This window comes from Micromonospora sp. CNZ280, from assembly GCF_011759515.1.
In genome coordinates, this window is sequence record NZ_JAAOYP010000001.1 from 3050609 (window position 1) to 3097753 (window position 47145).

The 47145-nt window shown below is 72.7% G+C and carries 53 protein-coding genes, 1 tRNA gene, 1 other RNA gene and 1 pseudogene (1 of these 56 running past the window's edge); 20 read left to right on the top strand and 36 right to left on the bottom strand.

The features are described 5' to 3' along the window. The 5 genes from mtrA to hpf all read left to right on the top strand — a co-directional run. A protein-coding gene (mtrA, locus tag FHX32_RS14640; protein WP_088995875.1) for an MtrAB system response regulator MtrA crosses the window boundary here: on the top strand, window positions 1–270 show its final stretch. Its footprint begins 420 nt before the window's first position; 270 of the gene's 690 nt are visible here — the last part of the coding sequence; the start codon falls outside the window, past its left edge; its stop codon occupies window positions 268–270. 12 nt (window positions 271–282) lie between these two features. Further along, the gene (mtrB, locus tag FHX32_RS14645) at window positions 283–2049 is read left to right on the top strand and encodes an MtrAB system histidine kinase MtrB (RefSeq protein ID WP_167181905.1); all 1767 of its coding nucleotides are present in this window, start codon (window positions 283–285) and stop codon (window positions 2047–2049) included. Continuing rightward, on the top strand, window positions 2046–3851 hold the full coding sequence (locus FHX32_RS14650) for an LpqB family beta-propeller domain-containing protein (protein ID WP_167181907.1): 1806 nt from the start codon (window positions 2046–2048) through the stop codon (window positions 3849–3851). The genes mtrB and FHX32_RS14650 overlap by 4 nt, the downstream gene beginning before the upstream one ends. A gap of 5 nt (window positions 3852–3856) precedes the next feature. Further along, entirely contained in the window at window positions 3857–4561 is a 705-nt protein-coding gene (locus FHX32_RS14655) for a ComF family protein (RefSeq protein WP_167181909.1), read from the top strand. Window positions 4562–4807: 246 nt separating this feature from the next. Beyond that, complete coding sequence (hpf, locus tag FHX32_RS14660) at window positions 4808–5443, top strand: ribosome hibernation-promoting factor, HPF/YfiA family (protein WP_167181911.1); 636 nt, start codon at window positions 4808–4810, stop codon at window positions 5441–5443. Window positions 5444–5495: 52 nt separating this feature from the next. On the opposite strand, the gene FHX32_RS14665 is transcribed toward hpf, so the two are convergent. Both FHX32_RS14665 and FHX32_RS14670 read right to left on the bottom strand, forming a co-directional pair. Then, window positions 5496–6605 carry a GNAT family N-acetyltransferase gene (locus tag FHX32_RS14665; protein WP_167181913.1) on the bottom strand — a complete coding sequence of 370 codons (1110 nt, stop codon included), beginning with the start codon at window positions 6603–6605 and terminating at the stop codon, window positions 5496–5498. Further along, the gene (locus FHX32_RS14670) at window positions 6602–7759 is read right to left on the bottom strand and encodes a GNAT family N-acetyltransferase (protein ID WP_167181915.1); all 1158 of its coding nucleotides are present in this window, start codon (window positions 7757–7759) and stop codon (window positions 6602–6604) included. The genes FHX32_RS14665 and FHX32_RS14670 overlap by 4 nt, the downstream gene beginning before the upstream one ends. Window positions 7760–7927: 168 nt before the next feature. On the opposite strand from FHX32_RS14670, the gene secA reads away from it, so the two are divergent. Beyond that, on the top strand, window positions 7928–10849 hold the full coding sequence (gene secA / locus FHX32_RS14675; protein ID WP_167181917.1) for a preprotein translocase subunit SecA: 2922 nt from the start codon (window positions 7928–7930) through the stop codon (window positions 10847–10849). A 223-nt stretch (window positions 10850–11072) separates the two neighbouring features. On the opposite strand, the gene FHX32_RS14680 is transcribed toward secA, so the two are convergent. Together FHX32_RS14680 and FHX32_RS14685 are read right to left on the bottom strand one after the other, a co-directional pair. Continuing rightward, on the bottom strand, window positions 11073–11675 hold the full coding sequence (locus FHX32_RS14680; RefSeq protein WP_167181919.1) for an Rv3235 family protein: 603 nt from the start codon (window positions 11673–11675) through the stop codon (window positions 11073–11075). Between the two features lie 104 nt (window positions 11676–11779). Next, on the bottom strand, window positions 11780–12007 hold the full coding sequence (locus FHX32_RS14685; RefSeq protein ID WP_167181921.1) for a helix-turn-helix domain-containing protein: 228 nt from the start codon (window positions 12005–12007) through the stop codon (window positions 11780–11782). Window positions 12008–12222: 215 nt separating this feature from the next. Between FHX32_RS14685 and FHX32_RS14690 the strand changes: the two genes are divergently transcribed. Then, the gene (locus FHX32_RS14690) at window positions 12223–12732 is read left to right on the top strand and encodes a DUF6912 family protein (protein ID WP_167181923.1); all 510 of its coding nucleotides are present in this window, start codon (window positions 12223–12225) and stop codon (window positions 12730–12732) included. Window positions 12733–12744: 12 nt separating this feature from the next. On the opposite strand, the gene FHX32_RS14695 is transcribed toward FHX32_RS14690, so the two are convergent. Further along, window positions 12745–13866: a hypothetical protein gene (locus FHX32_RS14695; RefSeq protein WP_167181925.1), complete on the bottom strand. Its 1122-nt coding sequence runs from the start codon at window positions 13864–13866 to the stop codon at window positions 12745–12747. 341 nt (window positions 13867–14207) lie between these two features. Between FHX32_RS14695 and pruA the strand changes: the two genes are divergently transcribed. The 10 genes from pruA (at window position 14208) to FHX32_RS14745 (ending at window position 23144) form a co-directional block, all read left to right on the top strand. Continuing rightward, the gene (gene pruA, locus FHX32_RS14700; protein WP_167181927.1) at window positions 14208–15836 is read left to right on the top strand and encodes an L-glutamate gamma-semialdehyde dehydrogenase; all 1629 of its coding nucleotides are present in this window, start codon (window positions 14208–14210) and stop codon (window positions 15834–15836) included. A gap of 109 nt (window positions 15837–15945) precedes the next feature. Beyond that, entirely contained in the window at window positions 15946–16749 is an 804-nt protein-coding gene (locus FHX32_RS14705) for a tryptophan 2,3-dioxygenase family protein (RefSeq protein ID WP_167181929.1), read from the top strand. 119 nt (window positions 16750–16868) lie between these two features. After that, window positions 16869–17384, top strand: a complete 516-nt coding sequence (locus FHX32_RS14710; protein WP_167181932.1) for a helix-turn-helix transcriptional regulator — start codon at window positions 16869–16871, stop codon at window positions 17382–17384. Window positions 17385–17460: 76 nt separating this feature from the next. Further along, the gene (gene prfB, locus FHX32_RS14715; protein WP_167181934.1) at window positions 17461–18582 is read left to right on the top strand and encodes a peptide chain release factor 2; all 1122 of its coding nucleotides are present in this window, start codon (window positions 17461–17463) and stop codon (window positions 18580–18582) included. Between the two features lie 118 nt (window positions 18583–18700). Beyond that, window positions 18701–19381: a cell division ATP-binding protein FtsE gene (ftsE, locus tag FHX32_RS14720; RefSeq protein WP_007455859.1), complete on the top strand. Its 681-nt coding sequence runs from the start codon at window positions 18701–18703 to the stop codon at window positions 19379–19381. A gap of 71 nt (window positions 19382–19452) precedes the next feature. Beyond that, on the top strand, window positions 19453–20328 hold the full coding sequence (gene ftsX / locus FHX32_RS14725) for a permease-like cell division protein FtsX (RefSeq protein ID WP_167181936.1): 876 nt from the start codon (window positions 19453–19455) through the stop codon (window positions 20326–20328). 136 nt (window positions 20329–20464) lie between these two features. Beyond that, window positions 20465–20944 carry an SsrA-binding protein SmpB gene (smpB, locus tag FHX32_RS14730; RefSeq protein WP_167181938.1) on the top strand — a complete coding sequence of 160 codons (480 nt, stop codon included), beginning with the start codon at window positions 20465–20467 and terminating at the stop codon, window positions 20942–20944. Window positions 20945–21050: 106 nt separating this feature from the next. Next, window positions 21051–21426, top strand: a transfer-messenger RNA (tmRNA) gene (gene ssrA / locus FHX32_RS14735). Window positions 21427–21632: 206 nt separating this feature from the next. Beyond that, complete coding sequence (locus FHX32_RS14740) at window positions 21633–22097, top strand: hypothetical protein (protein WP_167181940.1); 465 nt, start codon at window positions 21633–21635, stop codon at window positions 22095–22097. A 99-nt stretch (window positions 22098–22196) separates the two neighbouring features. Next, window positions 22197–23144: a hypothetical protein gene (locus FHX32_RS14745; RefSeq protein WP_167181942.1), complete on the top strand. Its 948-nt coding sequence runs from the start codon at window positions 22197–22199 to the stop codon at window positions 23142–23144. Between the two features lie 7 nt (window positions 23145–23151). Here FHX32_RS14745 and mdlC read toward each other — a convergent pair whose 3' ends face one another. After that, window positions 23152–24747 carry a benzoylformate decarboxylase gene (gene mdlC / locus FHX32_RS14750; protein ID WP_167181944.1) on the bottom strand — a complete coding sequence of 532 codons (1596 nt, stop codon included), beginning with the start codon at window positions 24745–24747 and terminating at the stop codon, window positions 23152–23154. Window positions 24748–24805: 58 nt separating this feature from the next. Further along, entirely contained in the window at window positions 24806–25609 is an 804-nt protein-coding gene (locus FHX32_RS14755) for an S-methyl-5'-thioadenosine phosphorylase (protein WP_167181946.1), read from the bottom strand. A 171-nt stretch (window positions 25610–25780) separates the two neighbouring features. Here FHX32_RS14755 and FHX32_RS14760 point away from each other — a divergent pair, with 171 nt between their 5' ends. Then, window positions 25781–26371: a YqgE/AlgH family protein gene (locus tag FHX32_RS14760; RefSeq protein ID WP_167181948.1), complete on the top strand. Its 591-nt coding sequence runs from the start codon at window positions 25781–25783 to the stop codon at window positions 26369–26371. 112 nt (window positions 26372–26483) lie between these two features. Next, window positions 26484–26556: transfer RNA gene (locus FHX32_RS14765), tRNA-Ala, on the top strand. An 83-nt stretch (window positions 26557–26639) separates the two neighbouring features. Here FHX32_RS14765 and FHX32_RS14770 read toward each other — a convergent pair. From FHX32_RS14770 to FHX32_RS14805, 8 genes are all read right to left on the bottom strand, one after another. Next, entirely contained in the window at window positions 26640–27386 is a 747-nt protein-coding gene (locus FHX32_RS14770) for a cation efflux transmembrane domain-containing protein (protein WP_167181950.1), read from the bottom strand. After that, entirely contained in the window at window positions 27386–27715 is a 330-nt protein-coding gene (locus FHX32_RS14775; RefSeq protein ID WP_167181952.1) for a metalloregulator ArsR/SmtB family transcription factor, read from the bottom strand. Before FHX32_RS14775 ends, FHX32_RS14770 begins: the two co-directional genes overlap by 1 nt. Window positions 27716–27794: 79 nt before the next feature. Beyond that, window positions 27795–28130 (bottom strand): YnfA family protein, encoded by a 336-nt coding sequence (locus FHX32_RS14780; protein WP_167181954.1) that lies wholly within the window; start codon window positions 28128–28130, stop codon window positions 27795–27797. A gap of 74 nt (window positions 28131–28204) precedes the next feature. Then, window positions 28205–28672 carry a MerR family transcriptional regulator gene (locus tag FHX32_RS14785; protein ID WP_167181956.1) on the bottom strand — a complete coding sequence of 156 codons (468 nt, stop codon included), beginning with the start codon at window positions 28670–28672 and terminating at the stop codon, window positions 28205–28207. After that, window positions 28669–29025 carry a hypothetical protein gene (locus tag FHX32_RS14790; RefSeq protein WP_167181958.1) on the bottom strand — a complete coding sequence of 119 codons (357 nt, stop codon included), beginning with the start codon at window positions 29023–29025 and terminating at the stop codon, window positions 28669–28671. Before FHX32_RS14790 ends, FHX32_RS14785 begins: the two co-directional genes overlap by 4 nt. A gap of 101 nt (window positions 29026–29126) precedes the next feature. Continuing rightward, on the bottom strand, window positions 29127–30314 hold the full coding sequence (locus FHX32_RS14795; RefSeq protein WP_167181960.1) for an FAD-dependent oxidoreductase: 1188 nt from the start codon (window positions 30312–30314) through the stop codon (window positions 29127–29129). Between the two features lie 83 nt (window positions 30315–30397). Next, the gene (locus FHX32_RS14800) at window positions 30398–31345 is read right to left on the bottom strand and encodes an RNA polymerase sigma-70 factor (protein ID WP_167181962.1); all 948 of its coding nucleotides are present in this window, start codon (window positions 31343–31345) and stop codon (window positions 30398–30400) included. A gap of 75 nt (window positions 31346–31420) precedes the next feature. Next, on the bottom strand, window positions 31421–31543 hold the full coding sequence (locus FHX32_RS14805) for a 50S ribosomal protein L36 (protein WP_030490864.1): 123 nt from the start codon (window positions 31541–31543) through the stop codon (window positions 31421–31423). A 140-nt stretch (window positions 31544–31683) separates the two neighbouring features. Here FHX32_RS14805 and FHX32_RS14810 point away from each other — a divergent pair, with 140 nt between their 5' ends. Then, window positions 31684–32619 (top strand): lytic polysaccharide monooxygenase, encoded by a 936-nt coding sequence (locus FHX32_RS14810; protein ID WP_167181964.1) that lies wholly within the window; start codon window positions 31684–31686, stop codon window positions 32617–32619. 3 nt (window positions 32620–32622) lie between these two features. Here the strand turns inward: FHX32_RS14810 and FHX32_RS14815 are convergent. From FHX32_RS14815 to FHX32_RS14915, 21 genes and pseudogenes are all read right to left on the bottom strand, one after another. Continuing rightward, window positions 32623–33420 (bottom strand): annotated as a pseudogene (locus tag FHX32_RS14815) (aldo/keto reductase); the annotation flags it as partial. Window positions 33421–33478: 58 nt separating this feature from the next. Continuing rightward, window positions 33479–34060: a hypothetical protein gene (locus FHX32_RS14820; RefSeq protein WP_167181967.1), complete on the bottom strand. Its 582-nt coding sequence runs from the start codon at window positions 34058–34060 to the stop codon at window positions 33479–33481. Between the two features lie 77 nt (window positions 34061–34137). Further along, window positions 34138–35079, bottom strand: a complete 942-nt coding sequence (locus FHX32_RS14825) for a helix-turn-helix domain-containing protein (protein WP_167181969.1) — start codon at window positions 35077–35079, stop codon at window positions 34138–34140. Continuing rightward, window positions 35076–35339, bottom strand: coding sequence for a hypothetical protein (locus FHX32_RS14830; RefSeq protein ID WP_167181971.1), 264 nt, complete (start codon window positions 35337–35339; stop codon window positions 35076–35078). The genes FHX32_RS14825 and FHX32_RS14830 overlap by 4 nt, the downstream gene beginning before the upstream one ends. Then, entirely contained in the window at window positions 35336–35533 is a 198-nt protein-coding gene (locus FHX32_RS14835; RefSeq protein ID WP_167181973.1) for a hypothetical protein, read from the bottom strand. Before FHX32_RS14835 ends, FHX32_RS14830 begins: the two co-directional genes overlap by 4 nt. A 158-nt stretch (window positions 35534–35691) precedes the next feature. Then, window positions 35692–35874: a hypothetical protein gene (locus tag FHX32_RS14840; RefSeq protein WP_167181975.1), complete on the bottom strand. Its 183-nt coding sequence runs from the start codon at window positions 35872–35874 to the stop codon at window positions 35692–35694. Between the two features lie 128 nt (window positions 35875–36002). After that, window positions 36003–36428, bottom strand: a complete 426-nt coding sequence (locus tag FHX32_RS14845) for a hypothetical protein (protein ID WP_167181977.1) — start codon at window positions 36426–36428, stop codon at window positions 36003–36005. A gap of 129 nt (window positions 36429–36557) precedes the next feature. Next, window positions 36558–37613 (bottom strand): DNA cytosine methyltransferase, encoded by a 1056-nt coding sequence (locus FHX32_RS14850; RefSeq protein WP_208418096.1) that lies wholly within the window; start codon window positions 37611–37613, stop codon window positions 36558–36560. Continuing rightward, on the bottom strand, window positions 37610–38125 hold the full coding sequence (locus FHX32_RS14855; RefSeq protein WP_167181979.1) for a hypothetical protein: 516 nt from the start codon (window positions 38123–38125) through the stop codon (window positions 37610–37612). Before FHX32_RS14855 ends, FHX32_RS14850 begins: the two co-directional genes overlap by 4 nt. Further along, complete coding sequence (locus FHX32_RS14860) at window positions 38122–38712, bottom strand: sigma-70 family RNA polymerase sigma factor (RefSeq protein ID WP_167181981.1); 591 nt, start codon at window positions 38710–38712, stop codon at window positions 38122–38124. The genes FHX32_RS14855 and FHX32_RS14860 overlap by 4 nt, the downstream gene beginning before the upstream one ends. After that, window positions 38709–39350 (bottom strand): hypothetical protein, encoded by a 642-nt coding sequence (locus FHX32_RS14865; RefSeq protein WP_167181983.1) that lies wholly within the window; start codon window positions 39348–39350, stop codon window positions 38709–38711. Before FHX32_RS14865 ends, FHX32_RS14860 begins: the two co-directional genes overlap by 4 nt. 2 nt (window positions 39351–39352) lie before the next feature. After that, window positions 39353–39493, bottom strand: a complete 141-nt coding sequence (locus tag FHX32_RS14870) for a hypothetical protein (protein ID WP_167181984.1) — start codon at window positions 39491–39493, stop codon at window positions 39353–39355. A 107-nt stretch (window positions 39494–39600) separates the two neighbouring features. Beyond that, window positions 39601–40377, bottom strand: a complete 777-nt coding sequence (locus FHX32_RS14875) for a sigma-70 family RNA polymerase sigma factor (RefSeq protein WP_167181986.1) — start codon at window positions 40375–40377, stop codon at window positions 39601–39603. A 226-nt stretch (window positions 40378–40603) separates the two neighbouring features. After that, entirely contained in the window at window positions 40604–40948 is a 345-nt protein-coding gene (locus tag FHX32_RS14880; protein ID WP_167181988.1) for a hypothetical protein, read from the bottom strand. Next, window positions 40945–41292, bottom strand: a complete 348-nt coding sequence (locus FHX32_RS14885) for a DUF7169 domain-containing protein (protein ID WP_167181990.1) — start codon at window positions 41290–41292, stop codon at window positions 40945–40947. Before FHX32_RS14885 ends, FHX32_RS14880 begins: the two co-directional genes overlap by 4 nt. 43 nt (window positions 41293–41335) lie before the next feature. Then, complete coding sequence (locus tag FHX32_RS14890) at window positions 41336–43165, bottom strand: DNA polymerase (protein WP_167181992.1); 1830 nt, start codon at window positions 43163–43165, stop codon at window positions 41336–41338. Between the two features lie 22 nt (window positions 43166–43187). Next, window positions 43188–43445 carry a thioredoxin family protein gene (locus FHX32_RS14895; protein ID WP_167181995.1) on the bottom strand — a complete coding sequence of 86 codons (258 nt, stop codon included), beginning with the start codon at window positions 43443–43445 and terminating at the stop codon, window positions 43188–43190. 72 nt (window positions 43446–43517) lie between these two features. Continuing rightward, the gene (locus FHX32_RS14900) at window positions 43518–43823 is read right to left on the bottom strand and encodes a hypothetical protein (protein ID WP_167181998.1); all 306 of its coding nucleotides are present in this window, start codon (window positions 43821–43823) and stop codon (window positions 43518–43520) included. Next, a complete protein-coding gene (locus FHX32_RS14905) occupies window positions 43820–43966 on the bottom strand; it encodes a hypothetical protein (RefSeq protein ID WP_167182001.1) in 147 nt (48 codons plus the stop codon). Before FHX32_RS14905 ends, FHX32_RS14900 begins: the two co-directional genes overlap by 4 nt. Then, window positions 43963–46464: a phage/plasmid primase, P4 family gene (locus FHX32_RS14910; RefSeq protein ID WP_167182004.1), complete on the bottom strand. Its 2502-nt coding sequence runs from the start codon at window positions 46462–46464 to the stop codon at window positions 43963–43965. Before FHX32_RS14910 ends, FHX32_RS14905 begins: the two co-directional genes overlap by 4 nt. 57 nt (window positions 46465–46521) lie before the next feature. Next, the gene (locus tag FHX32_RS14915) at window positions 46522–46977 is read right to left on the bottom strand and encodes a hypothetical protein (RefSeq protein WP_167182007.1); all 456 of its coding nucleotides are present in this window, start codon (window positions 46975–46977) and stop codon (window positions 46522–46524) included. Window positions 46978–47145: the final 168 nt, after the last annotated feature.

A 47145-nucleotide genomic window follows, 5' to 3' on the forward strand; every position in this document is an offset into this window, starting at 1 on the left:
GTACCGGCACACACGGTGAGCCGCAACGGCGAGGAGGTGAAGCTCACCCCGCTGGAGTTCGACCTGCTGGTCGCGCTGGCCCGCAAGCCGCGCCAGGTGTTCACCCGCGAGGTGCTGCTGGAGCAGGTCTGGGGCTACCGGCACGCGGCGGACACCCGGCTGGTCAACGTGCACGTGCAGCGGCTGCGCGCCAAGATCGAGCCGGATCCCGAGCGGCCGGAAATCATCCTCACGGTTCGCGGCGTGGGCTACAAGGCAGGGACCGGATAGCCTGGTCCTACTGTGGTCACCTCCCCGGTCCAGGACTCCCCGTCAGCAACTCCCCGCCGCCGTGGCGCCGCGTGGGAGCTGTGGCGTGGGCTCGCCGCCCGGGGCGCCCGGCTGCTCGCCGGGCTGCACCAGACCTGGCGGCGCTCCCTGCAGCTGCGGGTGGTGACCATCACCCTGGTGGCGTCCAGCCTGCTGGTGGGCGGCTTCGCGTACGTGATCGCCAACAAGATCACCGACATCCTGCTGGAGAACGCGGTCACCGACGCGCGGCTGCGGCTGACCAGCGGGGCGGACTACACCGCCAAGCAGGTCGCGCTGTTCAGCCAGCCGCAGGAGGCCCAGCTCCAGGACACCATCGAGGGCACCGTCAACTACCTGGCCGGCGGTGACCCGCAGCAGACCAGTGGCGTGGTGGTGGCGATCACCGCCGACGACCACCCCGGCATCCTGCAGACCCGCAGCTCGCCCGCGATAGACGTCCGGCCGCTGATCAGCCCGGAGCTGCGGGCCGCGGTCGCCGACGGCAACGTGGCCAAGCAGATCCGCACCGGCACGCTCACCGGCGAGCGCACCAAGTACCTGGTGTACGGCTCGCCGGTGCCGACCGACTTCGGCCAGATCGAGATCTACTACTTCGTACCGCTGGCCCGGCAGGACGCCGCCGCCGCCGACGCCCGGACCACCGTGGCGGCCACCGGCGTCGCTCTGGTGCTGCTGCTCGGGCTGCTGGCCGCGCTGGTGACCCGGCTGGTGGTGACCCCGGTCCGGGTGGCCGCCCGGACCGCGCAGCGGCTCTCCGCCGGGCTGCTCGACCAGCGGATGGCGGTCAACGGCGAGGACGACCTGGCGCTGCTCGCCGCCTCCTTCAACCAGATGGCCACCAACCTGCAACGGCAGATCCTCCGGCTGGAGGAGATGTCCCGGCTGCAGCGCCGCTTCACCTCGGACGTGTCGCACGAGCTGCGGACGCCGCTGACCACGGTCCGGATGGCGGCAGACCTGATCTTCGCCGAGCGGGACGAGTTCGACCCGGCGGTCGCTCGCAGCGCCGAACTGCTCCAGGCCGAACTGGACCGGTTCGAGGAACTGCTCACCGACCTGCTGGAGATCAGCCGCTTCGACGCCGGCTTCGCCATGCTCGACGCCGAGCCGACCGACCTGGTGCCGGTGGTGCACCGGGTGGCCGACCGACTGGCCGGGCTGGCCGAGCGGGTCGGGGTGGCGATCGAGCTGGACGTGCCGGCCGCCCCGGTGATCGCCGAGGTGGATCCGCGCCGGGTCGAGCGGGTGCTGCGCAACCTGGTCGGCAACGCCGTCGAGCACGGCGAGGGCAGACCGGTGGTGATCACCCTGGGCGCGGACGAGACCGCGGTGGCGATCACCGTCCGCGACCGCGGCGTCGGGCTCAAACCGGGCGAGGAGAAGCTGGTCTTCAACCGGTTCTGGCGGGCCGACCCGTCCCGGGCACGGCAGACCGGCGGTACCGGGCTGGGGCTGTCGATCAGCCTGGAGGACGCCCGGCTGCACGGCGGCTGGCTGGAGGCGTGGGGGGCGCCGGGGCAGGGCGCCCAGTTCCGGCTCACCCTGCCGGCCCGCGCCGGCGACCGGCTCACCACCTCCCCGCTGCGCCTGGTGCCGGCCGACGCGGCCCTGCCGTTCGGCGGGCCGCGCGACGGCGGGCTGCTGGCCGTCGGCCCGGGCACCGGGGACGCGTTGACGATCGCGCCGGCGCCCGCCGCTGACGGGACGGCCGGAGAGCGGGCGGAGGCACGGTCGTGAGACGTCCCCTGCTGACCGGCGTCGCCGGCGTCGCACTGCTCGCCCTCGGGTTGACCGGGTGCGGCATCCCGGCCAGCACCGACGTCGAGGTGGAGCGCCGGGTCTCCACGGCCGAGGCCGGGTCCGTCAGCGGCGGCAGTGTGCAGCCGCCGAACCGGGCCGCCGCCGGGAGCAACGCCCAGACGTTCGTGAACAACTTCCTGGCCGCCGCGGCGGGCGAGCCGGACCGCGCGTACGAGCGGGTCAAGGAGTTCATCGACCCACGGCACCACCACCGCCTCCAGGAGAGGCAGGGCAGCGAGGTCGCCCTCACCGTGGTGCGGCTGATCGACGATCCGGTGATCACGCCCGACGTCGACAGCACGAAGGTCACCATCAACGTCCAGCAGGTCGGCGTCCTGCGGGCGAACGGCACCCTGGTGCCCCCGGTGGCCACCGAGCGGCGCTACGAGTTCAAGCTGGTCAGTGCGGCCCTCCCCGGGCAGGGCGATGTCGAGCAGGCCGGCCTGTACGTGCAGGACCCGCCGAACGTGCTGCTGCTCAGCGACGTGGCGTTGGCGCAGTACTACAAGGAGTCCTCGGTCTACTTCTGGAGTTCGGACCGCGCCCGACTGGTGCCCGACCTGCGCTACCTGCCCGAGGCGGTGCCGGAGGAACGGCAGGTGACCGAGGTGGTCCGGTGGCTGATCGGCGGCCCGTCCGACTGGCTGCGCACGGCGGTGGTCCCGCTGCCGGACCGCACCGAGCTGATCAACAACGCCACCGGGAACGCCGACCGGTGGGAGGTCAACCTGGCCATGCCCGCCAACGACGAGGAGCGGCTGGACCAGTTCGCCACCCAGCTCGCCTGGTCGCTGCCGGACCTCGACGGCCAGCTGGAGCTGAAGGTGCAGAACCAGTCCCGCCGGGTGGTCGACCTGAACGGTCAGCGGCGGGCCAACCAGGTCTACCACCTCGCGCAGAACCCGCAGCGGTTCTGCGTGTACGACGGCGCGGTGCACCCGCTCGCCGTGGTGGGAGATCCCGGGACGGTGCCGGTGGCCGACGAGGACAACCGCAACGTGGTGTCGGCCAACTTCGACCGGATCGGTGACCGGACGCTGGCCGCGCTGGTGGTCACCGGAGCGGACAAGCGGCAGCGGCTGGCCGTCGGCAGCGGCACGGCCCCGCTGACCGGCTTGCGCAAGGGGCCCGCGCACGACGCGATGGGCCGGCCGGTCTGGCTGCGTACCCTCGACCCGCTGAAGCCGCGCGGGCTGGTGGTGGCCGACGGCAGCCTGCACGTCTTCGACCTCGACCGGGAGGTGCGGATGAGCCGGGTGCAGCTCAACGGCGTGACCGGTGCGGTCACCGCCGTGGCGGCGTCGCTGGACGGCCAGCGGATCGCCCTCATCGTCGGCGGTGGGCTCTACGTGGCCGCCGTCGACCTGGACGACGACAGCGTCACGGTCGGGCCGGCGCGGAGGGTGTTCACCTCGCTGACCGCGCTCTCGGCGGTCGACTGGGCCGGTGAGGACCGGCTGGTGGTGGGCGGTTCGGCCGGCCGACCGGCGGTCTACGACGTCAGCGTCGACGGCGCCCGGCAGACCCCGCTGCAGGAGAAGCTGGGCGCCAAGGTGACCCACCTGGCGGCGTACCCGGTCAACCCGGTGGCACCGCAGCCCAGCGCGGTGATGTACGAGGCCAACGGCGTGTCCTACAGCGGGTCGTCGCGGATCCAGCCGGATCAGGTGCTCAACGTCAGCCCGGAGCCGACCGGGGACCGGTCCGGCAACCCGACCGCGCCCTTCTTCCTCTACTGATCCCGGTGCGGGACGTCGGCGCGCTCTGGGCGGACCTCGCCGACCTGGTGCTGCCCGCCGACTGCGCGGGCTGCCGGGAACACCGGCCCGGCCTGCGGCACGGGGTGTGCCCGGAGTGCGCCGGGCTGTTGCAGGCACTGCGCCCCCGCCCGGCGCGGCCCACGCCCGCCCCGCCGGGCCTGCCGCCCTGCGTCGCCCTCGGCCCGTACGCCGGGCCGCTGCGGGAGACGCTGCTGGCGTACAAGGAGCACGGCCGGCACGGGCTGGCCCGGCCGCTGGGCGGGCTGCTCGCCGAGGTGGTGGCGACCGCGCTCGGCGGGGCGCGCCCGGTGACGCTGGTGCCGGTGCCGGACACCGCGGCCGCCGCCCGGGCCCGCTACGGCGACCACCTCGGCCGGCTGGCCCGGCACTGCGCGCACCGGCTGCGGCGGGCCGGCTGGCCGGTGCGGGTCTCCCGCCCGCTGCGCGCCCTGCCCCGCCCGGACTCGGTGACGCTGGACAGCGCGGGCCGGGCGGCGGCGGCCGAATCGGTGTTCCGGCTGCGCGGCCGGGCGGTACCGGCACCGCCGGGCACCGCCGTGGTGGTGCTGGACGACATCGTCACCACCGGCGCCACGATCGCCGCGGTGAGCCGGGCGCTGGCCGCGTCCGGCCGGTCACCCACCGTCGCGGCGGTGCTCGCGGCGACCGAGAAACGGCAACAGTCGTAACCCTCCGTGTTTCCGTTTCACCCGATGGTGTACGAGCTGTGAAAATTCCTGAGCCGTCTCGGCAACCAGGGGTGACTGTGCCCTGAACAGGAGTTAGCGTTCTGCTGTCAGGGGTAGGAGGTCTTCCCACCCGCTCCTGGCGGTGAAAGGAGGCGTAGCCGTATCGACCGGTCGACGCCGAGTGGGGCCTCCCCGGGGCGTGCGGCCGGATGCCGGATCGAACGACCATCCGAGCAAGGAGGTCACGTGGACATCGTGGTCAAGGGCCGGAACGTCGAAGTTCCCGACCATTACCGGGTGCACGTCGCGGAGAAACTCGCGAAGATCGAACGCTACGATCACAAACTCATTCGGGTCGATGTGGAGCTGTTCCACGAGCGCAACCCGCGCCAGGCGGACCACTGCCAGCGAGTGGAGATAACCTGCGTCTCGCGTGGCCCGGTGATCCGGGCCGAGGCCTGCACGAACGACTTCTACAGCGCGCTCGACGCGGCGATCGCCAAGCTCGACACCCGGCTGCGCCGGGCGGCCGACCGCCGTCGCGTCCACCGGGGCCGGCACGCGCCGCTCTCCGTGGCCGCCGCCACCGCCGGCCTGCCCGTGGCGGACCTCGACGCGCCGCCGGTGAACGGCGCCAGCGCGGCCACCGCCACCGCGGTCGCGGAACGGGTCGACGCCGAGGACGAGTACGACGACCAGCCCTGGCACATCGCGCGGGAGAAGGTGCACCCCGCCGAGCCGATGACCGTCGACGACGCCCTGTTCCAGATGGAACTCGTCGGCCACGACTTCTACCTGTTCCAGGACAAGGAGTCCGGCCGGCCGAGCGTCGTCTACCGCCGGCACGCCTACGACTACGGGATCATCTCGCTGGCCATCTGAGCGGCCAGCGCCGTCGTGGTGGCGGCACCGGCCGCCACCACGACCGCCCGGGTCAGCGGAGTTCGTCCGGCAGCAGGCCGAAGACCAGGTCGTCGATCCGCGTCCCGGCCAGCCCGGGCAGCCGGCCGCGCAGCAGCCCCTCGCGGCGGAAGCCGACCTTCTCCAGCACCCGGTGCGACGCGATGTTGTCCGGTATGGTGCCGGCGGTCAGCCGGGCGATCCCGACCGGCCCGAACGCCCAGCCGGCGAGCAGCCGGACCGCCCGGGTGGCGAGACCGCGGCCCCGCGCCGCCGGCAGCAGCGCGTAGCCGAGGCTCGCCTCGCCCGCCGGCAGGTCGGTGTACGACAGCCCGCAACTGCCGAGCGGCTCGCCGGTGGCCGCGTCGACGATCAGCAGCCGCGCGATGACGCCGGTCAGCCAGCCGCTCTCCGCCAGTCGGCAGCGCCGCTCGATCGCGTCCCGGGCGGGCGGCACCGGTGGCGCCTGGTTCGCCACCACCTCGGGCAGCGTGTGCAGCCGGAACATCAGGTCCGCGTCGTCCGGGGCGAGCCGGCGCAGGGTCACCACGCCGTCGGTGAGCCGGCCGTCGGGCAGGTCGGGCAGCGGGCGCGGGGCCGGTCCGGGCGGGTCGCCGGCGAGGCGTACCCAGGCGAGCAGGTCGTGCCGGCCGCCGTCGCGGTTCGAGCTGGCGTCGCGGCGTACGCCCTCGTAGCGGAAGCCGGCGGCGAGCGCGACCCGCTGGCTGGCGGTGTTGTCCTCGTGGGTGAACAGTTCCAGCCGGGCGGTCCCGGTGGCGAACGCGTGCTCGGCCAGCGCCCGGGTCGCCGCGGTGGCCACGCCCCGTCCGCGCGCCCACGGCGCCACCCAGTAACCGATCTCGGCCTGGCGCCGGTAGGGCACCGGGTGACTCAGCCCGACCGCGCCGAGCAGCCGGTCGGTGTCCGGGTCCGCCACCACGTAGGCGGCCCCACCGCTGGCCCAGGCCGCGGGCGCCCCCTCGGTGACCCACCAGCGGGCGTCTGCCTCGGTGTACGGCGACGGCAGGCCGGAGATGAAGCGCTGGGTCACCGGGTCGGCGCAGCCGGCAGCCGTGTCGGCGACGTCGTCCGCGCGGTTCTCCCGCAGCCGCACCCCGTACGCCTCGATGACCTTCGGCGTCACGCCAGGTCCTCGGCGAGCAGCGCGGCGACCCAGGCGTCCAGCCGTTCACCGCGGTGGTTGACCCCGCCGCGGGCGGTGCCCTCGAACGTGAAGCCGGCCTTCTCGGCGACCCGGCGGGACGCGATGTTGCCCACGTTGGCCCGCCACTCGATCCGGGCCAGGCCGAGCGTGGCGAAGCCCCAGGCGCAGAGCGCGGCGAGCGCGGCCGGCTGGTAGCCCCGGCCCCGGGCGTGCGGGGCGGTCATGAAGCCGACGTCGGCCACCAGCGGGTCGGCCGGGGAGATCCGCAGGTCGATCGAGCCGGCGTACCGGTCGTCCGCGTCGGCGATCGCGTACGTCGCCCCGGTGGCACCCGCCCAGGCCGCCTCGGCGACGTCCCGGCGGAACCCCTCGGCGTGGTCGCGCTGGTACGGGTGGGGCACCGTGGTCCAGCGGACCGTCTCCGGGTCCTGGCAGGTGGCCACGATGGCGTCCAGGTCGCGTTCCTCCACCGGGCGCAGCCGCAGCTCGGTGGCGCCGGCGGTGGCGAACAGGACCGGCTGCGGGCGGCCGAAGACCGCGGCCCGCCGGGCCTCCAGGGTGCCCGGGCCGGCCGGGCCGGCGCTGCCGGCGGCCGGCACCTCGCCGGGCAGCAGCGAGCCGATCCAGCCCTGGTTGCCGCCCTCCGGCGCCGGGTCGGCCAGCCGCAGCCGCCCCTCGATCCGGAACCCGGTGCGCAGCGCCACCAGCCGGGACGCGTGGTTGCCGACCTCGGCCTGCCAGATCAGCCGGCGCAGCTTGAGGCTGTCGAAGGCCCAGCGGGCGACCGCCCGGGCGGCCCGTACGGTGACCCCGCGCCCGCGGGCCCAGGGGGCGACCCAGTAGCCGATCTCGCCGGAGCCCAGGACGGGGTCGATGGAGACCAGCCCGCACGAGCCGAGCAGCTCACCGGTGGCCGCGTCGCAGACCGCGAACGGCGCGCCGCGGCCGGCCGCCCAGTCGCCCGGCGCCACCTCGGTGACGAACCTGCTGGCGTGTTCCGGCCGGTACGGGCGCGGTACGGTGGTCCAGCGCTGGATGTCCGGATCCTGGCACGCCCGGTGCACGGCGTCGGCGTCGGTGGTCTGCCACGGGCGCAGCAACAGGCCGTCCTCGGTGATCTCCACTGGTTCCACCGGGCCATCGTGCCGGATCGTTCGCCGACGGCGTAACGGATAATCACGGCGCCGGCGGATCGGCTGCGAGGTATGTCGTTTTCGTCGGACCGGACCGCCGCCACCAGTGACCATCGCCCCGATGGAGCGCCTACGATGGTTCGAGACTGTCTAGGGGAGCGTTGATCCGTGTCGATTCTGGAAAAGGTCCTCCGCGCTGGCGAGGGCCGTATGGTGCGCCGGCTCAAGGCCATCGCCGCCGCCGTCAACTCGATCGAGGACGACTACGTCAACCTCACCGACGAGGAACTGCGCGACATGACCGCGCAGTTCAAGGAGCGGCTGGCCGACGGCGAGACCCTCGACGACCTGCTGCCCGAGGCCTTCGCGGTGTGCCGCGAGGCGGCCGCCCGGGTGCTCGGCCAGCGCCCGTACGACGTCCAGGTGATGGGCGGCGCGGCGCTGCACTTCGGCAACATCGCCGAGATGAAGACCGGTGAGGGCAAGACCCTGACCTCGGTCATGCCGGTCTACCTGAACGCGCTCTCCGGCAATGGCGTGCACGTGGTCACGGTCAACGACTACCTGGCCCAGCGCGACGCCGCCTGGATGGGCCGGGTGCACGAGTTCCTCGGTCTCACCGTCGGCGTGGTGCTGCCCAACCGGCCGGCCAGCGAGCACCGGGCCGCGTACGAGTGCGACATCACCTACGGCACGAACAACGAGTTCGGCTTCGACTACCTGCGCGACAACATGGCCTGGTCGCGGGAGGAACTGGTCCAGCGCGGGCACAACTTCGCCGTGGTCGACGAGGTCGACTCGATCCTGATCGACGAGGCCCGGACCCCGCTGATCATCTCCGGCCCCGCCGAGCACTCCGCCCGCTGGTACGGGGAGTTCGCCGCGGTGGTGGCCCGGCTCCAGCCCGGCAAGGACGGCGAGGGCGACTACGAGGTCGACTACGCCAAGCGGACCATCGCGGTCACCGAGCGCGGCGTGGCCAAGGTCGAGGACCGGCTCGGCATCGACAACCTGTACGAGTCGGTGAACACCCCGCTGGTCGGCTACCTGAACAACGCGATCAAGGCCAAGGAGCTCTACAAGCGCGACAAGGACTACATCGTCAGCGACGGCGAGGTCCTGATCGTCGACGAGTTCACCGGCCGCATCCTGCACGGCCGTCGCTACAACGAGGGCATGCACCAGGCGATCGAGGCCAAGGAGGGGGTGGAGATCAAGCAGGAGAACCAGACCCTGGCGACCATCACCCTCCAGAACTACTTCCGCCTCTACGAGAAGCTCTCCGGCATGACCGGTACCGCCCAGACCGAGGCGGGCGAGTTCAACAAGGTCTACAAGGTCGGCGTGGTGACCATCCCGACCCACCGGCCGATGATCCGGCAGGACCGCCCGGACGTCATCTACAAGACCGAGAAGGCCAAGTTCAACGCCGTGGTGGAGGACATCGCCGAGCGGCACGAGGCCGGGCAGCCGGTGCTGGTGGGCACCGTCTCGGTGGAGAACTCCGAGATCCTCTCCCAGCTGCTGCGCCGCCGCGGCATCCCGCACTCGGTGCTGAACGCCAAGTTCCACGCCCGGGAGGCCGAGATCGTCGCCCAGGCCGGGCGCAAGGGCGCGGTCACCGTGGCCACCAACATGGCCGGCCGGGGCACCGACATCCTGCTCGGCGGCAACCCCGAGTTCCTCGCCGCGAGCGAGCTGCGCCAGCGCGGCCTCGACCCGGTCGAGAACGAGGAGGAGTACGCCAAGGCGATGGAGGAGGTCCTGCCCAAGTGGAAGCAGGCCTGCGACGCCGAGGCGGAGGAGGTGGCCGCCGCCGGTGGCCTCTACGTGCTGGGCACCGAGCGGCACGAGTCCCGGCGGATCGACAACCAGCTGCGCGGCCGTTCCGGCCGGCAGGGTGACCCGGGCGAGTCCCGGTTCTACCTGTCGCTGCAGGACGAGCTGATGAAGCGGTTCCGCTCCGGCGCGGTGGAGGCGGTCATGGACCGCTTCAACATCCCGGAGGACGTGCCGATCGAGTCGAAGATGGTCACCCGGCAGATCAAGAGCGCGCAGGCCCAGATCGAGGGCCAGAACGCCGAGATCCGCAAGAACGTCCTGAAGTACGACGAGGTGCTGAACAAGCAGCGCCAGGTGATCTACGCCGAGCGCCTCCGGGTGCTCAACGGCGAGGACCTCTCCGACCAGGTCCGCAACATGATCGACGACGTCGTCGAGGCGTACGTGCAGGGAGCCACCGCCGAGGGCTACGGCGAGGACTGGGACCTCGAGCAGCTCTGGTCCAGCCTCAAGCAGCTCTACCCAGTCGGCATCACGATCGAGGAGCTGGAGGAGGAGGCCGGCGGTTCGCGGGCCGGCATGGACGCCGACTTCCTGATGTCCCGCCTCAAGGAGGACGCGCACGCCGCGTACGACCGGCGGGAGGAGCAGCTCGGCGAGGAGGCGGTACGCCAGCTCGAGCGGATGGTGCTGCTCCAGGTCATCGACCGCAAGTGGCGTGAGCACCTCTACGAGATGGACTACCTGCAGGAGGGCATCAACCTGCGGGCGTACGCCCAGCGCGACCCGGTGATCGAGTATCAGCGCGAGGGCTTCGACATGTTCGCCAACATGATGGACGGCATCAAGGAGGAGACGGTCGGCTTCCTCTACAACCTGGAGGTCCAGGTCGCCGAGCCGGAGCCGGAGGCCGAAGAGGTCAAGCTGCTCGACAAGCCGGTGGAGATCCGTGCCAAGGGCTTGAACCGGGCGCCGCAGCAGCAGGGCCTGCAGTACTCCGCGCCGACCATCGACGGCGAGGCGGGCCGCGGCTCGGTGGCCGTCGAGCAGGCCGACGAGCAGGCCCCGGCGCTGGGCATCGGGCGCGGGGCGAAGGCCGCTCCGGCGGGGCCGGGCGGCACCGCGCCGAACGCCCCGCAGCGCCCGGCGAGCGGGCTGCGTGGCCCGGCCGTGGCGTCGAACGCGGCCCGGCGGGCGGCTCCCGGGCAGGCGGAGGCGAGCAACGGCCCGTCCCGCAACGCGCCCTGCCCGTGCGGTTCCGGCCGCAAGTACAAGCGCTGCCACGGCGCCCCCAACGGCGGCGCCTGATCCGACGCTGGCCCGACGGGCCCCGGCCGACCGGCCGGGGCCCGTCGGCGTTCCTGGGTCCACCCGCCGGGCCGGCCCGTGCGGAGAACTGGAGATCGCCACCGGGTGCGGCATGTCGCGGTCTCGCGTCGCAAGGAAGCCGCGGCATGCCGCATACGGAGTGGATCACAGGTCGATGTCGCGGCCTGGCTGGTCGCCGGCCTGGCCGTGGTAGGGGCCCGGGTCAGAGGACCTGGAGGGCGGTGCAGAGCCAGGTGCCCCGGCGGTGTTCCAGGCGCAGCGCCATCGCCCAGGTGTGGGCGCCGCCGCCGGCCAGCACCGCGGCGACCTCGACCGCGGCGGCCCGGGGTTCGCAGACCCGCAGCCGGCGCAGCCGCACTGCGGGCCGGGTGGACCGGCGGCGTACCGGGCCGGTCCGCGTGCCGGCCCGGGCCAGCTCGGGCAGTAGCTCGGCGGCCCGGCCCGGGTCGAGCAGCGGCCGGAGCTGACCGGGCGGGCGGTAGCCGTTGAGCACCTCGAGGCAGGTGCCGACGAAGCGGTGGGCGGCCCGGATCGCCTCCGGCGTGGCAGTCACCAGGGCACCGGGTGGCAGCGGGCCGGGGGCGCGCCGGCCCGGCCGGGCGGGAGTCGGCCCGGCCCGCAACCGCCGGTCCGGCGGACGGCCCGGCTGCCGGCGGGCCGCCTCGAACAGGTCGAGGGCGAGCTGGCCCTCGCCGGGCAGCGGCCAGTGGCCGCCGTCCTCGTCGGCGAAGGGCGGCTCGAAGGAGGGCGCGGGTCGCAGCCGCACGGGTGGCCGGGGCGGGCCGGGTCGGCGGGATTCGGTCATCGCGCTGCCCCCTGATTCTTGCGTTTGCCTACGTTTGCCTTCGAACAGGGTTCATTCTTGGGCATGGCAGAGCCTGCGGTCAATGGCTCAGGGCACCGGTCGGGTCACTCCGGGTCGCGGTCGGCGAGCGGGTTGCTGCGTACCCACTCGGCGGTCTCCGCGTACTTGCGCTTGATGTACTCCTCCAGTTGGGCGCGCTCCACGCGCCACTGGCCGCGCCCCCCGATCTTGATCGCGGGCAGTTCGCCGCTGCGCACCATGTGGTAGACCTGCGAATCCGACACGTTGAGCTCGGCGGCCACGTCGGAGAGGAGCAGGAACCTCGGCTCCACGGAAACTCCCGGGGTTGGGGACGTTTGGCTCAGTTTGCCATCACCCGCCGACGCCGCCCAGCGCCCGTCCGGCCGCCCGGGCGAGGTCCGGGCCGGGACACACCGGGGCGGAACTTCCACCGGCGAGGTGCGAGGTGTATGACGGTCACGGCGTACGGCATGATCGGCGCCCGGGCCGGCGCACGCCGGCGGCGGATTTCAGCAGGGAGACACCGGTGACCGACGACCTTGTCCGGGTGTACGTGCCGGCGACCGTCCCGATCCTGGACCGGCTGCGTGAGCAGGGGCTCAGCGCGGAGCGGGCCCACGCGGTGACCCCGGCCCTGCGGGAGTGGTACGCCGAGGGCGACGAGGAGGAGCTCGAGTACGTCGCCTTCACCCGGGCCGCCCAGGACGCGTTGCAGCTGCTGCGGGCCGACCCGGCCGCACCCCGCCGGCGGGTGGTGGTCTCGGCCGACCTGCCGGCCGCCGCGGTCGGGCGCGGCGACGGCGAGCTGGGTTCGAGCGCCGTGGAGCTGGCCCGGCCGGTGCCGATCGGCGCGGTCGCGGCGATCCACGTCGACGGTTCGGAGGCGGTCGAGGACGTGGCCGCCGCCGCGGAGGTGGTCGCCGAGGCGCTCGCCGGTGACCCGGACGCGCAGTTCACGGTCGACGGCGCCGAGGACCACGAGCTGGAGTGGTACGACGTCACCGAGCTCGACCTGCTGCTCCGTACCGCCAGCTGACGCCGGCCGGGGTCAGCGCCCGGTGTCCGACACCGGCTCCGGGTCGTCGCCGGCCGGGCCGAGCGTCCGGCCGAACGCGATCAGCGCGGTCAGCGCGCCCACGAAGAGCACCCAGATGGCGTTGTCCACCCGGGAGGTGCCGAGCGACGTCTGGGCCACCGCGTCCGCCTCGCTGAGCGCCGCGGCCAGGTCGAGCAGGGAGCGCCCGCCGACCCGGATGATCACCTCGGCGACCAGCAGCAGCAGTCCCGGGCCGGCCCCGGCCACCAGGTACGCCGGCCAGCGCAGCGCGGGGGCGTCCGGGTTCCGCCGGGTGGCCCGGCGGCGCGCCCAGGCCAGGTAGCCGAAGGCGAGCAGCCCGGCCACCACCCCGGCGAGCAGCGACTCCGTACGTGACACCCACTTGGCCGCGTTGACCAGCGACTCCTGGGTGTCGCCGGCGCCGAAGAGGTCGAAGAGCGGATCCCGGGCCCGGCTGAACGCCACCACGAAGACCAGCGTGCCGAGGGCGGCGGCCACCACGGCGCCGACGGTGGGTGCGCTGCGGGCGCCGGCGACGGCCCCGCCGATGATCGCCGCGGCGGCGCTGGTGCCGGCGATCACGTTGGTGGTCGCGTTGTCGGCGTAGGTCAGGTTGATCGCGAACGCGGCGGCGAGGCCGATGAGCAGGCCGGCGCCGATCGCCGCGAGGAAGCGCAGGGTGGCCCGCTCGCCGACCCGGTGGCCGAGCAGGTCGACCCCGGAGAGGGCGAAGGCGGCCCCGGCGACCAGCGCGGCGGAGATCACCCCGGGCAGCGCGAAGGCGGAGAGGCTGATCGCGGTGACCCCGGCCGCCGCCGAGTTGATCGCCTCGCGGGTCGACCAGAGCATGGCGGCCAGCCATCCCAGCGCCAGCAGCGCGAGCAGCGCCGCCCCCGGCGCGGGAGCCGTCCCGCCCCCGACGGGCTCGTCGTCCACGGCCCCGTCCCGGTCGACGTCGGGGTCGCCGGCCGCGGGCACCCGGTCCGCTTCCGCCGTCCGGTCGGCGGTCGTCGGCGGGGTCGCGGAGGTGCCGGGATCAGCAGCCGCGGTGGGGTCGCCGGCCACCGGCTGGTCCGACTCCGCGGCCGCGGAGCCGCCGGGCTGCTTGGTCATCGTCTCCCCTTCGAGGCGGGCCGGCATCCGGGCGGTCGGCCGGGCCGGGGCAGGCAGGTCACCGGCACCCAGCGTACGCGCCCACCCACCCCACCCACCCCGCCGCCGTCCCCGCGACCGCCACGGTGATCAAGGGGGTTGGTGGCCGGACGGGCTTGATCACCGGGTGGGGTGGGGCAGGGGCCCGGGGGAGGGTGGTGGGGAGGGGGTCGCGTGGGAAGATTGGGCTCGGTCCCGCCGCCGCGACCGGCTACCGTCGCGCGGCGTTCCGGCGCAGGTCACCCGGCCGCGCGCCCGCGGGTCCGGTTTCGCCACCGCTGTCGAGATCGCCAGGAGCCTTGATGGACGCCGTGTTCTCCGTACCCGAGCCCCGCAACGAGCCGGTACGCAACTACGAGCCGGGCAGCGCCGACCGGGAACGGCTCCAACGGCGGCTGACCGAGCTGGCCGCCGAGCGGATCGACCTGCCGATGACGATCGCCGGTGAGCAGCGGATGGCGGGCGGCGAGTCGATTGACGTGGTCCAGCCGCACAGGCACGCGCACGTGCTGGGCGTCACCGCGCACGCCACCCACGACGACGCGCGCGCGGCGGTCAAGGCCGCCAAGGACGCCGCCCCGATGTGGCGGGCGCTGCCGTTCGAGGAGCGGGCGGCGATCTTCCTGCGCGCCGCCGAACTGCTGGCCGGCCCCTGGCGGGACACGCTGAACGCGGCCACCATGCTCGGCCAGTCCAAGACCGCCATCCAGGCGGAGATCGACTCGGCCTGCGAGTTCATCGACTTCCTCCGGTTCAACGTGCACTTCGCGCGCCGGCTTCTCGCCGAGCAGCCGCTGTCCTCGCCGGGCACCTGGAACCGGTTCGACCACCGGCCGCTGGAGGGGTTCGTCTACGCGATCACCCCGTTCAACTTCACCGCGATCGCCGGCAACCTGCCGTCGGCCCCGGCCCTGCTCGGCAACACGGTGGTCTGGAAGCCGGGCCCGACCCAGCAGTTCGCCGCGCACTTCACCATGCGGCTGTTCGAGGCGGCCGGGCTGCCGCCCGGTGTGATCAACATGGTCACCGGGCGGGGCGAGGAGGTCTCCGACGTGGTGCTGGCCGACCCCGACCTGGCCGGCATCCACTTCACCGGCTCGACCAAGGTCTTCCAGCACCTGTGGAAGACGGTGGGCGACAACATCTCCCGTTACCGGGGCTACCCCCGGCTGGTCGGCGAGACCGGCGGCAAGGACTTCGTCGTCGCGCACTCCAGCGCCGACGTGGACGCCCTGCACACCGCCCTGATCCGGGGCGCCTACGAGTACCAGGGCCAGAAGTGCTCGGCGGCGTCGCGGGCGTACGTGCCGCGGTCGATCTGGGAGGGCGGGCTGCGGGACCGGCTGGCCGCCACCGCCGAGGCCCTCACCTACGGTGACGTCACCGACTTCAGCAACTTCGGTGGCGCGGTGATCGACGCCAAGGCCTTCGACCGGCACACCGCCGCGCTGGAGCTGATCAGCGGGGACGACACCTGCCGGATCGTCGCCGGTGGCACCGCCGACGACTCGGTCGGCTACTTCGTCCGGCCGACCCTGTTCGAGTGCACCGACCCGGCGCACGAGACCTTCACCACCGAGTACTTCGGCCCGATCCTCGGCGTGCACGTCTTCGACGACGCCCGGTTCGACGAGGTGGTCGCCCAGGCCGAGTCGATCGCCCCGTACGCGCTGACCGGCTCGATCTTCGCGACCGACCGCCAGGTGGTCGACGCGGTGGCGGAGAAGATGCGGTACGCGGCCGGCAACTTCTACATCAACGACAAGCCGACCGGGGCGGTGGTCGGGCAGCAGCCGTTCGGCGGTGCCCGGGCCAGCGGCACCAACGACAAGGCCGGCTCCTGGCACAACCTGGTGCGCTGGATGTCGCCGCGGACGATCAAGGAGACCTTCGTCCCGCCGACCGACCACACGTACCCGCACATGGGCTGAACCGGCGACGGCCCGCCGGCGGCGCGCGTTCCGCGCCGGCCGGCGGGTCCCCGCCGGAGCCGTCCCTCGACGGTCGGCGGGGGCCTGGGCGCGGCGGTAGCGTGGCGCGATGAGCCACCCCACCCCCGCGTACGACCCCCGGTTCGGTGAGCAGGGTGGCCTGCTCACCTACAGCGACTACCTGCGGCTGACCGACCTGCTCGCCGCCCAGGTGCCGGAGTCCGACCCGGCCTCCCACGACGAGCTGCTCTTCATCACCATCCACCAGGTCTACGAGCTCTGGTTCAAGCTGCTGCTGTCGGAGCTGACCGACGCCCGGGACCGGCTGCTGGCCGGCGAGACCTACCTGCCCCGGATCCGGCTGGAGCGCTGCCACGTGGTGGAGCGGGTGCTGATCGGCCAGGTCGACGTGATCGACACGATGACCCCGCAGGACTTCCTGGCCTTCCGCACCAAGCTCGCCCCGGCGTCCGGCTTCCAGTCGGTGCAGTTCCGGGAGATCGAGTTCCTCTCCGGCCTGAAGGACCCGGACTTCCTGCGCCGGTTCCGGGGGCTGGCCGCCCCGGAGCGGGAGCGGCTGGAGCGCCGGCTGGCCGAGCCGAGCCTGTGGGACGGTTTCCTGGCCGTGCTCGACCGGGCCGGCTTCGACGTGGGCACGGCGGAGGCCCGCTTCACCGCGTACGCCACGATCGCCGCGGACCGCGAGCGGTACGGACCGCTGTGGGACCTCGCCGAGGCGCTGGTCGCCCACGACCAGGCGTTCTCGCTGTGGCGCGCCCGGCACGTGCTGATGGCTGAGCGGCAGATCGGCACCAAACCGGGCACCGGCGGCTCGGCCGGCGGGGCGTACCTGCGCTCCCGGGTGGAGACCCGGTTCTACCCGGAGCTGTGGGAGTTGCGCAGCCGGTTGTAGAGACATCGACAACTCCGGCTCGGACTGTCTCGCGCCGACAGTGCACATAGGAACCCCTACCGGGTGGTGAAACTGTGAAATCCTGGACGGAGGGTCGGCAAAGTGGCAGCGTGAGGGGCATGGCGGAATCCGGAGTCAACCCCACGGCGGCAGCCCTGCTCGGGCTGCTCCACGAGGGCCCCATGACAGGTGGCCAGTTGATGGCCGCCGCCGAGCGCCGGCTGGCGCCGTACTGGTCGATGACCCGCAGTCAGGTCTACCGTGAGTTGCCGGTGCTGGCCGAGCGTGGGCTCGTCCGGATGGGCAAGCCGGGCCCGCGCATGAGCCAGCCGTACGCGATCACCGCGGCCGGAAAACGGACGTTCTCCCGCTGGCTGGCGGAGGATCCCGGGCGGGACACCATCCGCAACCCGATCGCGCTGCGCATCGCCTTCGGCGACCTGCACTCGCCCAGCCAGTTGAAGAACCTCCAGGCGGCGGCGAACGAGTACCACACCGAGGCCCTCGCCCGGGTCCGGGAGCAGGTCAAGAACGCCAAGAAGGAAGGCGAGACGTACGACGCCAGCGCGCTCGAGTTCGCCGTGGCGTACCACAAGGCCGCCCTGTCGTGGCTCAAGAGCGCCCCCGTCGGGTGACCCCCGCCCGACCCGCCCGCCCGGAACCGCGGGGCTCGCAAGCTCACTCCTCGCTCGCGCAGTACGCTTGTCTGTCGTGACCGCTGCCGATTACGCCGAACAGCTCAAGGAACTCGACGCCACCCTGCGCAACATCGAGTCGGTGCTCGACATCGACCGGCTCCGCGCGGACAAGGCCCGCCTGGAGCAGGAGGCGTCCGCGCCCGACCTCTGGGACGACCAGGCCCGGGCCCAGCAGGTCACCTCGCAGCTGTCGTACGTCAACGGCGAGATCGGCAAGCTCTTCAGCCTCCGCTCCCGGCTCGACGACGCCGGTGTGCTGCTGGAGCTGGCCGAGGCGGAGTCCGACCCGAGCGTGCTGACCGAGGTCGAGTCGGAGATCACCGGGCTGACCAAGGCCATCCAGGAGATGGAGGTCCGTACCCTGCTCTCCGGCGAGTACGACTCCCGGGAGGCGCTGGTCGCCATCCGGGCCGGCGCCGGTGGCGTGGACGCGGCGGACTTCGCCGAGATGCTGCTGCGGATGTACCTGCGCTGGGCCGAGCGGCACGGCTACCCGACCGAGGTCTACGAGACCTCGTACGCCGAGGAGGCGGGCCTGAAGTCGGCCACCTTCACGGTCAAGGTCCCGTACGCGTACGGCACGCTCAGCGTCGAGTCGGGCACCCACCGGCTGGTCCGGATCAGCCCGTTCGACAACCAGGGCCGCCGGCAGACCAGCTTCGCCGGCGTCGAGGTGCTGCCGGTGGTGGAGCAGACCGACCACATCGACATCCCCGAGAACGAGATGCGGATCGACGTCTACCGTTCCTCCGGCCCGGGCGGGCAGAGCGTGAACACCACCGACTCGGCCGTCCGGATCACCCACATCCCTACCGGCATCGTGGTCACCTGCCAGAACGAGAAGTCCCAGCTGCAGAACAAGGCCTCCGCGCTGCGGGTGCTCCAGGCCCGGCTGCTGGAGCGCAAGCGCCAGGAGGAGCAGGCCAAGCTGCAGGGCCTGAAGACGGACGCGGCCGGCTCGTGGGGCGACCAGATGCGCTCGTACGTCCTGCACCCGTATCAGATGGTGAAGGATCTCCGAACCGAGCAGGAGACCGGCAATCCGTCGTCGGTCTTCGACGGCGACCTGGACGACTTCATCGAAGCCGGTATCCGGTGGCGTAAGCAGCAGCAGCTCGCCGGCGACGGTGCGTGACCGGCCGCGGGCGGAGCGCTTCGTCGATCTTCCCGATACGCCCTAGATTGACGACTCGCCTCGCCAGGCCGGGGCGGGGGGCTTGGCTCTTCGGTTACACCGCGTAGACTCACCACCCGTGATTCAGCTTGAGCAAGTGACGAAGACGTACCCGAAGGCGTCCCGGCCTTCGCTCGACAACGTGTCCGTCTCGATCGAGAAGGGCGAGTTCGTCTTCTTCATCGGTCCATCCGGCTCCGGCAAGTCCACCATCATCAAGATGCTGCTGCACGAGGTCACCCCGAACAAGGGCCGGGTCATCGTGAACAGCAAGGACGTCACCTCGATGCGGTCCTGGAAGCGACCCCACTTCCGCCGGTCGATCGGCTGCGTCTTCCAGGACTTCCGGCTGCTGCCGAACCGCACCGCCTACGAGAACGTGGCGTTCGCTCTCGAGGTGATCGGCAAGACCAAGGCGGTCGCCCGCCGGGTCGTGCCGGAGGTGCTGGAGCTGGTCGGGCTCGGTGGCAAGGAGCACCGCTACCCGCACGAGCTCTCCGGTGGTGAGCAGCAGCGGGTGGCCGTCGCCCGGGCGTTCGTGAACCGCCCGCTGATCCTGCTCGCGGACGAGCCGACCGGAAACCTGGACCCGGACACCTCGATCGAGATCATGCGCCTGCTGGACCGGATCAACCGCACCGGCACGACCGTCGTGATGGTCACGCACGACTCCAACATCGTGAACCAGATGCGCCGCCGGGTCATCGAGATCGAGAGCGGCCGCATCGTCCGCGACCAGGCCCGCGGCGTCTACGGGTGAGCCGTCCGACCACCCTCAGCCGTACGACCTGACGACGAACACCTCACGCCGGAGAGCCGGAGGAATTCCCGATGCGGATGAAGTACGTCCTGTCCGAGGTACTGGTCGGACTGTGGCGCAACGTCACCATGACCATCGCCATGATCATCACCATGGCGGTGTCGCTGTTCATGCTCGGCGCCAGCGGCCTGCTGTACCAGAAGGTCGGCGACATGAAGGACCTCTACTACGAGAACGTCGAGGTCTCGATCTTCCTGGACCAGGAGGTGAGCCCGGAGCAGCGGGACGCGCTGGACGCCAAGCTGAAGAGCGACCCCCTGGTCAAGGAGGCGTTCTACGTCAACAAGGACGAGGCGTACAAGCGCTTCCAGGAGATGTTCCAGGACGCTCCCGACCTGCTCACCGCCGTCAAGGCGGACAGCCTGCCGGAGTCGTTCCGGCTCAAGTTGAACAACCCCGAGCAGTACAAGGACATCTACGACCAGTACAAGGACGCCGAGGGGGTCGACGAGATCGTCGACCAGAGCCGGCTGCTGGACAAGGTCTTCGGCGTACTCACCGGGATCCAGAACTTCGCGCTGGCGATCGCGGTCGTGATGGCCGTCGCCGCGCTGCTCCTGGTCGCCAACACGATCCAGGTCGCCGCCTACAGCAAGCGGCGTGAGGTCGCGGTCATGAAGCTGGTCGGCGCCTCGAACTGGTTCATCCAGGCGCCGTTCGTGCTGGAGGCCGTGGTCGCCGGCCTGATCGGCTCGATCTTCGGCCTGGTGGCGCTGGCCGCGCTGAAGTTCGCCGCCGGCGGCGGCTCGCTGGCGGCGCTGGAGGGCCTGATCACCCCGATCTCGTGGACCGACATCGTCCTGATGTTCCCGCTGATGGCCGGCGTCGGCGGCGTCGTCAGCGCGGTCACCGCGTGGGTCACGCTCCGCTTCTACCTGCGGGTCTAGTTACCGTACGGCTCTCCGTGGGCCCTTCCGCGCCGGAATAAACGGCGCGGGAGGGCCCTTGTGGTTCGGGTAGCATGATCTCCGCCCCGCGGCCGGCCGGACCGGTCACGGGTCACCTGGAAAGGGGGTGGCGCCGATGCCACGGGAAAAGGGACGCAAGGTCGTCGCCTCCAACAAGAAGGCCCGGCACGACTACTCGATCCTCGACACGTACGAGGCGGGGATGGCGCTGACCGGCACCGAGGTCAAGTCGCTGCGGGCCGGGCGGGCGTCGCTGGTCGACGCGTTCGCCCAGGAGCGCAACGGCGAGCTCTACCTGCACGGGATGCACATCCCGGAGTACACCCAGGGCACCTGGACCAACCACGAGCCCCGGCGTACCCGCAAGCTGCTGCTCAACCGGCTGGAGATCGACCGGTTGATCGGCAAGACCCGCGAGGGTGGGCTGACCATGGTGCCGTTGCAGGTCTACTTCTCCGACGGCTGGGCGAAGGTGGAGATCGCCCTGGCCAAGGGCAAGAAGTCGTACGACAAGCGGCAGGACCTCGCCAAGCGGGACGCGGACCGGGAGATCGCCCGGGCCGTGGGCCGGCGTGGCAAGGGCATGGGTGAGTGATCTGTCCCGGTTTGTCCGGGTCGGCGCGCCCGGCCCGGCCTCGGGATGAATCCGGTTGCGGCAGGCGTTAGTCTTGATGGTGCCGCCGGCAGGGGCGGCCCTTCGAGGGGGTGACTGGTTTCGACTTCGTACGTTGCGGCAGGGGAAGCGAGCCGAGGAAGCCGACGTCGTCTCGTGAATCGTTCGTCGGAAAACAATAAGCGCCAAGCAGAATCGCGCTGACTTCGCTCTCGCCGCCTGAGGCGGGTAGCAAGTCTGTCGGCCTGGGAGTGCCTTCGACCCAGTTAGCCGGCATCAGCTAGGAGGCTGGCCAACCGGACCCGGTCGCGGGGTCCGTGCGGCGAGATCAATCAGCGACTGGGCCCGTCACACCGACTCGCTCGCGTGATCGGAGGGGCCGAGTAGAGGCACAGCGAGCTGCGCTCGGAGAAGCCCTGACAAGGCGGCGAAGGACCCGGGTTCGATTCCCGGCACCTCCACCACCTGACCTGTGCGCCCCGGTCCACACCCGGACCGGGGCGCACAGTCGTCTCCGGACCCGTCCGGACGTGTTGCCGGTGGGGCCGATGTGACCTGCGGGAACAGCGGGGCCGGCGGGACTGATGAGGCGTCCCCGCACCCTGGACACCGGGCACCGCCGGGTCCACCATCGCTGTACGCGGTCAGACGCAGCGCGGGGAGGTGCCCCATGGTCACCGGTCCGATCCAGCAACCGTCAGCCGTCTTCGCGGCGGTCCGCCCGCACGCCGCCCACCGGCGCCCGCTGGCCGGCGACGTCCACGCCCTGGCCCGCGCGCTGGCCGGCCCGCCCGGGGAGCCCCGGTTCCGGGAAGTCGTCGCGCTGCGGCTGGCCCCGGTCCGGCAGAGTTTCGCCGAGCACGTCCAGCTCACCGAGGGTCCGAGCGGCCTGTACGCGGAACTGCTCGCGCACGCTCCGCGGCTCTACCGGGGCGTACGCCTGCTGACCCGCGAGCACGACCTCATCGCGGTGGCCCTCGCCGACCTCCAGGAGGCCGCCGAGCTGCCCGGAGTGCCGGTCGACGCGCTGCTGGACCGGGCCGGGCGGCTGCTGCGGGCGCTGGCCCGGCACCGGCGCCGGGGCGCTGACCTGCTCTGGCAGGCGTACCAGACGGATCTCGGCGGGGAGACCTGACCGGCACCGTGACCGCTGCCGCGAACCGGTCCGGCCGGCGGGAACCGGGCGGGTCGGGTGCGAGGGGAACCGGGCCGGCCGGGCCCGCGTCGAACCGGTATGCGTCGATCAGTCGCCCTGCTGGGGCTGCCCCTGATGGTGGTGATCGCCGGCTGCGCGCCGGCCGGGTCCGGCGGGCCGACCACACCGGACCACCGACAGGAGGCCTTCGCCCAGCGGGCCACCGAGATCGCGCAGGCGTGGCGACCGGGCCCGGAATGGCGCAGCGGATACCTGCCGATGCAGGAGCCGACCGTGCTGCTCGGCGATCCCGCCTTCACCCCGGACACCGAGGCGGCCTTCCGGGCGGGTTGGTACCGCCAGCAGATCGACCTGCCGAGCGCCCGCCCGGCCGACGGCACGATCCGGTTCCCGGACGGCACGCTCACCGTCCCGCTGGTCGGCGCGGCGGAGGCGTACCGGCAGCTCGACCAGGGGGACCCGCCGCCGTGTCCCGGGCGGCCGACCGGGCCCGAGCGGCCGAAGTCCGGGCCGACCATCGAGCCGGGTCCGGACGGCCCGGTCAGCAGCGGCCCGCAGACCGCCTGCCTCCCGCTCACCGTCACCGAGGTGAAGCTCGGCACGGCGCCGGTACGGACCAGCCGGGGTGAGGCGCAGGTGCCGGCATGGGTGTTCACCGTGGCGGAACTGGCCGCGCCGGTGGCCCGGGTCGCCGTCGCTCCGGGCGCGACCGCCGCCCCGCCGGAGCCGACCGCCCCGGCCCGGCCCGCCGCCGAGGGGATCGTCGGCGCGCAGGACCTCGGAAAGGTCGACGGCACCACGGTGACCTACCGGCTCGGCGTGGGCGCCTGCGACACCGGCATCACGCCGCTCGTGCAGGAGCGCGACGACGTGGTGGTGGTCGGTGGCAGCGTGGTCCCCGCCGAGGGAGTCTGCATCGCGATGCTCAAACTCGAACCGGTCACCGTGACGCTGGCCGCGCCGCTGGGCGCCCGCCCGGTGCTCGACGTGCTCACCGGCGCCCCGCTGCGGCTCACCGCGAACTGACGCCGGGTCAGAGGATCGCCGGCACGTCGGTGCTGATCGGCACCGGCAGCACGGTCGGCCCGTCGGCCCGCAGTCCGGCGGTGAGCGCGTCCCCGAGCTGGTCGGGCGTCCCGACCACCTGTGCGGCGCAGCCGTAACCGCGGGCCAGCGCGGTCACGTCCACCCCGGGCAGGTCCAGCCCGGGCACCCCGGGAGTGTGCTTGAACTCGGCGAACGCCTTGAGGATGGCGTACTGCTGGTTGACCGGGACCACGACCACCAGCGGCAGCCGCAGCCGCGCGGCGGTCCAGAGCGCCTGCACCGAGTAGTGGAACGAGCCGTCGCCGATCACCGCCACCACCGGCCGGTGCCGTCCGGTGTCACGTTCGGCGAGCGCGACCCCGACCGCCGCCGGCAGGCCGTAGCCGAGGCCGCCGCTGGCCATGGTGAAGTACGACGCCGGCCGGGTGATCCGCAGCCGGCGCCGCAGCGCCGGCAGGTTGGACGGGGTCTCCTGGACCAGCACCCCGTCCGGCGGCCAGTGCCGGGCCAGCGCGGCGAAGAGCGCGTCGGCGTTCGGTGGCTGCTCCTCGGGCGGCGGCGCCGGCTCGGCGCGCGGCGGCGGGGGCGGCCGGTCGGTGGCGGGCAGCAGGTCGACGAGGGCGGCCAGGGTCAGTCCGGCGTCGCCGAGCGCGCTGTCGCCGACCGGGGCGCGGGCCGCCTCGTCCGGGTCGTCGGTGACGTGCAGCAACCGGGTGCCCTCGGGCAGGTGGTCGCCGGGCACGTGCGGGTAGTAGCGGAACACCGGGGCGCCGACGACCAGCACGGTGTCCCGTCCACGCAGCTTCTCGGCCAGCGGCCCGATCGCGAACGGGAGCACCCCCTGGTAGTGCGGGTGGTCCTCGGGGAAGCCGGCCCGCTCCGGCGCGGGCGCGGACCAGACCGGCGCGGCCAGCCGTTCGGCCAGGGCCACCGCGGCGGGCCAGCCGCCGGCCCGGTCCACGGCCGCGCCGAGCACCAGGGCGGGCGCCCGGCTGGCGGCGAGCACGGCGGCGAACTCGCGCAGCCGCTGCGGGTCCGGGGCGTACCGGGTGGCCACCGTACGCACGGGCGGTGGCGGGTCGGCCGGCCGGGACCAGTCGTCGAGGGGAAGTGAGAGGTAGACCGGGCCGGCGGGCGGCTGCACCGCGGTCGCGTACGCCCGCATGAACGCCGCCGGAATGTCCTGCGCGCGAACCGGCTCGTGGCTCCACTTCACGTACGGCCGGGGCAGTTCGGTTGCCCGGTGGCTGGCCAGTCGCGGCTCGGCCAGCAGCATCTCCCGGTTCTGCTGGCCGGCGGTGACGATCAACGGCGTGTGGTTGTGCCAGGCGGTGACCAGGTTGCCCATGCCGTTGCCGGTGCCCGGTGCGGTGTGCAGGTTGACGTGCGCCGGCCGGCCGGTGGCCTGGGCGTAGCCGTCGGCCATCCCGACCGCGGACGCCTCGTGCAGGGCGAGCACGTAGTGGAAGTCGTCCGGGAAGTCGGTCAGGAACGGCTCCTCGGTGGAGCCGGGATTGCCGAAGACGGTGGTCAGACCGAGGGCGCGCAGCAGGTCGTACGTCGTGTCGCGGACCGTTGCCATCACCACCCAATCTATCGGCGCAGACCGGGCGTGTCGGGCGATTCGCCCGCCTGCTGGCTCAGGGCAGCGCGAAGGGCAGTTTGATGCCGTCCAGCGCCCGCCCGCAGTCGCAGTCCCGCTCGGTGGGCAGCTCGGCGAGGGCCGCCAGCAGCAGGCCGCGCAGCCGGTCGGTGTTCTCCCCGAAGACCCGGAACACCTCCTCCTGGGTCACCGCGCCGCCGCCCTCGACGCCCGCGTCCAGGTCGGTGACCAGGGCGATCGACGAGTAGCACAGGGCCAGCTCGCGGGCGAGCACGGCCTCCGGGTGCCCGGTCATGTTGACCACCGTGCCGCCGATCGAGGTGAACCAACGGGACTCGGCGCGGGTGGAGAAACGCGGGCCCTCCACCACCACGACCGTCCCGCCGTCCACCGCCGGGACGTCCCGGGCGGCGGCCGCGGCGAGCAGCGTGCGCCGGCCGTTCGGGCAGTACGGGTCGGCGAAGGAGACGTGTACCGCACCCCGGTCGTAGTAGGTCTGCGTCCGGCCGCTGGTCCGGTCGATCAGCTGGTCCGGCACCACGAAGGTGCCCGGCCCGAGGTCCGGGCGGAGCCCGCCGACCGCGCACGGGGCGAGCACCTGCCGTACCCCCAGCGACCACAGCGCCCACAGGTTCGCCCGGTAGGGGATCAGGTGCGGCGGGTGCCGGTGGTCCCGGCCGTGCCGGGGCAGGAAGGCCACCCGGCGGCCGGCCACCTCGGCGATGGTGACGGCGTCCGACGGTGGCCCGTACGGCGTCTCCACCTCGTGCTCGGTCGCGCCGTCGAGCAGGGCGTAGAGACCTGATCCGCCGATCACCGCGAGTTCCGCCGTCGGGCCCATCGGTCCTCCCCAATTCCCGTCGATCACGCGCCGGTCAGACCTTAACCAGCGCCCCAGCCGCAGGCTATGGTGCCAGGCATGGCGTTGACAGCGCGGATGGTCCCGGGGCGCCCCGCCCACCCGGCGGGCGGCGGGCACCGCGTCCGGCCGCACGGCTGACGGGTGTACGGCATGCAGGGAGAGGGACGGGCGATCGGCGGGCGGGCGATGGAGTCGATGACCGGGCGGCTGCTGGTCGCGACTCCGGCGCTCAAGGACCCGAACTTCGACCGTACGGTGGTGCTGCTGGTCGCCCACGAGCCGGGCGGGGCGCTCGGCGTGGTGCTGAACCGGGCCACCGAGGTGCCGGTCGCCGACGTGCTCGGCGACTGGAGCGACCTGGCGCGCCACCCGGCGGTGCTCTTCGAGGGCGGCCCGGTGCAGCCCGACTCGGCGATCTGCCTGGCCCGGATGCGCAACCCGGTACGCCGGCTGAAGGGCTTCCACCAGGTCTCCGGCGCGGTCGGCACGCTGGACCTTTCGGTCGACCCGGAGCGGCTGCGGGAGAGCGTCACCGGCATCCGGGTCTTCGCCGGCTACTCCGGCTGGGGTTCCGGCCAGCTGGAGCAGGAGATCGAGGAGGGCTCCTGGTTCGTGCTGGACGCGCTGCCCGGCGACGCCTTCGTCGACCGCCCCGACGACCTGTGGCCGATGGTGCTGCGCCGGCAGGGCGGGATGATGGCGGCGGTGGCCCACTTCCCGCCGGACGTGGCGCTCAACTGAGTCGGTCCGGGCGCCCGGTGACCGGTCGGGGCGGGGAGGGACCCCGCGAGATGACCATGCCGGCGGGCGTGTGTATAGTTCTCCCAGTGCCCGGGCGACCGGGATGTAGCAAGGGGCCGTGGCGCAGCTGGTAGCGCACCACACTGGCAGTGTGGGGGTCAGGGGTTCGAGTCCCCTCGGCTCCACCCTTCACGACCAGGGCGTTCGTCGGAAATGACGGACGCCCTTCGTCATTCCGGACACCAGCGGAGCCGAGCAGGCAGCCGTGTCACGTCGCGTCGGTGGAGCAGCAGGAGCAGGCCGGCCGGCATCCGCACACGTCCTCGGCGGTGCCGTGCCCACCGGCCGTGCGGTCGGCGACGGGGGCGGTCAGCGGGCCGGCGCAGCAGGTGTCACCGCGCCACGCCTCGCGGCCTTCCTTGACCGCCACGGCGGCGATGACCAGCGCGGCGATCGGGTCGGCCCAGGACCAGCCGAACAGGCTGTTCAACGCCAGGCCGACGAGCAGGACGGCGGACAGGTACGTGCACAGCAGGGTCTGCCTGGAGTCCGCGACCGCCGAGCGGGAGCCGAGTTCGCGGCCGGCGCGGCGCTGGGCGTACGACAGCGCCGGCATGCTCGCCAGAGAGAGCGCGGCCAGCACCAGACCGACGCTGGAGTGCTCGGCCTCGGCGCCGCCGACCAGCGCCCGCACCGACTCCACCGTCACGTAGGCGGCGAGCGCGAAGAACGAGAACGCGATGACCCGCAGCGCCACCCTCTCCCGTGCCTCCGGGTCGCGGCCGGCGAACTGCCACGCCACCGCGGCCGCCGACGACACCTCGATCACCGAGTCCAGCCCGAAGCCGATCAGCGCCGTAGACGACGCGATCGTGCCGGCGGTGATCGCCACCACCGCCTCGATCACGTTGTAGCTGATAGTGGCGGCGACCAGCAGCCGCACCCGGCGGGCGAGCACCTGACGGCGCGCCGGCGACGGCCCCGCCGGGGTCCGGTTGATCAGGGGCAGGTTCATCAGCAGCAGCCCTGGTCGGCGGAATCCGGGCACGCGGCCGGGTCGACCGCCAGCACGACGCCCAGCAGGTCGGCCAGGGCGTGCGCCAGCCGGGGGTCGGCCAACTCGTACCGGGTGCGGCGACCCTGCGGCACCGCGACCACCAGGCCACAGCCCCGCAGACAGGACAGATGGTTCGACAGGTTCTGCCGGGTCGTGCCCAGCAGTTCGGCCAGTTCGGCCGGATAGCCAGGCCCGTCGCGCAGGGCGAGCAGCAGCCTCGCCCGCGTCGGGTCGGACAGGGCGTGACCGAAGCGGGCCAGCACCTGCCCGTGCGTCAACGTCTGCACGTCACCGATAGTACAGCGGACGATGTACTAAGCAAGGTGGTCGGCAGGGACAGGGCTCCAGGCTGTGCCTGCCGAAGGGTCAGCTGGCGCGCGGGGCGTACATGATGACGGCGACGCCCACGAGGCAGATGGCCGCGCCGACGATGTCGTAGCGGTCGGGGCGGAACTTGTCGACGACCATGCCCCAGACGAGGGAGCCGGCGACGAAGACGCCGCCGTAGGCGGCCAGGACGCGGCCGAAGTTCGGGTCGGGTTGGAAGGTGGCGACGAAGCCGTACGCCCCGAGCGCGATGACTCCGGCCGCGATCCACAGCAGTCCACGGTTCTCCCGCCAGCCCTGCCACACCAGCCAGGCCCCGCCGATCTCGGCGAGCGCGGCGAGCAGGAACAGCAGGATCGAGCGGGCAACCGTCATGCGTGCGACCGTAGCGTCACCGCCCGGCGTCTCCTCAGGTCACCATCCGGGACGGGAGCAGGCGGCGCGGCCGGTCAGCAGGTGTCGGCACAGTTGGTCCTTCCGGCGGGTCCGGCGGGTCCGGCGAGTTCGGCGAACGGTAGCGGGCAGCAGGAGCTGCCGGCACAGGCGATCAGGTCGTCGCAGCCGGCGGAGATCGCGGCGCGGAGGGTGTCGCGGATGACGGTGAGGTCGGCCAACTTCCGTTCCACCTCGGCGAGCTTGTCCCTGGCGCGTGCCTGAAGGCCGCTGTCGGGTTGGCCGCGGTGCCGGTGTCGGCCGGCATCGAGCAGGTCGGCGACCTCGTCGAGGGTGAAGCCGAGGCGTTGCGCGGTCTTGATCACCCGCAGCAGGGTGACCGTGTCGGACGGGTAGAGCCGGTGTCCGCCCGGCGACCGCCGCGGGGCGGCGAGCAGCCCTCGGCGCTCGTAGTAGCGCAGCGTCTGCGGGTTGACCCCGGCCGCCTCGGCGAGCTGGCCGCTGCGTAGACCTGGTCCGCTCATCGCGAGCCGGCCGCCGCAGCGGCCCGATCGGCGAGGCCGTCGAGCACGTCGACGTGGGTCGCCGGCACCCGGACGTCCAACGTGAACGCCTCCGGGCCGGACCGGGAGATGTCGAAGGCGAAGAACGAGCAGCAGGAGGACTCCCGGGCGGTCAGGTCCCGCGCCGTCCGCTCGACCCGTACGCCTCCGGCGAGACGCAGCCGCAGGTGCTGCGGCGACAGGCGGTCGGCGCCCTGGACCGCGTCGCGGAAGAACTGATCGAACTCGGCGAGCCGCAGCGGCCGTTGTGCCGTCGGCAGAGTGCAGGCATCCGGCACCCAGGAGTCATCGGTGGTGACGTGTCGGTGGCTCATGCTCCGACGGTAAGCCTGTACCGAGGTACCAGATGCAAGCCCGCGGCAGGGGCAACTGCCGGGCCGACCGGTGGTCGGGGCCGCTGCCGGCGCCCGGCCCGTCACGCGGCGGCCGTGCTGCTCCCCGTCCAGGTCGCGGTGATGCGCCGGCGGCGGGTCGGCAGCATCAGCATCGGGTGGGCGACGCCCCAGGCCGCGCCCTTGCAGACGACCTCCTTGTAGCGGGCCGCCAGCTTCCCCTTCAGCAGCGACGGCTTGGCCCGGTCGTCGGCGGTCACGAACTGGATGATGCCGTCGCGGCGGCCGAGGCTGATGCACTGGTTGAAGTAGCGCAGCGGCGCCCCGGGGATCTTCCGACCGGTCAGCCGGGCGGCGATGGCGTCGGCGGCCTGCCAGGCCATCGGGGTTCCCGAGGCGCAGGACATCCGCAGCGGCTTGCCGCCCGGCCCTTCGGCGAGTCCGGCGTCGCCGACGGCGTACACGTCGGGGTGCGAGACCGAGCGCATGGTGGCGTCCACGACGATCTGCCCGGTGTCGGCGACCTCCAGGGTCGTGGCGGCGGCGATGGGGTGGACGGCGAAACCGGTCGTCCAGACGGTCACCTGGGCCGGGATCACCCGCGCGTCGGCGGTGACCGCGCCGGTCGCCTCGACCCGTGCGACGTCGGTGTGCTCGTGGACGGTGATGCCGAGCCGGTCGCAGACGCCGCGCAGGTGCCGCTGCGCCTTCTCGTCCAGCCAGTCGCCGAGCCCGCCGCGGGCGGCGATCGCCACGTCGAGGTCCGGCCGGGCCTCGGCGATCTCGGTGGCCGCTTCGAGGCCGGTGAGGCCGCCGCCGACGACCAGCACGGTGCCGCCGGCGCCGAGGTCCGTCAGGCGCTCACGCAGCCGCAGCGCGGACTGCTTGCCGGCGACGTCGTACGCGTGCTCGGCGACACCGGGGACGCCGTGGTCGGCGGCCGCGCTGCCGAGGGCGTAGACGAGGGTGTCGTAGCCGATCTCCCCGGCGCCGTGGGCGTCGACGAGCGTGACGGTCTTCCGGTCGACGTCGACGGCGGTGACCCGGGCCAGTCGTAGCCGCACGCCGGTGCCCGCGAAGATGTCGCTCAGCCGGCGGCGCTTGAGGTCCTGTCCGGTCGCGAGCTGGTGCATGCGGACCCGCTCGACGAAGTCGGAGTCGGCGTTGACGACGGTGATCTCGGTGTCGTCGGGGTGCAACCGGCGGGCGAGGCGGCCGGCGGCGATGGCTCCGGTGTATCCGGCCCCGAGGACGACGATCCGGTGCTTCATGGTCCCACTCCTGTCTCGCGGTGTGTTCGCTTCCTGAACCGGGCGGCGACGCGATTCCTGACAGGAGCCGGCTATGACCTGGGTCACCAGCCGGCGATGACGGGTTCCCCGTGCCCGGACGCGGACCACTGGCGCGTGAAGCGGGCGAGCTTGTCGGGGTTGACCTGGCTGCGGACGGCCGCGACGCCCTCGGCGGTCAGCTCCAGGGACATCACACCGACGACCCGGTCGGCGACGACGGCCACCAGCGCGGGTGCGCCGTTGACGACTTCGGCGTAGAGGGCGGCGCGGCCGCCCAACACGTTCCGCTTGGCCTCGCTGGGCTTGAGCAGGCCGTGCAGGAACCTCGCCACCGCCAGCGCGCCGATGATCGGCTTGGCGCTGGCCGGGATCCTGCCGCCGCCGTCGCCGAGGCTGACCGCGTCGTCGGTCAGCAGCCTGACCAGCCGCTCGATCTCGCCGCTGGTGGCGGCGGCGAGGAACTCCTCGACGACCCGGCGTGCGGCGGCCACGTCGACCTCTGCGCGGGTCCGGTCGGCGGCGGCGACGTGCTGTTTGGCGCGCCGGAAGATCTGCTGGCAGTTCGACTCGGTGATGTCGAGGATCTCGGCGATCTCGCGGTGCGGGTAGCCGAAGGCCTCGCGCAGCACGTACACCGCACGCTCGTTGGGCGAGAGCCGTTCCAGGAGGGTGAGCACCGCCAACGAGACCGATTCGCGCTGCTCGGCGGTGTCGACCGGGCCGAGCATCCGGTCCCCGGCGAGCACCGGCTCGGGCAGCCACATGCCGACGTAGGTCTCCCGCCGGGCCCGTGCCGAGGTGAGCTGGTTGAGGCACAGGTTGGTGAGCACCTTCGTCAGCCACGCCTCGGGTGTCTCGACGCGCTCCCGGTCGGCGGCCTGCCAGCGCAGGAAGGTGTCCTGGACCGCGTCCTCGGCGTCGCTCGCCGAGCCGAGCAGGCGATACGCGATCGCCTCCAGACGCGCCCTGGAATCCTCGAACAGGGCGACCTCGTGCGGGCTGAGCGGCATGGCTCCATTGTCACCCGCGCGGCCAGGCCCGGATGGGGAGCCGCCGGGCGCCGGTGCCGGCGCCCGGCCGCTGGATCAGCCCTGGCGGCTCTTCCACTGCGGGTTGGCGCGGTTCACCACGACCACCCGGCCACGGCGGCGGACCACCACCGAACCCGGCTTCTGCTTCAGCGCCCGCAGCGAGCTGCGTACCTTCATGTCTGCCTCTTCTCGGCGTCGTGCGGTTCCGGTGGTGGGAACGCCCCGGCCGGCGCCGCGATTCCCGGCCGGGGCCGGCTGGGCCCGCCGTCGAACCTTTGGCGGCCGGCGCGCGTACCAGTGCGCGGGAGGTCGAAGCCATGACCGTACGCCGCGCCGCCGCCGCCGTGCTGGTCGCCGTCGCGACCGTGCCGGTCACCGCCGCACCCGCCGCCGGGCACGGCGCGCCGACCGATCCGCTCAGCCGCGCGGCGGCCTGCGCTCCCCAGAGCCGGTACGCGGGCACCGCGGCCTGCCGGGCGGCGGTCGAGGCGGGCGCCGCCGTGCGGGAGTGGGACAACGTCCGGGTGTCCGCGGTGAACGGGCGCGACCGGGAGCGGATCCCCGACGGGGAGCTGTGCAGCGGCGGGCTCTCCGCCTACCGGGGGCTGGACCTGGCGCGTACCGACTGGCCGGCAACCGAGCTGACCGCCGGCGCCCGGTTCACCTTCCGCTACCGGACCACCATCCCGCACCGGGGCACCTTCCGGCTCTACCTGACCCGGCCGGACTACCTCCCCACCACCCCGCTGACCTGGGACGATCTGGAGAGGGTGCCGTTCCTGCGGGTGACCGACCCGCCGGTGCGCGACGGGGCGTACCAGCTGCGGGGGCGGCTGCCGGCGGACCGGACCGGACGCCAGCTGATATATACGATCTGGCAGAACTCCGACACTCCGGACACCTACTACTCCTGCTCGGACGTCGATCTCCGGCCGCCGGGCGGCACCGCCGGATTCGGCGGACCCACCCCGGACCGGGACGCCGCGAGCCCGGCCGCGCCGCCGCGTACCGCCGAGGCGGGGCCGACCGGCACGGGGCCGGCGGAACCGGCGGCGAGCGCGCCCGGCGTGGCGGTGGCCTCGGTGCGGGACGGCCACGGTGGCGGCCGGCCACTGCTGGCCGGCGCCGCCGTCGCGCTCGCCGTGCTGCTGCTCACCATGGTCGGGACGCGGCTGCGCCGCGACGGCCGGGCCCCGGCCGGCCGGCCCTGCGAGGTACGCAGCCACCGGGCCCACCGGCCCCGCACCTGGTGACGCTCAACCCAGCTGGCGGTCGATCTCGGCCAGCTCCTCGGCGGTGAAGTCGAGATTGCCCAGCGCGGCGACGTTCGCCTCCAACTGCGGCACGCTGCTCGCCCCGATGATCAGGCTGGTCATCCGCGGGTCGCGCAGCGCCCAGGCGAGCGCGAGCTGGGCCAGCGACTGGCCACGCCGTTCGGCGATCGCGCCGAGCGCCCGGATGGTCGCCATCCGCTGCTCGTCCAGGTCACTCTCGTTGAGGAAGACGCTGGTGCGCACCCGGGAATCCGCCGGGATCCCGCCGAGGTAGCGGTCGGTGAGCAGGCCCTGCGCCAGCGGGCTGTACGCGATGCAGCCGGCGCCCACCCGCTCCAGGGTGTCGAGCAGGCCGTCGGACTCGGTCCACCGGTTGAGCATCGAGTAGGCCGGCTGGTTGATCAGCAGGGGTGTGCCCAGGTCGCGCAGGATGGCCGCGGCCCGCTCGGTCTGCGCGGAGTTGTAGTTCGAGACGCCGACGTAGAGGGCCTTGCCGGAGCGGACGATGGCGTCGAGTGCGCCCATCGTCTCCTCCAGCGGAGTGTCCGGGTCGAAGCGGTGGGAGTAGAAGACGTCGACGTAGTCCAGCCCCATCCGGCGCAGCGACTGGTCGAGCGAGGCGACCAGGTACTTGCGGGAGCCCCACTCGCCGTACGGGCCGGGCCACATCAGATACCCGGCCTTGCTGGAGATGACCAGCTCGTCGCGGTGGGGCGCCAGGTCGGTGGCGAGCAGCCGACCGAAGTTCTCCTCGGCGGCCCCCGGCGGCGGGCCGTAGGAGACCTAGTTACGACCGAGGCCCGCCCCTGAGCAGGGAGCGGGCCTCGGTCGTGGGCGGTCAGAACTCGTGGGGCGAGTGTCCCTTCGCGAGGTACGCGCCCACCTCGGCTTCCTCGCGGGCGGCCTCGACGCGAGGGTCGGTCGCGTCGTGGGTACGCACCGTCCGAGCCTTCCGCGCGAGCTTCCGCGCGGCCTGCATAGCCTCCTCGACGGCGTAGTGCGCGACGTTGTCGGGGACGACACGGCGCAGCGTCTCGAGCAGCGCCTCGGCGGCGTCGCGGATCGCCTCTTGATCGGGGGTCAGCTCGCGCGAGTACTCGGCCTGCTCGGCAATCTTCTGCTCGGCGACCTGCTTCGCGAGCGGGTAGTTCCCGGCGTTGAACGCCTGCCAGAGCTCCTCGCCCGCGTTGCCGGCCCAGACCTTGCCGATCGTCGCGAGGGCCTCCTCGCGGGTCACCTCCGGCACCTGCTCGACGGCGGGCCGGCGGACCTGCGCGGGGTGACCCTGCCAGCCGCCAGCGATCAGGCGATCCGGCCCGACGTAGGTAACCTTCTCGGTCCGCCATCCGCCGAAGGTCGGCACCTCGACGGTCTCGCCGACGGCGAAGGGGGCGTCGGGGGTCTTCGGGGTCTCGGTCATCTCTCGGTCTCCTTCATGAGGTCTTCAGGGTAGAGGGAAGAGGCCGGCCCCGGATCGCCCCGAGGCAGGCCGGAAGGTCACGCGACGAGCGCCGGGGCGACGTCGAGGTCGAGGGCGAGCGCGTCGCGCAGCGTCCATCGCGAGATGCCGAGCTCGGCGGCGAGCTCCTTCTGCGTCGGCTTCGGCCGGCCGGCGTCGACCGCCTCGCGGATGAGCTGCTCGGCGAGGCGCTTCGTCTCCGCGAGCGGGCGCTTGCCGGCGACCGGGCGGCGACCGCGAGCCGGGGCGGGCGTCGGGGCGGCCTTCGGGACGATCGCGAGCACCGTCGCGCCGGTCGCCGGGCGGACCCATCCGGCCGGGCGAGCCGGAGCGGGGCGGGCAGTCATCTTCGCCACGATCGGCAGGCGACGAGCTCCTCGCGGGGCGCTGACCCAACCCGAGACGTGCGGCTTGCGCGCCGGGCGGGCCGGAGCCGGGGCGGCCTTCGGGACGATCGGCAGGAGCCGGGCACCGGCCGGCACCGCCCAGGCGTACGGGCGGCGAGCGGCCGGGCGAGCCGGGGCGACGGTCGCCGGGCGCTTCGCGGTCGCGGTCAGCATGGCCGAGCACATGAGCATGAGGCCGTCGACGCCGAGCGGGCCGAGGTAGACGATCGCGTCGACCTCGCCGAGGTGTCGCAGCAGGCCGGACAGGTGCAGGTAGCTCGCGATGCCGGCGACGAGCGTCACCGGGCCGACGCCGAGGGCACGCAGGGCGACGCCCTTCCATCCGGCGGCGAAGTTGCTTCGCGCCATGACTTCGAGGCCGACGAAGAGCGCGATCGGCCAGAAGACGGCCGCGGCGAGGGCGTCGGCACCGGGTGCCCAGTCGGCCGGAGCGCCCTCGGGCGCGAGGTAGGTGTGCCGGACGTTCGCGGCGAGCGAGCCGGCCGCACCGAGCACGAGGCCGACGTAGGCCCAGAAGCGGCCGGTCGTGCCGTAGCGGGCGAGGCGGGCGGCGAGGGCGAAGGCGGTCTTCACTTCGAGGTCTCCTTCTCGATCTCGGTCAGGCGGGCGAAGAGGGCGGCGTCGGCGAGCTCACGCTCGAGCTCGCCGAAGGTGAAGCGGAGGGCGGCAACGCCCGCGGTCGAGAGCTCGCGGACGAGGCCGCGCGTGACGGCCTCGGCGAGGTAGACCCCGGCGCGGAGCTCGACGAGCGCGTCGGCCGCACGCTCCGGGGCGCGGTGCTCGAGCAGGGCGGCAGCGTGCCGCACCTGGGCGGCGAGCTCGCGGGCGCTCACCGGGCACCGCCCGCCCGCCGGGCGGCAGCGCGACCGGCGTCCGTCAGGGTGGCTACGGTGCCCGCCCCGGAGAGCGTCACGAGACCGCGCCGGGCGAGCGCGGCGAGGGTGGCCGGCCGGATGCTGCCGGCGTAGACAACGCCGCGCGGGTCGTACGACGCGGCGAGCAGCGCGTCACGCTGCGGGCGGCTCACCGGGCACCGCCCAGGCTGCGCAGGTAGGCGGCGAGGCCGGACGCGGGGCCGACGTAGGCGGCGATCAGGCGGGGCGAGGTCTGGGCGGTCATCGGAGCTCCTCTCACGGGTGAGTCGCCACACGGGGCCGGCCGGAGTGACCGGCCCCGTCGGGCGGGTCAGCCCTCGAAGGGCTCGACGAAGGACTCGCCGAACCAGCGCGGGCCGTAGCCCGGCAGGGCGACGAGGTAGCGCCAGCCGAGCACCTCGCCGAACTCGGCAGCCTTGACCTCGCCGGTCATGCCGGCGGCGAAGCCAGCAACGACGATGGCGGTCTTGCCGGTGGCGATCTTGGCGGTCATCTCGGCTCCTTCGTCGGTTGGGCGGTGCAAGGAGATTTAAACACGCGAGACGCCTCACGCGCAAGGCGACGCGCGTGCATCGCTGCGGAAAGGCCCCGCCCGCACTGTGCCGGACGGGGCCTAGCGAGCTACCAAGGGCCGTCACCGAAGGCGTCGCCGCAGGCGTCGAGCACCTCGAGCTGCGCTCGGTGAATGGCGATGTTGTCGTCGACCTCATCGCCGGAGACCTCGGCCTCTTCGGCGGCAGCTTGCAAACGGAGGCCGGCAGCCGAGATGGCGGGCTCTGCCGCGTCCGCGACATCCTGAGCAGTGACGATGTTGGCGACCGGGTCGAGATTCATACCCTCGGCGAGCTGCAACACGCCGTTGCACAAGACGCGCGAACTGATGACCGACGGCGTCGGCGACGGCAGGAAGGCCGGCGTCGAGACGGCAGCAGCCGGCGCGGGGGCGGCGGTATCGCCGCCGGGCCGAGCGATGAGCACGCCCAGCGCGACCCCTGCGACGAGAATTACAGCGCCGGCCACGTAGGCGACGAGGCGGGTGATCTTCACGGGTAAGACTCTCCTTCTGAGGCACACGCAAGACAGAGCTCAGGATGCACGAGGCGGGCAAGGGTCGGTGTCATGTGTACGACGAAGGCCCCGCCCCGGTCTCCCAGGTCGGGGCCTTCGTCTCATGCGTCAGGCGACACACGCGGCGAGCACCGCGCGAGCGAGCAGGGGCGGCACGGCGTTACCGACCTGCAAGAACTGCTTCGACCGCGACCCTTGGAACGGGTAGCCCTCCGGGAAGGTCTGAAGCGTCGCGGCCTCCGCGAGTGTGACCGGCCTCGTCTCACCCTCCGGCAAGTCCCACTCCGGACGCGCCTTGCCGAAGGCGAGGGTCGGAGCCGGCGCGCTCGCCGGCCGGTGAGCGGTGTTCGGCCGGGCGTTCGTCGTCCGCAGCACCCACGACCGCGCTTTGCTCGTGACCGTCGGCGCGGGCTGCCCGGCCTCCTTCCATACCGACGCCTCGCGTCCGGGGTAGTCGTACCGCGGCTTACCGAACGTGCGGCGCACCTCGGTCCCGCGCTCCCACCCGAGCGCCTCGGCCATGCTGACCCACGGGCGCACGCCCTCGTCGAGCCGCTCAGGCGTGCGCGGGTAGTACCGCGAGTGCGCCGGCGTCGGCAGCTCGACCGTCGCGCCGTCGCGCCGCGCGACCAGGAGAGCACGCTTCCGGGTCTGCGGCACGCCGTACTGCTCGGCGTTCAGGTTGCCCGTTGCGACGGAGTAGCCGACCTGCCGCAGCACGTCGGCGCATGCTTCCCAGACCGGCAGGACGGTCGGCACCTGCTCCCATGCGATGAACGTCGGCCGGGCGGCGAGAGCCACGCGGAGCGGCTCGAGGACGAGGGCCGTCCGGTCGTCGCCGGTCAGCGCCGCGAGGTCGGCGAAGCGCGGAGTCGCTCCGTTGCGGTACGCCGCGACGCCGAGCAGCACCGCGTCGAGCGCCGCGCGACCCGCGCCGTTGCCGGCAGGGCTGAAGGTTTGGCAGGGCGGCGAGGCGATCTCGGCGTCGTACTCGCCCGGCACCGGGTCGACGTCGCGCACGTCGTCGGCAACGGTCTTCAGGCCGGCGGCCGAGCGCGTGAGCTTCGCCTCCGGCATGATCTCGACGCCGTCGACGTCCCAGCCGAGCTCGGTCGCGGCGACGTCCCAGCCACCAGCGCCCGAGAAGAGGTCGAGGGCCTTCACTTCGTCTCCTTCCACGCTCGGCCGTGCGCGTCGAGCGTCTTCTTCGCCGCCCGCTTCAGGTCGGTGACGGTGACCTTCGCGTCGCTGCGGAGCTCCTCGAGGGCGTGTGGTAGGGCGAGCAGTGCGACGCGCCCGCGGTCGTTGCGCTCGGCGCGCCGGTCGGCGTGGTCGAGCTGCTTCTCGAGCTCGGCGATCTGCTCGCCGTGTGCCGTGCAGTCGAGCGCCCGACGCGACGCCTCGCGCACCTGCCGGTCGGCGTCGACGCGGACGGCCGCGACCTGCTCGCGGAGCCGCAGGATCTCGCGGGCGAGCTCGACGATCTCGGGCACCGGAGCGCCCGCCTCCTTCAGGGCGTACGCGGCTCGCCGGCAGTTGTGCGGCAGAGCGCCGAAGGTGAGGGCGGGGCCGTCGTAGCGGGGCGAGCGCGGGTCGATGTGCTCGCCGCCCTTGTGTGCAGGCTCGTCGGCGCACGCCGTACGGGCGCAGGGCTGCTCGGGGCCGTAGGCCGTCACGCCGCCTCCTTCAGGTGCCCGAGCTGCTCGCGCAGCCGGCCGTGCGCCCGCGTCCGCAGCGCCCGCACGCGGGACGCCGTGACGCCGAGGGAGGGCGCGGCCTCGTAGCTCGAGAGGCCGCAGAGGTCGACGGCCACGACGGCGCGCCGCTCCTTCTCCGGCAGGGCGTCGATCGCCGCGCGGACGGTCGCGACGACCTCGGCGGCCGAGATGTCGGCCGGCTCCTCCGTGAGCTCGCGCGGCATCCGGCGAAGGCCCATGTCGACGAGCTCGAGCTCGCGCTCGACGCTGCGGTGCCAGGCTCCGGCGTCGCGACTGCCGTGCGCCCGCGTGCGGTCGCCCTCGCCCAGGGCCGGCCGGCCCCGGTAGACGAGCTCGGCCATGCGCCGACGGGCGGCAGCCGTGACGTAGGTCGCGTGCGAGGCGCGGCCGTCGTTCGCCCATTTCGGCGCGGCCTGCCAGATCGCGACGAGCGCCTCTTGCACGAGGTCGTCGATCTCCCAGCGCGAAGCCGGGGCTGAGGCGAGCATGTCGCGGGCGACGCCGTACGCCCAGCGCCGGAAGTTGTTCGGGTTGATGGCGGTCACCGGAGGATGCCTTCCTGCATGAAAGCCATCGGCACGGCGACGTAGCCACGCTCGACGGCGTCGATCTCGGTCTGCGGTGCGCCGGTCGCGCGGAGGGCGGCGAGGCGCTCGGCCTTCTCCTCGCGGGCCTGGGCGGCACGCTCGGCGAGGGTCATCGGCTTGTGCGTGCCGGCGCGGAGCTCAGCGAGCAGGGCGCGGCAGGCAGCGAGGCTCCGGGCGGAGCCGGGGCCGTCGAGTACGGAGCTCGAGGCGTAGGCGATCTCGCGGCAGGTCAGGCAGTGGCAGTCGGCGATCTCGGCCCGGTACGGCGCGAAGTCGGCCGGGCCGATCTCCTCGACGAGCCGCGCGGGCACCGCGAGGCCCTTCGCTCTGATGAGCTTCCGGGCGATACGCCGGACGTCCGGCGAGTCAGGCAGCGTCACGCGCTCCGGGTCGCCGGTCGGCGAGAGCATCGCCCAGGCGAGCGAGTAGCCCTCGAAGGCGTCCTGCGTGGCGCGGCCGGTCTGATAGAGGAGGCCGACCTCGCCGAGGCTCAGCCGGGCGAGCCGGGCGACGTCGCAGTCTTCACAGCGCCGCGCCTCGAGGTGGAAGTCGCCCGCGAGCCGGATCGGGCAGGTCGTCGTCTCCTCGGTGTGCACGGTCACCGCCGCGTGCCCGGACGGGCCGGCAGGTCGTAGACGAGCTCGCGCAGGCCCTCGGCGGCAGCCTCGTCGCGGGCGTCGCGCTCCTCGAAGTCGACGAGGTCGTAGTCGCGACGGGTGATCAGGTCGGCGTCGTACATGGTCGGAGCTCCTCGGCTGTCTCGGTTGTGGGAGGTGTTGTTTGTTGGCGATGAGCAAGTCGGCCGGTCGGGGCGAAGGTGTTCACGCCCCGACCGACGGAGATCGGTCAGCCGTCGAGAGCGCCGATGGCGGCGCGCATCTTCGAGAGGGCGCGCTCGCGGGTGCGGAGGGTCTTGATCCGGCCCAGGCCGAGGCGGTGACCGACCTCGCCGTCGGGCACCTCGTCGTAGTCGTCGAAGCCGTAGCGGATGCGGCAGACCTTCTCCTCGAGGTCGTCGACGGCCTCGAAGGCGACCGTGCAGAGGAGGGCGTCCTCTACGTGGGACGTCTCACGCGACGACCGCGGATCGTCGAGCAGGGCGACGCCCGTGTCGCCGTTCGTCTCGAGCTCGACGTCGAGCGAGCCGACCTTCAGGCGGGCGGCGATGGCGCGGAAGGTCTCCTCGGACATCTCGCGCGAGTCCGACGCGGCCGCGAGGAGAGCGCCCGCCTCGATGTTGCCGTCGGCCTTCCGAAGCAGCGCGTAAAACTTGCGCAGCGTCCGGGCGGGCACGGTGAAGCCGTCGGAGCCGTCGGAGGCGGCCTCGGAGAGAGCATCCTGCACCTTCGAGCGGAGCTTGCCGGCGAGGCGCGACGCCCGGTGCGGGTCGTGGTCGCGGATCGCCTGAAGGAAGCCGAGGTAGGCGGTCTGCCGGGCGTCGTCGAGCGGCAGCGTCGCGGCGTACTGCCTGACGACGTCGAGCAGCGCGGGCACGTACGCGGCGAAGAGCCGCGCGAGGGCCTTCTCGTCGCCGGTCTTCGCCCTGATGATGAGCGCGGTCTCCTCGTCGGCGTCGACGATCGGCTGCTTCGGAACGGACCAAAGGATGTCAAAGGTGGACATAGCAGGGCCTCCTCGGGCGTAGGGGGTCCGGCCGGCGCGACCGGCCCCTTCGTACGGGCGTTTCAATCCGCAGGCCAGACGGCGTGCGTGCGATCAACTATCCACGCGTAAGGCGACACACGCAAGTACCGCGATCATGTGTGGCCTAGATCACTATGTCGAGGTATAGACATACGACTACGGCCCTCGGGTTGTAGTCCCGAGGGCCGTAGCGAGGAGGGCCGATCTAGGCGGCGATGAGCTCCGCGAAGTCGGCGAGGTGCAGCACCGGCAGGCCGAGAGCCGGGGCGAGGAGGGTCTCGAGGAGGTGCTCGCCGCCGGGGGCGACGACGACGTAGTCGCTATGCCGGAGCGTGTCGAGGTCGAGGTCGACGGCCGCGAGGAGGTCGTCGACACATCCGGTGTTCTCGTGCACGGCCGCAGTCACGACGACGTCGTAGCCGAGCTCGACGAGCGCGTCGAAGGTCGGCCCGTGCGTCGCGACCCTGATGCACTGCTCGCCGGTCGAGGGCGCGACGAGGTAGACGCGCGCCCTCCGCTTCAGTCCCGCAAGCGGGACTCCTTTCGTCATGCCCCCGTCACTCCTTGCCACGGTTCCAGTGATTGTGCAAGGCCCGATCGCGCGTCTCGGAGGGCAACTCCGGCGGCCCTGACCACGCGCACAGTGTGAAGTATGTGAGTACGCAACGACAAGCGATCCGGGTCGGTAACGATGTCTGCGGTCGGATCGGACCGCAGGCCCTTCGCCCGTTCGGAGGTATCTTCCCTCGGACGGGCGACCGGCGCAGCCGACCATTGCGCATCGATGGCCGCAGGGATGAGCTCCGCGACGCCGTCGACGGCCTGCCGCAGCTCGTCGAGCAGGTCGCGGAGTCGGAGCTCGTCGGGGTCGACGTCGAGGTCGGCCGGCTTCACAGTGCCTCCTTCGTACAGGTGTTCGATAGTAGCGGAGGGGCGCTCACTCGGTCGCCCCGTAGCCGTGTCCCCAGCTCGGCCCGTACACCTCGGGGTCGCTCTCGATGCGGACGCCGTAGAAGGTGCTCTCCATCAGGCGGCCGATCTCGCGGATCACCTCCTCGGCGTCGCCGGCCGGGGCCTGGGCGATGAGCTCGTCGTGCACTGGCAAGAGCAGGTGATCGCCGAGGCCGGCGTCGAAGATGTCGACGATTGCCTGCGCGAGCAGGTCGCGCGAGGTGCTCTGTACGACGTAGTTAGTCGCCGCGTAGAGCCGGTCGCGGTCGAGCGGCAGGTGCCGGCCGGAGGCGGTGACGACCTCCTTCTTGCCGTACTCGGCCCGGTTCATCAGGCGGCGCGAGTAGCGCTTGATGCCCGGGAAGGTCGAGTCGTACGCGGCGAGCGCGCTCTTCACGCTCTCGAGGTCGGCCCCGGTCTGCCGCGTGATCGTCGCCGCGCCGCCCCCGTACACCTTGCCGAAGCCGACCGCCTTCGCGATCTTCCGGTGCTGCTTCGTGAAGTCAGGGCCGAAGACCCGCTCGGCCGTGAAGCTGTGCAGGTCGACGCCGTCGGCGATGGCCTTCTTCATCGTCTCGTCGCCGGAGAGCGCCGCGAGCACGCGCATCTCGACCGCCTGATAGTCCGCGGCGATGACGACCTGCCCCGGGTCGGCGATGAACGACCGGCGGATCGTCCAGTCCGAGGAGGGTAGCTGCTGAAGCGGCGGGCGCGAGACGCTCATCCGCGCCGTGCGGGCCTGCAAGCCGCCGATCATCGGGTGCAGGCGGTCGCCCGCGTCCTTCAGGTCGAGGAAGGCGTCGGCGTAGGACGTCGCCCACTTCTCCGAGCGCTTCGACCGCAGCGCCGCGTCGGCGAGCGGGTTCGGCGTCCGGGCCTCGATCCGCTCCCACTGAAGGTTGAGATCGGCGAGCGGTAGGAGCACGTTCTTGTCGACCTTCAGCGCGCCCGACGGCGTGCGCTCGGTGAGCTTCTCGCCCATCGCTTCGAGCGCCTCGGCGAGCTGGGCGGTCGAGTTGACGTTGCTCACGCCGTACCGGGCGGCGACGGCCCGGTAGTGCTCGGCCTCCTCGCGGAGTCGCGTGCTGAGCTTCTCGACGTAGGGGACGTCGAGGAGCATTCCCTTGCGCTGAAGCAGGCAGAGCAGCACTTGCAGGTGATGCTCGAATTTGCTCAGCCGGTCGAGGCCGACCTCGTGCACGATCGCGCCGATCTCGTCGAACAGCCGGCGAGTCAGGAGCACGTCGAGGCCGGCATAGCGCACGTAGGTCTCGTGATCGATCGGGATTCCGCGCCAGCCGGTCTCCTTCGTGAAGCCGAGCGACCGGAAGACCGACGTCAGGCCGGCTTGCGTGTCCGGGGCGTCCGGGTCGACGTAGACCGCCGAGAGCGGCTTCAGGCCCAGGCCGATGCCACCCTCGCTCTCGGCGCGCGGGTCGAGCAGGTGAGCCAAGATGCGCGTGTCGAAGACGCGACCGCCGAGCTCTTCGACAGTGACGCCGAGGTGCCGGTCGGCGACGAGCAGGTCATAGGCGGCGTTGTGGACTACGAAGGCGCGCGGCTGCCGCAGGGCGCGGGCGACCGCGTCGCCGAAGAGATCGGTGCGCAGTACCCACGCTTCGTGCGCGTTGCCGAACTGCGCGAGCCGCAGCCCGTGGCGGGGCGTGTAAACGTCGAGGCCGGTCGTCTCCGTGTCGAAGGCGAGCACCTTGTCGCCCTGGGCGAGGAACGCCTCGAAGTGCCGCAGCTCCTCGCGGCGCTCGAGGAAGTGAATCGCGCAGGGCGTGCCGGCGACGGCGTGTGTCAGGGTCAGCACCGCGAGGCGCTCCTCTCTCAGGTCAGGCGGTCAGGGCGTCGAGGCGCTCGCGTAGCTGCGGCGCGGAGAGCGCGGCGAAGCGGTCGACGATCTCTCCGTCGCGGAGGGCGATCACGGTCGGTACCGACTGCACGCCGTACGCCTGCGCGGTGCTCGCCGAGTCGTCGACGTCGAGGCGCTGCACGCGCAGCCCTCGGGCTTCGGCCTCCGCCTTCAGGAGCGGACCGAAGCGTCGGCAGGGCGCACACCAATCGGCGGTGAAGTAGACGAGGCGGGTCAAGATGAGCTCCTTCGGACAGAGGAAGGGCCGACCCTCCTCGCGGGAGAGCCGGCCCTTCGCGGGTCGGGTCGCTCAGTTGGTGAGCACCGGGTCGCCCTCGTCGGTGATGACAACCTCGAGGCCGGAGCCGCAGCGACCGCCGCAGCAGCCAGCACCCTCGGGCGTCGGCTCGGCCGGGTCGACGTCCGGCATGTCGGCGACCTCGCGACCGATCCGGGCGAGCGCCTCGTCGACGTACGCGTCGGCTGCCTCGGCGAGCGCGCCCTCGATGGTGAGCTGTACGCCGCCGGGCACCGGGTCGCCGCAGACGCCCGCCCGCCCGAGCGGGCACGCGCCGCAGCCGGCGGCGACGCCGCAGTCGTCGGCCGGGGCGGTCACGGGGCCTCCTCGATCGAGGCGACCGGCAGGCCGTCGTTCGCCTCCTCGAGCACCTCGAAGAGGTAGCGGTAGTTGTCGGCCTGCTCGGCGGTCAGCGTCAGGCGCGCCCCGACGTCTCCGATCTCGATCAGGTAGTGCTTCACTGTGCCTCCTCGAAGATGCTCTCGAGCGACGGTCCGCTCGTCGGGGTCTCGCTCTCCCTCTTCAAGTCGGCCGGAGCGCGCTCGGGTGTACGGTCGCCGGCCGGGGCGTCGTCGCCCTGGGCGTCGCTCTGCTTCGCCCGCCGGATGCCGAGGAAGTAGACGCCCGTGTTGCTCTTCTTCTTCTCGGCTCCGCGCTCCTCGAGCGCGCCGAAGAACGTCCGGCGCGTCCATCGCTCCTTCGGCGGGAGGTTCTCCTCGTCCGCCCACGCGAGATAGGCGTCGTAGGCTAGCTTCCCGGTGATCCGACCCTCGGCGTCGTAGGTGAGCACGCCCGGCAGGAGGCCGGCGAGGGCGTCGGAGGTCTGCCGGTATTCCTTCGTCGCGTCGACGATCGGCGTCGGGTCGGCGAGGCCGTCCCGATACCACTCGACCGCGCCCCGGACGGCCCAGGCGAGGATGCCTTGCGCCTCGGCCTTGAGCTTCTCGCCGAGCCGGTGATCGCGCTCCTCGGGTGCGAAGTAGCGCTCGAAGGGGATCAGCTTCACGCGCCGCCAGAGGCCCTCGTCCTGCCCTCGGAACTGCGGCCGGAAGTTAGTCGCCAGCATCAGGAGGAAGGTCGGCCGAAACTCGAAAAACTCCTTGCGCATGAAGCGCGCGGAGATCAGGTCGCGCCCGGTTACCCGCTTCAGGATCGCTTCGGCCATCGGCCGGCCCTGCTCGCCCTCCGCGGCGAAGACGAGCCGGGCACCCTTCAGGCTCGCGAGGTCGTTCGGAATGCCGCCGGACGGGCGCTCCTCGAAGGTCGAGAAGGGCGTCGTAACGGAGTGTTCCCGGAAGACCTCCGTCAGAGTGTCGGTGAAGATGCTCTTTCCGTTCGCGCCCTTGCCCCAGAGCACCGCGAAACACTGCTCGTCGGTCTGCCCGGTGATGCCGTAGCCGACGAGCCGACGCATGTAGTCGGGCAAGCCGGCGTGCTTCGTCGGGCTCGGGAAGACCTCGCGGAGGAATTGCTCCCAGCGCGGGGCGGTCGCCTCGGGGTCGTAGTCGAGCTCGACGCGGCGGGTCAGGAGAAGCGCCGGGTCGTGCTCGAGCAGCTCGCCCGTCCGCAGGTCGATAACTCCGTTCCGGCACGCGAGCAGGTGATGGTGCCGGTCGAAGTCGCCCAGGTCGGCCGCGACGCCCTGAAGGGCGCGGAGCTCCTTCGTCATCGCGTCGATGCCCTTCGTTGAGTTGGCGTGCTTCGCGAAGGAGCGGAGCTGCCCGATCCGACGCTTCAGCTTCGCCGCCTCGCCGTCCGGGTCGCCGGCCTGCTCGAGGGCCTCGAGGGCGTCGACGAGCTCGCCGATCTCGTCCCAGATCGAGCGGGCGACGATCTGCGCGTGCGTGCGCACGTCGTCGAGTCGGTCGGGTCGCCATACGCCGTCGCGGAGCAGGAAGAAGCCAGCCTCGGGCGAGTAGCGCACGCCCGAGCCGGCGTCCTCGAAGTGCCGCTTCAGCCGGCGCGCCGCGGCGACGTCGGTCAGGTCGGCGTCGGTCCACGCCGCCATCCGGGTACGCAGACCGCCGGGGTCTTGCGCATTGGTCACCGCCCGGATGAAGGCGGTAGCGAAGCCTTCCGGGTCGTGGGCGCGCCAGTCGGTCAGGTCGTCGCCGTCGGCCGGCGGGCGCACCTTGCGGACGGACAGACCGCGCTTCGCGAGCTCCGCGCCGAGCGTCCGGGCGAAGCCGTCGCCGGCCGCGTCCGCGTCACCGCAGATCACGACCGGGCGGCCGTCGGCGAGCTCGACGACCTCGTCGGCGACCGACGCGGCGAGGCCAGCTCCGCGGACGAAGGCGACGTCATAGCCGACCGCGCAGGCGGTCAGGCCGTCGCCGGGGCCTTCGGTGACGATGAGCTCGGCCCAGCCGGACTCGCCCGGCAGATAGCCGACCTTCGCCCAGCTCGCACCGTCGGGCGACTTCGGCCCGAGCCATCGCACCTTCGCCTTTGGGTCGAGGGCGCGGGCTTGGAAGCCGCGGGGCACACCGGCCCGGTCGCGGAAGGGCACGACGAGGCGCGGGCCTCCGCCGAGGTCGCGGGCGAGGCCCAGGCCGAGGCGGCGCGCGTCTTCGAGCGTGACGCCGAAGCGGTCGTGTGCGTAGCGGATGCCCTCGGTCGGCTCGACCGGGTCGTCGCCGACGAGATGCGCTGCGTACTTGTCGAGCTGCGCCGCGAGCCGGGCGACCTCCGCAGGGCCGGCCGGCTTGTCGGTCGAGCGGGCGCGGGCCTGCACCTCGCCGAGCTCGATCGCGCCCAGGTCGGCGAAGGTCATGTCGAGGGCCTCGAGCACCTTCGGCGTCGCGCAGCCGGCGCGGCACTTCAGCAGGAGCGAGCCGCTCTCGCCGACTGCGACGCGGAGCGACGGCCGCGAGTCCGCGTGCGCCGGGCAGGGAACGACCCAGCCGTCGGGCTCGTCGACGACCTCGGCGAAGCGGCCGAGGAAGCTATCGAGGGTCACAGATCATGTCCTTTCGGGACGGAGACACGGGCACGGGTCGAGTCGGCCGGGCCGGCGTCACTTGTTCGCCTCGCGAGCGAGGGCATCGAAGTCGGTCTCGAGGTCGCGCTCGACCTGGGCGAGGTGCCCCTCGTAGAGGTCGGACGGGCCGGCGATCTCGGCGAGGATCGCCTCAGCGCGCCGCAGTCGGCGCAGCACGCGGGCGAACGTCGCGACCCGCATCACCGCGTACCCGTCGCCGGTCGAGCGGCGGGCGCGCTTCACGAAGGTGACGCCGTAGTGCTCGCCCGCGTGCACGCGCTGCTTTTCCGCGCCGTCGAGGCCGAGCCGGATCGCGTCTTCCCACGACCGCCAGTCCTTCGCCTGACCGATGAAGGGCGAGAGGCCGTGCAGGTCGCCGACGTCGTGCCGGCCCTCGGCGTAGGGCTTGAATGCCTTGATCGAGGCGGCGCGGAAGAAGACGCGCAGCGCCCGCTCCCACCGGCTGCCTTTCGCGCCGTTCGGGTTGCTCACGCCTCGATCTCCGTTCCCTGCAACGGAATCCAGTTGGGGTATGCCTGCTCAACACGGACGACGAGGCCCCGCCGGGTCAGGCTGCGGCGTGCCGCCATCGCCGGCCTGCGCGTCGCGTATGGACCGATCGACCGGACGGCGTTGCCCTCGGCGTCGTAGGGGGCCGGT

Excerpts from the sequence above, each read along its gene's own strand:
- FHX32_RS14770 (WP_167181950.1), bottom strand. The coding sequence starts at position 27,386 with ATGAACCTGCCCCTGATCAACCGGACCCCGGCGGGGCCGTCGCCGGCG.
- FHX32_RS14780 (WP_167181954.1), bottom strand. The coding sequence starts at position 28,130 with ATGACGGTTGCCCGCTCGATCCTGCTGTTCCTGCTCGCCGCGCTCGCC.
- FHX32_RS14800 (WP_167181962.1), bottom strand. The coding sequence starts at position 31,345 with ATGCCGCTCAGCCCGCACGAGGTCGCCCTGTTCGAGGATTCCAGGGCG.
- FHX32_RS14795 (WP_167181960.1), bottom strand. The coding sequence starts at position 30,314 with ATGAAGCACCGGATCGTCGTCCTCGGGGCCGGATACACCGGAGCCATC.
- FHX32_RS14760 (WP_167181948.1), top strand. The coding sequence starts at position 25,781 with ATGCAGGGAGAGGGACGGGCGATCGGCGGGCGGGCGATGGAGTCGATG.
- mdlC (WP_167181944.1), bottom strand. The coding sequence starts at position 24,747 with ATGGCAACGGTCCGCGACACGACGTACGACCTGCTGCGCGCCCTCGGT.
- FHX32_RS14880 (WP_167181988.1), bottom strand. The coding sequence starts at position 40,948 with ATGACGAAAGGAGTCCCGCTTGCGGGACTGAAGCGGAGGGCGCGCGTC.
- FHX32_RS14805 (WP_030490864.1), bottom strand. The coding sequence starts at position 31,543 with ATGAAGGTACGCAGCTCGCTGCGGGCGCTGAAGCAGAAGCCGGGTTCG.
- FHX32_RS14875 (WP_167181986.1), bottom strand. The coding sequence starts at position 40,377 with ATGTCCACCTTTGACATCCTTTGGTCCGTTCCGAAGCAGCCGATCGTC.
- FHX32_RS14680 (WP_167181919.1), bottom strand. The coding sequence starts at position 11,675 with ATGACCGAATCCCGCCGACCCGGCCCGCCCCGGCCACCCGTGCGGCTG.
- FHX32_RS14820 (WP_167181967.1), bottom strand. The coding sequence starts at position 34,060 with ATGACCGAGACCCCGAAGACCCCCGACGCCCCCTTCGCCGTCGGCGAG.
- FHX32_RS14790 (WP_167181958.1), bottom strand. The coding sequence starts at position 29,025 with ATGAGCCACCGACACGTCACCACCGATGACTCCTGGGTGCCGGATGCC.
- FHX32_RS14785 (WP_167181956.1), bottom strand. The coding sequence starts at position 28,672 with ATGAGCGGACCAGGTCTACGCAGCGGCCAGCTCGCCGAGGCGGCCGGG.
- FHX32_RS14745 (WP_167181942.1), top strand. The coding sequence starts at position 22,197 with ATGCGTCGATCAGTCGCCCTGCTGGGGCTGCCCCTGATGGTGGTGATC.
- FHX32_RS14740 (WP_167181940.1), top strand. The coding sequence starts at position 21,633 with ATGGTCACCGGTCCGATCCAGCAACCGTCAGCCGTCTTCGCGGCGGTC.
- FHX32_RS14695 (WP_167181925.1), bottom strand. The coding sequence starts at position 13,866 with ATGACCAAGCAGCCCGGCGGCTCCGCGGCCGCGGAGTCGGACCAGCCG.
- FHX32_RS14710 (WP_167181932.1), top strand. The coding sequence starts at position 16,869 with ATGGCGGAATCCGGAGTCAACCCCACGGCGGCAGCCCTGCTCGGGCTG.
- FHX32_RS14810 (WP_167181964.1), top strand. The coding sequence starts at position 31,684 with ATGACCGTACGCCGCGCCGCCGCCGCCGTGCTGGTCGCCGTCGCGACC.
- ftsX (WP_167181936.1), top strand. The coding sequence starts at position 19,453 with ATGCGGATGAAGTACGTCCTGTCCGAGGTACTGGTCGGACTGTGGCGC.
- FHX32_RS14705 (WP_167181929.1), top strand. The coding sequence starts at position 15,946 with ATGAGCCACCCCACCCCCGCGTACGACCCCCGGTTCGGTGAGCAGGGT.
- pruA (WP_167181927.1), top strand. The coding sequence starts at position 14,208 with ATGGACGCCGTGTTCTCCGTACCCGAGCCCCGCAACGAGCCGGTACGC.
- smpB (WP_167181938.1), top strand. The coding sequence starts at position 20,465 with ATGCCACGGGAAAAGGGACGCAAGGTCGTCGCCTCCAACAAGAAGGCC.
- FHX32_RS14840 (WP_167181975.1), bottom strand. The coding sequence starts at position 35,874 with ATGACCGCCAAGATCGCCACCGGCAAGACCGCCATCGTCGTTGCTGGC.
- FHX32_RS14755 (WP_167181946.1), bottom strand. The coding sequence starts at position 25,609 with ATGGGCCCGACGGCGGAACTCGCGGTGATCGGCGGATCAGGTCTCTAC.
- FHX32_RS14870 (WP_167181984.1), bottom strand. The coding sequence starts at position 39,493 with ATGTACGACGCCGACCTGATCACCCGTCGCGACTACGACCTCGTCGAC.